The 54095-nt window shown below is 52.5% G+C and carries 70 protein-coding genes and 3 tRNA genes (2 of these 73 cut by a window edge); 64 read left to right on the top strand and 9 right to left on the bottom strand.

Annotated features, from left to right (window positions below):
• On the top strand, positions 1–1375 hold the 3' portion of the coding sequence (locus tag Q0X64_RS12445; protein ID WP_297813609.1) for a NarK family nitrate/nitrite MFS transporter. Its footprint begins 92 nt before the window's first position; the window shows 1375 of its 1467 coding nt (coding positions 93–1467); its start codon lies beyond the left edge, outside the window; it ends in the stop codon at positions 1373–1375.
• A gap of 12 nt (positions 1376–1387) precedes the next feature.
• Positions 1388–3115 (top strand): bifunctional protein-serine/threonine kinase/phosphatase, encoded by a 1728-nt coding sequence (locus Q0X64_RS12450; RefSeq protein ID WP_297813612.1) that lies wholly within the window; start codon positions 1388–1390, stop codon positions 3113–3115.
• Positions 3116–3201: 86 nt separating this feature from the next.
• On the opposite strand, the gene Q0X64_RS12455 is transcribed toward Q0X64_RS12450, so the two are convergent.
• The 3 genes from Q0X64_RS12455 to Q0X64_RS12465 all read right to left on the bottom strand — a co-directional run bounded on the left by Q0X64_RS12455 (position 3202) and on the right by Q0X64_RS12465 (position 5892).
• A complete protein-coding gene (locus tag Q0X64_RS12455; protein ID WP_297813615.1) occupies positions 3202–4056 on the bottom strand; it encodes a CHAD domain-containing protein in 855 nt (284 codons plus the stop codon).
• Positions 4057–4058: 2 nt separating this feature from the next.
• A complete protein-coding gene (locus Q0X64_RS12460; protein ID WP_297813618.1) occupies positions 4059–4586 on the bottom strand; it encodes a histidine phosphatase family protein in 528 nt (175 codons plus the stop codon).
• A gap of 412 nt (positions 4587–4998) precedes the next feature.
• Positions 4999–5892 (bottom strand): S24 family peptidase, encoded by an 894-nt coding sequence (locus tag Q0X64_RS12465; RefSeq protein ID WP_297813623.1) that lies wholly within the window; start codon positions 5890–5892, stop codon positions 4999–5001.
• Between the two features lie 168 nt (positions 5893–6060).
• Here Q0X64_RS12465 and Q0X64_RS12470 point away from each other — a divergent pair, with 168 nt between their 5' ends.
• Positions 6061–6345, top strand: coding sequence for a hypothetical protein (locus Q0X64_RS12470; RefSeq protein WP_297813626.1), 285 nt, complete (start codon positions 6061–6063; stop codon positions 6343–6345).
• Between the two features lie 6 nt (positions 6346–6351).
• On the opposite strand, the gene Q0X64_RS12475 is transcribed toward Q0X64_RS12470, so the two are convergent.
• Positions 6352–6810 (bottom strand): hypothetical protein, encoded by a 459-nt coding sequence (locus Q0X64_RS12475; protein WP_297813629.1) that lies wholly within the window; start codon positions 6808–6810, stop codon positions 6352–6354.
• Positions 6811–6951: 141 nt separating this feature from the next.
• Here Q0X64_RS12475 and Q0X64_RS12480 point away from each other — a divergent pair, with 141 nt between their 5' ends.
• From Q0X64_RS12480 to Q0X64_RS12745, 54 genes are all read left to right on the top strand, one after another.
• Positions 6952–7395: a hypothetical protein gene (locus Q0X64_RS12480; RefSeq protein WP_297813632.1), complete on the top strand. Its 444-nt coding sequence runs from the start codon at positions 6952–6954 to the stop codon at positions 7393–7395.
• Positions 7388–9553, top strand: a complete 2166-nt coding sequence (locus Q0X64_RS12485; protein WP_297813635.1) for a transposase domain-containing protein — start codon at positions 7388–7390, stop codon at positions 9551–9553. Before Q0X64_RS12480 ends, Q0X64_RS12485 begins: the two co-directional genes overlap by 8 nt.
• A 50-nt stretch (positions 9554–9603) precedes the next feature.
• The gene (locus Q0X64_RS12490) at positions 9604–10365 is read left to right on the top strand and encodes an ATP-binding protein (protein ID WP_297813639.1); all 762 of its coding nucleotides are present in this window, start codon (positions 9604–9606) and stop codon (positions 10363–10365) included.
• Positions 10365–10979 carry a hypothetical protein gene (locus Q0X64_RS12495; protein ID WP_297813642.1) on the top strand — a complete coding sequence of 205 codons (615 nt, stop codon included), beginning with the start codon at positions 10365–10367 and terminating at the stop codon, positions 10977–10979. Before Q0X64_RS12490 ends, Q0X64_RS12495 begins: the two co-directional genes overlap by 1 nt.
• Positions 10979–11254: a hypothetical protein gene (locus tag Q0X64_RS12500; RefSeq protein ID WP_297813644.1), complete on the top strand. Its 276-nt coding sequence runs from the start codon at positions 10979–10981 to the stop codon at positions 11252–11254. The genes Q0X64_RS12495 and Q0X64_RS12500 overlap by 1 nt, the downstream gene beginning before the upstream one ends.
• Entirely contained in the window at positions 11254–11454 is a 201-nt protein-coding gene (gene csrA / locus Q0X64_RS12505; protein ID WP_297813647.1) for a carbon storage regulator CsrA, read from the top strand. The genes Q0X64_RS12500 and csrA overlap by 1 nt, the downstream gene beginning before the upstream one ends.
• Entirely contained in the window at positions 11451–11783 is a 333-nt protein-coding gene (locus Q0X64_RS12510) for a hypothetical protein (RefSeq protein ID WP_297813650.1), read from the top strand. Before csrA ends, Q0X64_RS12510 begins: the two co-directional genes overlap by 4 nt.
• A gap of 2 nt (positions 11784–11785) precedes the next feature.
• Positions 11786–12055, top strand: a complete 270-nt coding sequence (locus Q0X64_RS12515; RefSeq protein ID WP_297813653.1) for a hypothetical protein — start codon at positions 11786–11788, stop codon at positions 12053–12055.
• A gap of 13 nt (positions 12056–12068) precedes the next feature.
• Positions 12069–12686, top strand: a complete 618-nt coding sequence (locus tag Q0X64_RS12520; RefSeq protein ID WP_297813656.1) for a DUF3164 family protein — start codon at positions 12069–12071, stop codon at positions 12684–12686.
• 8 nt (positions 12687–12694) lie between these two features.
• Entirely contained in the window at positions 12695–13021 is a 327-nt protein-coding gene (locus Q0X64_RS12525) for a hypothetical protein (RefSeq protein WP_297813659.1), read from the top strand.
• A 167-nt stretch (positions 13022–13188) separates the two neighbouring features.
• Positions 13189–13746, top strand: coding sequence for a YfbR-like 5'-deoxynucleotidase (locus Q0X64_RS12530; RefSeq protein ID WP_297813662.1), 558 nt, complete (start codon positions 13189–13191; stop codon positions 13744–13746).
• Positions 13743–14345, top strand: coding sequence for a regulatory protein GemA (locus Q0X64_RS12535; RefSeq protein ID WP_297813665.1), 603 nt, complete (start codon positions 13743–13745; stop codon positions 14343–14345). The genes Q0X64_RS12530 and Q0X64_RS12535 overlap by 4 nt, the downstream gene beginning before the upstream one ends.
• The gene (locus Q0X64_RS12540) at positions 14332–15051 is read left to right on the top strand and encodes a hypothetical protein (RefSeq protein ID WP_297813669.1); all 720 of its coding nucleotides are present in this window, start codon (positions 14332–14334) and stop codon (positions 15049–15051) included. The genes Q0X64_RS12535 and Q0X64_RS12540 overlap by 14 nt, the downstream gene beginning before the upstream one ends.
• A complete protein-coding gene (locus Q0X64_RS12545; protein ID WP_297813672.1) occupies positions 15048–15422 on the top strand; it encodes a hypothetical protein in 375 nt (124 codons plus the stop codon). The genes Q0X64_RS12540 and Q0X64_RS12545 overlap by 4 nt, the downstream gene beginning before the upstream one ends.
• Positions 15422–16330 (top strand): AAA family ATPase, encoded by a 909-nt coding sequence (locus tag Q0X64_RS12550; RefSeq protein ID WP_297813676.1) that lies wholly within the window; start codon positions 15422–15424, stop codon positions 16328–16330. The genes Q0X64_RS12545 and Q0X64_RS12550 overlap by 1 nt, the downstream gene beginning before the upstream one ends.
• Before the next feature lie 70 nt (positions 16331–16400).
• Positions 16401–16553, top strand: coding sequence for a hypothetical protein (locus Q0X64_RS12555; protein WP_297813679.1), 153 nt, complete (start codon positions 16401–16403; stop codon positions 16551–16553).
• Positions 16554–16565: 12 nt separating this feature from the next.
• Positions 16566–17000, top strand: a complete 435-nt coding sequence (locus Q0X64_RS12560) for a hypothetical protein (RefSeq protein WP_297813681.1) — start codon at positions 16566–16568, stop codon at positions 16998–17000.
• A gap of 176 nt (positions 17001–17176) precedes the next feature.
• The gene (locus Q0X64_RS12565; RefSeq protein ID WP_297813684.1) at positions 17177–17722 is read left to right on the top strand and encodes an N-acetylmuramidase; all 546 of its coding nucleotides are present in this window, start codon (positions 17177–17179) and stop codon (positions 17720–17722) included.
• Complete coding sequence (locus Q0X64_RS12570; RefSeq protein WP_297813688.1) at positions 17709–18287, top strand: 3TM-type holin; 579 nt, start codon at positions 17709–17711, stop codon at positions 18285–18287. Before Q0X64_RS12565 ends, Q0X64_RS12570 begins: the two co-directional genes overlap by 14 nt.
• Before the next feature lie 2 nt (positions 18288–18289).
• Positions 18290–18520 (top strand): TraR/DksA C4-type zinc finger protein, encoded by a 231-nt coding sequence (locus tag Q0X64_RS12575; protein ID WP_297813690.1) that lies wholly within the window; start codon positions 18290–18292, stop codon positions 18518–18520.
• Positions 18517–18846, top strand: a complete 330-nt coding sequence (locus Q0X64_RS12580) for a DUF2730 family protein (RefSeq protein ID WP_297813693.1) — start codon at positions 18517–18519, stop codon at positions 18844–18846. The genes Q0X64_RS12575 and Q0X64_RS12580 overlap by 4 nt, the downstream gene beginning before the upstream one ends.
• The gene (locus Q0X64_RS12585) at positions 18843–19133 is read left to right on the top strand and encodes a hypothetical protein (protein WP_297813695.1); all 291 of its coding nucleotides are present in this window, start codon (positions 18843–18845) and stop codon (positions 19131–19133) included. The genes Q0X64_RS12580 and Q0X64_RS12585 overlap by 4 nt, the downstream gene beginning before the upstream one ends.
• The gene (locus tag Q0X64_RS12590) at positions 19130–19327 is read left to right on the top strand and encodes a hypothetical protein (RefSeq protein WP_297813698.1); all 198 of its coding nucleotides are present in this window, start codon (positions 19130–19132) and stop codon (positions 19325–19327) included. Before Q0X64_RS12585 ends, Q0X64_RS12590 begins: the two co-directional genes overlap by 4 nt.
• A complete protein-coding gene (locus Q0X64_RS12595; RefSeq protein WP_297813701.1) occupies positions 19327–19875 on the top strand; it encodes a DUF3486 family protein in 549 nt (182 codons plus the stop codon). The genes Q0X64_RS12590 and Q0X64_RS12595 overlap by 1 nt, the downstream gene beginning before the upstream one ends.
• Complete coding sequence (locus Q0X64_RS12600; RefSeq protein ID WP_297813704.1) at positions 19875–21401, top strand: terminase family protein; 1527 nt, start codon at positions 19875–19877, stop codon at positions 21399–21401. Before Q0X64_RS12595 ends, Q0X64_RS12600 begins: the two co-directional genes overlap by 1 nt.
• Before the next feature lie 2 nt (positions 21402–21403).
• On the top strand, positions 21404–22966 hold the full coding sequence (locus Q0X64_RS12605) for a DUF935 domain-containing protein (protein WP_297813707.1): 1563 nt from the start codon (positions 21404–21406) through the stop codon (positions 22964–22966).
• Position 22967: 1 nt separating this feature from the next.
• A complete protein-coding gene (locus tag Q0X64_RS12610; RefSeq protein ID WP_297813709.1) occupies positions 22968–23129 on the top strand; it encodes a hypothetical protein in 162 nt (53 codons plus the stop codon).
• A 195-nt stretch (positions 23130–23324) separates the two neighbouring features.
• Positions 23325–23579: a DUF4031 domain-containing protein gene (locus Q0X64_RS12615; protein ID WP_297813712.1), complete on the top strand. Its 255-nt coding sequence runs from the start codon at positions 23325–23327 to the stop codon at positions 23577–23579.
• Positions 23580–24797, top strand: coding sequence for a PBECR2 nuclease fold domain-containing protein (locus Q0X64_RS12620; RefSeq protein ID WP_297813715.1), 1218 nt, complete (start codon positions 23580–23582; stop codon positions 24795–24797).
• A gap of 96 nt (positions 24798–24893) precedes the next feature.
• Positions 24894–25343: a phage virion morphogenesis protein gene (locus Q0X64_RS12625; RefSeq protein ID WP_297813718.1), complete on the top strand. Its 450-nt coding sequence runs from the start codon at positions 24894–24896 to the stop codon at positions 25341–25343.
• Between the two features lie 284 nt (positions 25344–25627).
• Positions 25628–26710 carry a phage protease gene (locus tag Q0X64_RS12630; protein WP_297813721.1) on the top strand — a complete coding sequence of 361 codons (1083 nt, stop codon included), beginning with the start codon at positions 25628–25630 and terminating at the stop codon, positions 26708–26710.
• Positions 26710–27111, top strand: a complete 402-nt coding sequence (locus Q0X64_RS12635; protein WP_297813724.1) for a hypothetical protein — start codon at positions 26710–26712, stop codon at positions 27109–27111. The genes Q0X64_RS12630 and Q0X64_RS12635 overlap by 1 nt, the downstream gene beginning before the upstream one ends.
• Before the next feature lie 36 nt (positions 27112–27147).
• Positions 27148–28218, top strand: a complete 1071-nt coding sequence (locus tag Q0X64_RS12640) for a Mu-like prophage major head subunit gpT family protein (protein ID WP_297813726.1) — start codon at positions 27148–27150, stop codon at positions 28216–28218.
• A 69-nt stretch (positions 28219–28287) separates the two neighbouring features.
• On the top strand, positions 28288–28800 hold the full coding sequence (locus Q0X64_RS12645) for a hypothetical protein (RefSeq protein WP_297813728.1): 513 nt from the start codon (positions 28288–28290) through the stop codon (positions 28798–28800).
• Positions 28801–28823: 23 nt separating this feature from the next.
• Positions 28824–29243 (top strand): phage protein Gp36 family protein, encoded by a 420-nt coding sequence (locus tag Q0X64_RS12650; RefSeq protein WP_297813732.1) that lies wholly within the window; start codon positions 28824–28826, stop codon positions 29241–29243.
• Entirely contained in the window at positions 29240–29854 is a 615-nt protein-coding gene (locus Q0X64_RS12655; protein WP_297813734.1) for a phage protein Gp37, read from the top strand. The genes Q0X64_RS12650 and Q0X64_RS12655 overlap by 4 nt, the downstream gene beginning before the upstream one ends.
• 12 nt (positions 29855–29866) lie before the next feature.
• On the top strand, positions 29867–30046 hold the full coding sequence (locus Q0X64_RS12660; RefSeq protein WP_297813736.1) for a DUF2635 domain-containing protein: 180 nt from the start codon (positions 29867–29869) through the stop codon (positions 30044–30046).
• A complete protein-coding gene (locus tag Q0X64_RS12665) occupies positions 30046–31524 on the top strand; it encodes a phage tail sheath subtilisin-like domain-containing protein (protein WP_297813739.1) in 1479 nt (492 codons plus the stop codon). The genes Q0X64_RS12660 and Q0X64_RS12665 overlap by 1 nt, the downstream gene beginning before the upstream one ends.
• A 33-nt stretch (positions 31525–31557) precedes the next feature.
• Positions 31558–31914 (top strand): phage tail tube protein, encoded by a 357-nt coding sequence (locus tag Q0X64_RS12670; RefSeq protein ID WP_297813742.1) that lies wholly within the window; start codon positions 31558–31560, stop codon positions 31912–31914.
• Entirely contained in the window at positions 31914–32324 is a 411-nt protein-coding gene (locus Q0X64_RS12675; protein ID WP_297813745.1) for a phage tail assembly protein, read from the top strand. The genes Q0X64_RS12670 and Q0X64_RS12675 overlap by 1 nt, the downstream gene beginning before the upstream one ends.
• A 44-nt stretch (positions 32325–32368) precedes the next feature.
• A complete protein-coding gene (locus tag Q0X64_RS12680) occupies positions 32369–34156 on the top strand; it encodes a hypothetical protein (protein WP_297813748.1) in 1788 nt (595 codons plus the stop codon).
• A 145-nt stretch (positions 34157–34301) separates the two neighbouring features.
• Positions 34302–35417 (top strand): DNA circularization N-terminal domain-containing protein, encoded by a 1116-nt coding sequence (locus Q0X64_RS12685; protein ID WP_297813751.1) that lies wholly within the window; start codon positions 34302–34304, stop codon positions 35415–35417.
• The gene (locus Q0X64_RS12690; protein ID WP_297813754.1) at positions 35410–36441 is read left to right on the top strand and encodes a phage baseplate assembly protein; all 1032 of its coding nucleotides are present in this window, start codon (positions 35410–35412) and stop codon (positions 36439–36441) included. Before Q0X64_RS12685 ends, Q0X64_RS12690 begins: the two co-directional genes overlap by 8 nt.
• The gene (locus Q0X64_RS12695; protein WP_297813757.1) at positions 36438–36989 is read left to right on the top strand and encodes a phage baseplate assembly protein V; all 552 of its coding nucleotides are present in this window, start codon (positions 36438–36440) and stop codon (positions 36987–36989) included. The genes Q0X64_RS12690 and Q0X64_RS12695 overlap by 4 nt, the downstream gene beginning before the upstream one ends.
• A complete protein-coding gene (locus Q0X64_RS12700) occupies positions 36986–37450 on the top strand; it encodes a phage GP46 family protein (RefSeq protein WP_297813760.1) in 465 nt (154 codons plus the stop codon). Before Q0X64_RS12695 ends, Q0X64_RS12700 begins: the two co-directional genes overlap by 4 nt.
• Positions 37440–38492 (top strand): baseplate J/gp47 family protein, encoded by a 1053-nt coding sequence (locus Q0X64_RS12705; protein WP_297813763.1) that lies wholly within the window; start codon positions 37440–37442, stop codon positions 38490–38492. Before Q0X64_RS12700 ends, Q0X64_RS12705 begins: the two co-directional genes overlap by 11 nt.
• Positions 38483–39067, top strand: a complete 585-nt coding sequence (locus Q0X64_RS12710; protein WP_297813766.1) for a putative phage tail protein — start codon at positions 38483–38485, stop codon at positions 39065–39067. Before Q0X64_RS12705 ends, Q0X64_RS12710 begins: the two co-directional genes overlap by 10 nt.
• A gap of 3 nt (positions 39068–39070) precedes the next feature.
• Positions 39071–40054: a hypothetical protein gene (locus Q0X64_RS12715; protein WP_297813769.1), complete on the top strand. Its 984-nt coding sequence runs from the start codon at positions 39071–39073 to the stop codon at positions 40052–40054.
• Positions 40055–40219: 165 nt separating this feature from the next.
• Positions 40220–40621 carry a hypothetical protein gene (locus tag Q0X64_RS12720; RefSeq protein ID WP_297813772.1) on the top strand — a complete coding sequence of 134 codons (402 nt, stop codon included), beginning with the start codon at positions 40220–40222 and terminating at the stop codon, positions 40619–40621.
• Entirely contained in the window at positions 40621–40983 is a 363-nt protein-coding gene (locus tag Q0X64_RS12725) for a hypothetical protein (protein WP_297813775.1), read from the top strand. Before Q0X64_RS12720 ends, Q0X64_RS12725 begins: the two co-directional genes overlap by 1 nt.
• Positions 40984–41119: 136 nt before the next feature.
• Complete coding sequence (locus Q0X64_RS12730) at positions 41120–41314, top strand: Com family DNA-binding transcriptional regulator (RefSeq protein WP_297813778.1); 195 nt, start codon at positions 41120–41122, stop codon at positions 41312–41314.
• Positions 41280–42041 carry a DNA adenine methylase gene (locus Q0X64_RS12735; protein ID WP_297813781.1) on the top strand — a complete coding sequence of 254 codons (762 nt, stop codon included), beginning with the start codon at positions 41280–41282 and terminating at the stop codon, positions 42039–42041. The genes Q0X64_RS12730 and Q0X64_RS12735 overlap by 35 nt, the downstream gene beginning before the upstream one ends.
• Before the next feature lie 31 nt (positions 42042–42072).
• Positions 42073–42960: a hypothetical protein gene (locus Q0X64_RS12740; RefSeq protein ID WP_297813784.1), complete on the top strand. Its 888-nt coding sequence runs from the start codon at positions 42073–42075 to the stop codon at positions 42958–42960.
• Between the two features lie 38 nt (positions 42961–42998).
• Positions 42999–43214, top strand: coding sequence for a hypothetical protein (locus tag Q0X64_RS12745; protein WP_297813786.1), 216 nt, complete (start codon positions 42999–43001; stop codon positions 43212–43214).
• Between the two features lie 155 nt (positions 43215–43369).
• Here Q0X64_RS12745 and Q0X64_RS12750 read toward each other — a convergent pair.
• From Q0X64_RS12750 to rnr, 4 genes are all read right to left on the bottom strand, one after another.
• Positions 43370–43445, bottom strand: a tRNA-Thr gene (locus Q0X64_RS12750).
• A gap of 87 nt (positions 43446–43532) precedes the next feature.
• Positions 43533–44411 (bottom strand): HDOD domain-containing protein, encoded by an 879-nt coding sequence (locus Q0X64_RS12755; protein ID WP_297813789.1) that lies wholly within the window; start codon positions 44409–44411, stop codon positions 43533–43535.
• Between the two features lie 72 nt (positions 44412–44483).
• Positions 44484–44559, bottom strand: a tRNA-His gene (locus tag Q0X64_RS12760).
• A gap of 147 nt (positions 44560–44706) precedes the next feature.
• On the bottom strand, positions 44707–46875 hold the full coding sequence (rnr, locus tag Q0X64_RS12765) for a ribonuclease R (RefSeq protein WP_297813792.1): 2169 nt from the start codon (positions 46873–46875) through the stop codon (positions 44707–44709).
• A 42-nt stretch (positions 46876–46917) separates the two neighbouring features.
• On the opposite strand from rnr, the gene Q0X64_RS12770 reads away from it, so the two are divergent.
• The 3 genes from Q0X64_RS12770 (at position 46918) to coq7 (ending at position 49029) form a co-directional block, all read left to right on the top strand.
• Positions 46918–47004 (top strand) — tRNA-Leu (locus Q0X64_RS12770).
• A 333-nt stretch (positions 47005–47337) separates the two neighbouring features.
• Positions 47338–48279 (top strand): chemotaxis protein, encoded by a 942-nt coding sequence (locus Q0X64_RS12775; RefSeq protein ID WP_297813796.1) that lies wholly within the window; start codon positions 47338–47340, stop codon positions 48277–48279.
• 102 nt (positions 48280–48381) lie between these two features.
• Positions 48382–49029 carry a 2-polyprenyl-3-methyl-6-methoxy-1,4-benzoquinone monooxygenase gene (coq7, locus tag Q0X64_RS12780; RefSeq protein ID WP_366517523.1) on the top strand — a complete coding sequence of 216 codons (648 nt, stop codon included), beginning with the start codon at positions 48382–48384 and terminating at the stop codon, positions 49027–49029.
• A 3-nt stretch (positions 49030–49032) separates the two neighbouring features.
• Here coq7 and Q0X64_RS12785 read toward each other — a convergent pair whose 3' ends face one another.
• Positions 49033–49335, bottom strand: a complete 303-nt coding sequence (locus Q0X64_RS12785; RefSeq protein WP_297813803.1) for a PilZ domain-containing protein — start codon at positions 49333–49335, stop codon at positions 49033–49035.
• Between the two features lie 81 nt (positions 49336–49416).
• Between Q0X64_RS12785 and Q0X64_RS12790 the strand changes: the two genes are divergently transcribed.
• From Q0X64_RS12790 to Q0X64_RS12805, 4 genes are all read left to right on the top strand, one after another.
• The gene (locus Q0X64_RS12790) at positions 49417–51810 is read left to right on the top strand and encodes an ATP-binding protein (RefSeq protein ID WP_297813805.1); all 2394 of its coding nucleotides are present in this window, start codon (positions 49417–49419) and stop codon (positions 51808–51810) included.
• A 63-nt stretch (positions 51811–51873) separates the two neighbouring features.
• The gene (locus tag Q0X64_RS12795) at positions 51874–52275 is read left to right on the top strand and encodes a hypothetical protein (protein ID WP_297813809.1); all 402 of its coding nucleotides are present in this window, start codon (positions 51874–51876) and stop codon (positions 52273–52275) included.
• Between the two features lie 97 nt (positions 52276–52372).
• On the top strand, positions 52373–53620 hold the full coding sequence (locus Q0X64_RS12800; RefSeq protein ID WP_297813813.1) for a hypothetical protein: 1248 nt from the start codon (positions 52373–52375) through the stop codon (positions 53618–53620).
• 105 nt (positions 53621–53725) lie between these two features.
• On the top strand, positions 53726–54095 hold the 5' portion of the coding sequence (locus Q0X64_RS12805) for an MBL fold metallo-hydrolase (RefSeq protein ID WP_297813816.1). The gene runs 269 nt beyond the window's last position; the window shows 370 of its 639 coding nt (coding positions 1–370); its start codon is at positions 53726–53728; the stop codon falls past the right edge of the window.

Below are 54095 nucleotides of genomic sequence, written 5' to 3' on the forward strand. Positions count from 1 at the left end.
CTGGTTTAACCATGCACCACTGATGGTCTCGATTCGCGATACGCTTGGTCTTGATGACCAGCAGGTCAAAACCCTGTTGATTCTGAATGTGGCGCTGACCATTCCGGCGCGTATCGTGGTGGGCATGCTGGTCGATAAATACGGCCCCAAGATCATGTTCAGTATGCTACTGGGCATATCCAGCTTTATCTGTTTTTTCTTTGCCATTGCCGACAGCTTCGAGCAGATGGCTGCAGCCCGTTTTATGCTGGGTTTTGTCGGTGCCGGTTTTGTTATTGGTATTCGCATGATCTCCGAGTGGTTCCCGGCCAAGCAGGTGGGGCTGGCCGAAGGCATCTACGGCGGTTGGGGTAACTTCGGTTCAGCGGCGGCGGCAATGTCACTGCCAACCATTGCCCTGTTGTTCGGCGGTGATGAGGGCTGGCGCTATGCGCTGGCGGTGACCGGTGCGATGGCTCTGGTTTATTCCATCATCTACTACAACAGTGTTTCAGATACACCAAAAGGCTCGACTTACTTCAAACCAAAAAAATCCGGTGCGATGGAAGTCACCAGCAAAGGCGATTTCTACCTGTACATTATTATGAGCATTCCGCTTTATGCGGCTCTGGGTCTGCTGACCTGGAAACTGTCACCCAGCGGTGTGTCATTGCTGTCTCAAAGCATCAGTGTCGCTGTCTATATCGGCCTGGTAGCCCTGTTCTTTTATCAGGTTTATCACATTTACCAGGTCAACAAAGAGGTGTTTACCACCGAAGTACCTGAAATTCACCGTTATAAGTTCAAGCAGGTCGCGGTACTGGATCTTGCTTACCTCGCCACTTTTGGCTCTGAGCTGGCCGTGGTGTCGATGTTACCGCTGTTTTTCAGTGATACTTTTGAAATCAGTGCGGTTCAGGCGGGTCTGCTGGCTTCCGGTTTTGCCTTTATGAACCTGGTATCTCGTCCGGTTGGTGGTCTCTTCAGTGACAAACTGGGACGAAAGAAAACCCTGACCATCTGCATTAGCGGTCTTGCCGTAGGCTATGTGGTGCTGGGCATGATTACGCCGGAATGGTTCCTGGTGTTTGCGGTACTGGCGACCATGGCCTGTTCGTTCTTTGTTCAGGCCGGTGAAGGCGCGGTCTTTGCCGTGGTGCCACTGGTACAGCGTCGTTTGACCGGCCAGATCGCCGGTATGGCCGGTGCTTACGGTAATGTTGGCGCGGTCACCTTCCTGACCGTGTTGTCATTTGTTTCGGCCCAGACTTTCTTCTTTGTTATCGCCGGTACCGCTGTGCTGGCACTGATTGCGGTACAGTTTATGGACGAACCACAGGGCCAGATGGCGGAGATTCTGCCTGACGGTACTGTGCAAATGATTGACGTCCACTAATCAGGGGTAATCATGGTTGCCAGGTTGAAGGTTACAGTTGGCCAGTATTCTGATAAAGGGGTAAAGACCGAGAATCAGGACTCACTGGGCTACTCTGTGCCTTCCAACCTGGTCATGCTGGAAACCAAAGGCGTGGCCTGTGCGCTGGCTGATGGTATCAGCAGCAGTGCCGAGGGCAAACAGGCCAGTCAGGCCTGTATTACCGGTTTTATTACCGACTATTTCAGTACCCCCGACTCCTGGTCGGTAAAACAGTCCGGGGGCAAGGTGCTGACCGCCATCAATACCTGGATGCATGGTCAGAGCAGTTACTACAAAGATGTCTCAAGGGGACTGGCCAGTACCTTCAGCGCTATTGTCATCAAGTCCACCACGGCGCATTTATTTCATGTCGGTGACTCACGGATTTACCTGTTTCGTGATGGCGAGCTGGAACAACTGACTACCGATCATCGCATCCGCATAGATGATGATAAAGAATATCTGGGCCGTGCTTTCGGTGTCGATTACTGCCTGGACATTGATTACAAATCCCTGACCGTAGAGCAGGGCGACCGCTTCGTACTGACGACCGATGGCGTGCATGATGTAATCAGCGACAAACAGTTGCGTAGCCTGATGCGAGGTGACAATTCTGATCTAGCGGCTTTGGCTGAGCAGATCTGTCGTCAGGCCATTGAACAGCAGAGCCCTGATAATGTCAGTTGTCAGGTGCTGCGGGTGGATCAACTGCCCAGCCAGGATCCCAATGAAGTTTTCGCCCAGCTTACAAAGTTGCCATTTCCGCCAGAACTCTACGAAGGGGTCATTCTCGATGGCTACCGCATCAGCCGGGAACTGCATGCCAGCTCTACCAGTCAGCTCTATCTGGCAGTGGATACCGAGACTGGTGACAAGGTCGTACTCAAAACGCCTTCGGTCAATTTCGAAGATGATCCGGCCTACCTGGAACGCTTTCAACTGGAAGAATGGATAGGGCGCCGAGTCGACAATCCACATGTGGTGCGTACCGTGGAGCAAAAGCGTCCGCGTCGCTTCCTGTATTACGTGCTGGAGCATGTTAACGGCAAAACGCTGGAGCAATGGCTCGATGATGTCGGCACTCTGGATTTGAAAACAGTACGCGAGTTGGTGCCGCAGATTGCCAATGGTCTGCGGGCCTTTCACCGGCTGGATATGCTGCACCAGGATCTCAAACCCGGCAATATCATGATCAGCCACGACGGTGTGCTCAAGATCATCGATTTCGGCTCGACCAAAATTGCCGGGATTGCCGATATTTCGACGCCGGTGGAGCGCAGGGAACTGCTGGGCACCAAGCATTACACGGCACCGGAATATCTGTTGGGCAAACCCGGCACACCCCAGTCCGACCTGTTTTCGCTGGGCTGCATTGTTTACCAGATGCTGACCGGCAAACTGCCTTACGGGGAGAAGCTGGCCGCTGTCCGCGATCAGCGGGGCCTGAATCGACTTCGTTACCGGCCTGTGAGTGAATCTATCAGTGACATACCACACTGGGTCGACAAGGCTATTCGAAAGGCGGTGCAGTTATCCCCGGAATCCCGCTATGAAGCGACTTCGGAATTCGAATCTGACCTGGTCAAACCCAATCCCGATTACCTGAGGGAAGAGCAGTTACCCTTGATGCAGCGACACCCGGTCGGCTTCTGGCGTTCATTAACGATTGTGTTGCTGATCAGCAATTTGCTATTGCTGTATTTGCTCACCCGGCAATAGTGACAGATTAAACTGAGCACAATTCGTGACGCTGCTGTAGCCGAATAGCGTGTCTATCAGAGTCATGCAGGTGGACAAACAAATTTTCAGTCTTGCTTGAGTGAATGCCAGGGCAATGGCAGCGCAGAAAAGCACTTTAATTTTCCAGCCAGCGTCGCTTTAAGCTGATCACTGTTGGCCTGGGATTTATGCGCAATAGTACGAAACTCATCCTGTGTTGGTGGCGGAAGATCATGCTGCATTAACTGCTGCACATAGGCATCATGAATCAGTCCCAGATCATCCTGTAAGGCCTTCATCGCTGTAATAAAAGACGCATTGGTTTTGTGTTTCAGCACTGGAGCCAGTAATTCGCAACCATAGCGCAGTTGTTTAATACGGATCCGTGATCGGTGCAGGGCAGCCTCATTGTTGATATCGAGTGCTGATAATTGCTTTTGTACCTGCTCATAGTGTTGTTGCAATTGCCTGGCAGCCAGCGTGGTGGTCAGCATTGAGCAATGACGTCCATGTTTTCGGCTCCAGTGCTTGTTTTTCAGCTGTTTTTTTAGCTGTCGGCGCGGTTTATTAAACTGTTTTGATTGCAACAGCCGACATAGCTTTTTATCACTGCGTTTCTTTTGCTTGCGAAGGTGGCTCTCCAGAACGGAAGCATCAGTTTTGTTCTCATTAAAGTGGGTCAGCAAAAATACATCCAGATCCCGGGCTTCATCCAGAAAACGGGCGAGCGTTTTGAGTTCTTTTTGCCAGCGCTGCCGATAGTCTGGCTGCAATACCGGTTTGAAAATGTCAAAGGCGCTGCGCATGCGTCTCAGACTCACCCGGAGCTGGTGCACACCCTCTGGATCCTCAGCCAAGATCGCGGTTTTACGCCAGCGTTTTATCTGTGCCAATTCTGTTAATAACAGCAGCGGAAACTCCTGGCAGGCAGATTGTTTCATGCTCAGGCCGGTTTCAGATGTTTGCCATGAATAATCTGACTGATGCGACAGCTTTTCGAACCCAGTGCGGACCAGTCGCCGTTGTATTCCAGCACCACAAGACTGGCTGGCAACAGACGTTTTCCGCTGTGCTGCTCGCTCTCAAAACCGTCTTTGCTGAGCCAGTCGACCAGATCTTCCAAAGCAGGGTTGTGGCCGACCAGCATCACCCGGCTGATGCGCTGGTTCAGTGCCTGCAGCAAGTTCAGCAAAACGGGGGTATCGGCCAGGTAAAGCTGTTCACGGACCGTGACCTGGCCGGTAGCAATAAAAAGTTGTTCACAGACAATATCGGCGGTTTCCAGCGCTCGTCGGGCACCGGAGCAGTAAATGGATTGAGGAATCAGTCTCAGATCATGAATATGCTGTCCAAGCTGGCGGGCATGCTGTTTTCCCGCTGAAGTCAGGGCGCGGGCATAATCACCGCTTACCGCTTCGGTTTCGGCTTTGGCATGACGCAAGATCATGATTTGTCGGGTATTTTTACTCATGTCTGAAAATCCGGCAGTAAACAAAATATTGTTACTGACAGAGACAAGCGGCGGGTCAGCATTACTCCCAAGCATAGTCCTCAAATGCCAGGCAAGCAATGGCTTTCACAAGCCTGACAGCGGCTGGCTAACTTTTAACCAGGGCAAAGTTTACTCAGCTTGAGAGTTACTTAGCGATTTTTGCCGTGACAATTCACAGACTTATCCACAGATAATGTGAATAACATGGAGGGTGAATGAGGACAGAAGGATTAAGAACAGCGGGATATACCGGGATTAAATGGTATTAAATGGGATGAAGCTAATGAGAATGCGGCTTTTAGGATAATTTAATAGTGAATTAAAGAGAGTTTATGGATCGCGATCAATTTGTTGATATTCAAGTTTAAGACACATGAATCGCGATCTGTGATTAATGCCGACGGCCACTCCAGACAACCCTGCCAATAATTGACATCTCATTCTGTAAATCAAAATCCAGGGATATCTCAAAGGGCTCATACGCAGGATTATCGCTAGTAACCTTCAGGCGATGATTCGGTAGACGCTGCAGCCGTTTTACCAGTAACGATTCACCCATTCTTATTACATAGATGCCATCACGCTTAGCAATGTTGTCAGTGTGATCGACCAGTATTACGTCGCCTGGGCGCAATACAGGCTCCATGCTCTCGCCTTCAACATAGATTAGATAAAGATTAGCCGGGCTACTGTGTAGCTCATTATGAATCCATTCCCTTTTAAACATCAGCGCATCTGTTGCTTCTTCTTCATGAACGACAGAGCCGTTACCAGCCGATGCTTTCACATCGAAGAGAGGAATGTGGGCGAATGCCTCCATGAAGCTCCCAGTTCCTGCTGAATAATCCTTGATATCTGATCCCGCTTTGTCATTGAAAGTAGGATCGGATGATCCCGCTTTTTTTTCTTGATCCCTCTTTCTGTAAGTGTTTGTTTCTGATGTTGATTCTTGTATTGATTGGTTCTTTTTAGAATTTTGTAAGTGGGATCGAAAGTCTTCGTAAAATTCGCGATATTGTTTGTTCTCATAGAAGCCTGGGCCAAGCTCGTTCTCATCTATCAGAATATTTCCTTCTCCTGTAAGCACCCACATTGGATTTATACCGATATCGGTTAGGCCTATTAATGCGTCTGCGCCCAGCGTTCTTAATGCATTCTCATAATTGGCTAACGTATTCGGGTGAATGCCGATCAATTTTCCAAATTTGCCGCGCGATTTTTTACCACGAATGAGTTTTAACCGTCCGGCGATGTTTTCCAAATCAATTTTTTCTAACTCACGCATCTTGTGAATCTCTTTTTATATCAATCAATTAGTCGATTTTTCATCTATTGGGTTACGAAAACAACACATATGGGTTGTTATTACTCATTCATGGTTATATATTTGGTTTAAGCAAACACATACGGGTAAATATTTGTGTTTGTGTGTGTCTAAATAGGGATTGTAACAATGAACTACAGCCAAATACATAAAGCGCTGAAAGATGAGGGGCTTTCTTGGGCTGCCGCTGGTGAAGCGATCGGCTGCACCTATCAACATGTGATGAATGTATGTGCACGTCGAGTTGAAAGCCCGCGTGTAGCGAAATCAATCGCCTTGTTGATACATAAAGACGTTGCTGAAGTCTTTCCAGACAAACCTCGCTATCTGTCAGATTCAAAAAAATTGAGGCAAACAAAAATTGATCAAGCCAAGGCACGATTAGCTGAAGCCGGATTAGCTGAGAGCGCCTGATCATGGCTAAAAGTCCCCTGCAAAGACGTAACCAACGTAAGCCGGACATAGCCTGCCCATTAGCAGGTCGCTCCAGCGGCGATTCCATGTCGGTGATACAGCAAATGTATCTGTCTGGCCAAAATCCTTGCCCTGAATGCGAGCAGCTGCAGCCAGCGCCTGCCGAACTTGCTCAAGCCGATATCGAACCTGTTGGGTTTGGCTCTCATTCCACTGCGAAACAACACGCTGCATCTCGCCGAGACTGGGTAAAAGCACGAATGGCGCACCGTCAAGCAACCATGCCGACAGCTCTATCAACTGCGCCTGGTCAGCCTCGCGATCCGTTTCGCCTGGTGTTCCAGGCAAGGCAGCAAGGAAAACGTCTAGCTCAGCTTCTATCTGGGAGGACGAAATGAAAATGTACGCCTCATTTGACTCATGCAAAAACCCCGCATCAAGCGGCTTAAGAAATGTTTGTGCCATACCTGGGACTCCCTTCTCTGTGTCAGTTGTTTTCCAGCCTATGGCAGCGGTGACATCCGCACAATCAATTAATTTGGAAGTGGTGTTGTGATGAGAATTCCAAAAACTAAAGCGGCTTGGAAACGTATTCAGCCGAACAACATGAAAGACGCACTGCGCCTCAATAAAGAGTACGCCAGGCAGTTCAAGCGTCTGACCGTGCCGGCTATTGCCGAGCTGATGGCTATCAGCGAAGACCGCTTATATAAATGGCTATCAACTGGTGATATGCCAGTCAGTTTTATCCCGGCCTATGAGCTGGTTTGTGGCATGGATTATGTCACTCAGTACATGGGCTATCGAAGCCACAAGCTCATGATTGAAATACCCACTGGTAAAAAAACCGATGAGCTTGGCATGGCTGAACTACAGCAGCTATCTGCCGACGCGATGAGTTTGCTGATCAAGTTCTATAGAGAGGGAGAGTCAGTAGACATTGTCACATCTGCTCTCACTAGGCTCTTGGCTGGCGTGGCTTTTCACCGGGAAAACGTCATTTCTCAGAGTCAGCCGGGTCTTGATTTCGAGGGGGATGAAGATGACTGAACAGAACAAGGAATGGTTCACAGCAACTGAATTAGCAAACAAACCAGGATTACCAAAGTATAAGCGTGGCGTTAATCAGCAGGCTTCGAAACAAGGCTGGAAGACAAGGCAAATAAAAGTAAGAGGTGGATCTGCAAATGAATACCACCTCTCCAGCCTGCCAGTAGAAACCCAGGCCGCCTTGGTGAAGCAACACATGCCAGCTCCTGACAAGCGCAGTCCTGACAATACCGAGTTCAGCTATGACGCCCAGGCGCTGTGGCAGCACTATGACAGCAAGCCACAAAAGCAAAAAGACGCGGCAAAAAACAAGCTGAACCTGCTGCTGCAGGTCATGGCGCTCAATGAAAACAGCGGTGCCACACTTAAAAATGCCTTCGCCCTGGTCGCTGATCAAAACGATATCAGCGTCCGCACCATGCAGGGCTGGTACCACGGCACCAAAAGCAAAAAAGGCGTGAAGCTGTATGCCCGTCAGGACTGGTTAGCCGCCCTGGTACCGGGCTTTGTTGGCCGTACCGTCACCGCTGAGATGGATGAACAAGCCTGGGAATTCTACAAGGCCGACTACCTGCGCCTGGAACAACCGGAATTCGAAGCCTGCTACTACCGACTGCAACGAGCTGCTGCCGAACATGGCTGGACAATCCCCAGCAAGAAGACGCTGGAACGCAGAATCAAAGCCATTCCACTGGCCACGCGAGTATTCCTGCGTGAAGGCGAAGCTGGCCTGATCAAACTATTCCCGGCTCAGCAACGAACAGTCATGGAACTGCACGCGCTTGAATGGATCAATGGCGACGGCTACCAGCACAACGTCTTTGTTCGCATGCCGAACGGTGACATCACCCGCATGAAAACCTGGTTCTGGCAGGACGTCTACAGCCGCAAGATCCTCGCCTATCGCGTGGATGAATCAGAAAACACCGACACCATCCGCGCCAGCTTCGGCGATGTAGTGGATCAATTCGGCATTCCCGAACACGTCACCATCGATAACACCCGCGCTGCAGCCAATAAATGGATGACCGGCGGCGTTAAAAATCGTTACCGCTTTACCGTCAAAGAAGACGATCCACTCGGCCTGTTCCCGACACTCGGCATCAAAGTCCACTGGACCTCAGTGCTGGCGGGTAAAGGTCACGGCCAGGCAAAACCTGTCGAGCGTGCCTTCGGTGTCGGCGGCCTGGGTGAATACCTGGACAAGCACCCCAAGTTTGAAGGTGCCTATACCGGCCCCAACCCACAAGCCAAGCCCGAAAACTACGCCAAAAAAGCGGTACCGGTTGAAACCTTCCTCGCCGTACTGGAACAGGAAATCCTCGCCTGGAATGCCAAGCCGGGCCGTCGAACTGAAATATGCCAGGGCAGCAAAAGTTTTGATCAAGCCTTCACTGAAAGCTATCAAAGCGCTGTTATCAGAACAGCCAACCAGGAACAGCGCCGCATGTGGCTGCTCATGGCCGAAGCCATCAAAGTCCAGAAAGACGGCACCTTTACGCTCGATGCTGGCTCAGCCGCAGGCCAAGGTAAAAACCGCTATCACGCACCGAGCCTGCTCGACTTTGCTGGCCAGAAGATCACCGTCCGCTTTGACCCGCAGGCGCTGCACGAAATCGTCTACGCCTACACACTGGACAACCGCTATATCGGCGAAGCGCAGTGTATTGAAGCCACCGGCTTTGGTGATACCGAAGCGGCGCGCAGCTTCAACAAACACCGCACCCGCTTTATCAAGGCCACCAAGCTGGCCGCCAAAGCCGAAGTCGCAATGGACGTGATGGAAGTCGCCAGCCGACTGCCTTTCCGGCAGCAACCGGAAACGGCAAACCCGAAAGTAGTCAGGCCGCTGCGTCCAGCTCCCGAACTGGGCAGACACGTCCCGCAGCCACAACTCACCGAAGACCAAAAGCAGGATCTTGCTGCATTCCAGGCCGAATTCGCCGAGCAGCCCCCTGCAGCACAAGTTATCAGGAATGACGACCCGCAAGCCCGCTACCGGCGCTGGGTCAACTTAGACCGTCGGTTACGTGATGGCAAACAGCTATCGGAAACCGATCAGAAATTCTGGGCGATGTACCAGAAAGGCGATGAATTCCGCTTTATGCAGGACTTCAGCGCCGATTTTGAGAGCTTCGAAGAAAGCGTCGAGGCATAAAAAAACAAACCCGCTGGCAGGCGGGTAAGTAAAACGTGATGAGGTAAATAATGACAACTAATCCAAACGTGGTCAACTTGGTAGACAGGGTGGAATCCTCTGTCATCACGGCCCCGCTGCAAAACGTCATGCTCTGTACCCGGTTGCTGGAACAAGCGATGAATCGCCCGGCACACCTTCCAGGCATGGTCACCTTCTTCGGGCCGAGTGGCTGGGGTAAGTCCTTTGCTGCAGCTTATGCTGCCAACAAATACCGCGCTTACTACGTCGAGTGCAAAAGCATCTGGACGAAGAAATCGCTGCTCGGCGCCATCCTCAAAGAAATGGGCATCGAGCCAGCCAAGACCAGCGCCGATATGGTCGAACAAATCAGCCAGCAACTGGCGCTCAGTGGATTACCACTCATTATCGATGAGATGGATCACATCGTCGAAAAGAAAGCCGTCGAAGTGGTCCGTGACATCTATGAAGGCTCCAATGCCGCCATCCTGCTCATTGGTGAAGAAAACATCGACACCAAGCTGCTCAAGTGGGAACGCTTCCACAACCGCATGCTCGCCTGGCAAGGCGCGCAACCAGCAGACCTGGAAGATACCCGGCAGCTGGCCAGACTCTACTGCCCGGACATCACCATCGCCGATGACCTGCTAGAGATGATCCAGCGCGAAAGCATGGGCGTCGCCCGCCGGATCTGCGTCAACCTCAACCAGGTGCAACAAGCCGCCTACTCAGAAGGCACCGATGAAATCGATGCCAAGCTCTGGGGTAACCGTCCTCTTTACACCGGCAACGCGCCGAGGAGGAAGGTGTAATGACCCAACCCGTACACATCACCAGAGCCAGCGGCAAGCTGACCGGTAGAGACGCCTGCTGGCAAGCCATACGCGAACTGAAAAAGTTCACCTTGCTCGATATCGAGGCCCACACCAGCGACCACGGCCAGCTGGCGGAAGTGAACCGTCGCACCGCCAGAACCTACGTGATCGGCCTGGAGGCAGCTGGCTACCTGGAACGTCAAGCCAAAAAGGGCATGGATGGCAGCATCAGCTGGCAACTGACACGCGATATCGGTGTGCATGCGCCACGGGTCAACCGTCAAGGGCAGCACGTCAATGCCGGTGCCAGCCGTGAGCAGATGTGGCGCTCCATTCGCATCCTCAGTGACTTCAGCTGGCAAGACCTGGTCAACACCGCTTCCACCGAAGCAACGCAAATCGAGCCGAACACCGCCAAGGACTATATCGGCCATCTGCACAAGGCGGGCTATCTCAAAGAAATCAGCCCAGCCAGCAACGGCGGCGGACTGGCCCGATACCGGCTGATGCCCGGCAGTAACACTGGACCCAAACCGCCCATGGTCCAGCGTATCAAGCAAGTTTTCGATCCCAATTTAAACAAGGTCATGTGGCCAAGGGAAGGTGAGTAATGGATGAGTTCGTTCTCGATATTACAAATGTTGAGCGTTTACCTCAGTGGTGGCCGGAGGATGCTCCAAAGTTGATACCACTCAGGAAAGGTCGTTACAGCGCTGATTACGACGTTATTGAAGAGAGGATTCCGGGCTTCAGAGGGAAGGCGCTTTTGTCTTACAAACGTCATCACCCACAGCAATACAAAAATCAAGTTATAGGACTGCCATTTGGTGTTGATGTCGATTTTTTGCCGCCAAAGGCTCGAATTTATAGAAGGGAGAAAAACTAATGCTGATTCTAACCAGACGTGTGGGCGAAGCCCTGATTATCGGTGACGACGTGGTCGTCAATGTACTTGGCGTCAAAGGCAATCAAGTCCGTATCGGTGTTGATGCCCCCAAAGACGTCAGTGTCCACCGCGAAGAAATCTACGACCGTATCCAGGCAGAAAAGGACGACCCGGACAACACAGACGGAGATGACAAATGAGCCAGTGGAAACAAGTGCTGAAAACCGAATGTGAGAAAACCTCACAAGCCAAGGTCGCCGCTGTTCTTAGACAGAACGACGGCTTCCCGTCGCCCACCGTCATCAACCAGGTCATCAAGGGCAAGTACCCCGGCAGAACAGACCGTCTGCAAGCCCTGGTTGAAGGCAAATTTATGTCCGGCAGCGTGCAATGCCCGGTCGTTGGGGCTATCCCCAGCGACCAGTGCATTGAATACCAGGGCCGTCCCTATGCCGCCACCAACCCGACACGGATCCAGCTCTACCGGGCCTGCCGAAGTGGCTGTCAACACAGCAAGATTGGAGCCTAACCATGAGCAGAAACGTGGGAAACGACATCATCAGCAAAAAAGTGGAAGACGTCCGTCACTGCCTGGCAGAGCTGGCACGTCGCAACCTGACTATCACTGACATCAATATCGGAGAAGCACGCAAACCGACTATCACCATCATCGGCTACAACAATTCACCTGGCGGTCTGAAAGGCGGCACAAAAACCCGCATCAGGGCTGGCCTGCGCAATCTGGAAACGTACGCCACCGAAGTCAGTGGCTGCCAGGTGCAGTGGAAAGTTGTGGCTTAAACAGGAGCAAATCATGAACACAGCAACCAATACCGAACAACACAAAGTCAACGCCCAGGGCCACCTGGTGCCGATCAGCAAAATCAAGCAGATCGATCTGGACCGGGATGACCTCATCGACGAACTGTTCAGCAAGGCAGAGCAGCTGCGTGAGCAGATGGTCGCCTTCAAAGCCCAGGCGATGAATGACGTTTATGCCTTCGTCGAACTGGCTGCAGAAAAATACGACGCCAAGCTGGGTGGCAAGAAAGGCAATATCAGCCTCACCAGCTATGACGGCAAACGCCAGATCCGTATTCAGATGGCCGAGATGCTGCACTTCGATGAACGTGCCGAAGCCGCCAAGGCCCTGATCGATGAGTGCATTCACGAATGGTCAGAAGGCAGCAACGACAATATCAAAGCCCTGGTCGATCACGCCTTCAAAACCAACACCGAAGGCCAGCTCAGTGCCGGCAGAATCCTCGGCCTGCTGCGGCTGGAGATTAACGATCACAAATGGAAAAAAGCCATGGAAGCGTTGAAAGATTCCATGCAGATCACCGGCTCCAGCGCCTATGTCCGTTTCTATTTCCGTCCCAACCCCGAAGCCAAGTTCCAGAATTTGGCGCTCGATATGGCGGCATTGTGAGGTCTGGCATGAGTGAAGAACAGTACATCCAATGCAGAAATTACAGCAGCTGTGGTGATTTCACTGATGGGGAAAGTGAGTTTTGCGAGAACTGTCAGGAAGATCAAAGCGAGACGAAACAACAGGAAGAGGCTGAAAGATTGCTCTATGCCGCTGAGCAACAACTTCAAGGCTATTGCCTTGGCAAGTCTGGCCTAAGCATCGTTGAAGTTGTTAATGCGATGGGGCTTGTACGAAGTGAGTGGGAAGCCCTATTAGAGCAAGGTTTGGTTCACCTCGATGAGTCAGACCGTGAGCAATTAAACGCCTACTTCAATATGCCCGACTACGATTAACCAGCGGCGCGTCAGCAGTCAGGTGGTGCCAAACCCAAACTAACAGACTGCAGCCGAGACGGTGGTTTTCTTGCCTTTCTCCCACCGGGCAACGCCGACTGACCCACGACACGGGTCACTTAGCCCCTTCACTGGGGTTAAGTCAGTAGAAGACCCAGGAGAATGCTATGTCACAAATTGAGAAAGAAATCATCGAGATGCGCCCCGACATTTTGACTATCAGCGGTCAATATTTTGATTTTATGTGTCCTGAGAAATCAGAGTTCGACATTTATGTTGTGGCACATGGCCTATCAAATGTTTGCCGGTTCGCTGGTCATACCAAGCAGTTTTACAGTGTCGCCCAGCACTCGGTTTACGTTTCAGAAATCGTACCGCCTGAGATGGCGCTGCATGGTTTACTTCACGATGCTGCTGAAGCTTTCATCGGTGATGTGGCAAGACCGCTGAAGAACCTGCTGCCGGACTATCGCGCAATAGAGAAGCGAGTTGAAAAGGCAGTCTTAGGCCGCTTTGGTCTGGATGCTGAATTGCCCGAAGCCGTCAAATACGCAGACCTGGTGTTGTTAGCCACTGAGCAACGTGACCTGATGGCAGCGCACGATGATGAATGGATGCTAATCAGAGATATCGAGCCGCTGGAAAAAACCATTGAACCGGTCTCTTCTCACGCTGCATTCATGATGTTTGTTGCCCGCTACCTGCAAATCGTAGGTGAGCTATGAACAACAGACAAAAACTGATCCAACTTATCCATATCGGCGCAGGGCGTCTGTTCAAAGACGAAGACAGCCGCCGCGACTGGCAGGAACAGCACACCGGCAAACGCAGCTGCAGCAAGATGACTGACAAAGAGCTGCAGTACCTGGTCAAGCTGCTGCGTGATGCCAAAGCCATCAAACCACCCAAGCGTGCAGGCCGTGTGCCGTCAAACCTGCAGCGGGTCAGCTACATGAGAAAGATTGAAGCCTTGCTGGCGGATATGGATCTGAGCTGGGAATACGCAGAAACCATAGCCTGGCATGTGACTGGCGGCAAGGGTCAGGCCACCACTGGCCGCCCAGGCGTCGAACGGCTGGAATGGGTGAATAAGCGCGAGCACTTCGAAGCCATCATTGCCGCGCTGTACAAGGAACAGAAAAAGCGTCGCCTGCTGCAAACCGTCGAGCATCTGCTGGATGCCATGAACCTCAACGAAAGCTACGTCGAGCAGCTGGTCGCAGGCCGGGCCAATGCTCGCAACTGGCGTCGTAACGTTCCGCTGCTCAGCGCGATTGCCGATCACCTCTACGAAAAAGTGGATTTTGAAAATGCAGCTGAATAGATGTCCGTGCTGCCACAGCCGAATCTCTATAGAACAAATGGCGCAGGATGAATGCACCACCGAGCTGCTCGGCCTGCTGGTCGACTATGCCGATATCAGCAAGTCCCTGGTGATTTATCTGGGCCTGTTCCGCAGTAGCAAGCGCGACCTGGCCAGTGACCGAGCGCTCAAGCTGGCTAAAGAAGTCGTCAGTATCACGCCGGAACGGGGCCGGCTGGCCACTGCCATGAATGAAACCGTCCAGTCCATGCGCCAGAAACAGGATCAGGGCGCATTCAAGCCGCTGACGAATCACAACTACCTGAAGCGCGTGCTGGAAACGCTACCCGCCGAGACCGGTGAAGCTTCGCTGCCCGCTTTAAACGGTAGTCAAATGCCTGCTAAAAGCCAGTCAAAGACGGCTCAAACTATCGAGATGCTGAAAAACTACCCATCACCGGAAGGCGTTGAGGAATGGTTTACCCGCACCGTTTGCGGCGCGCTGGCTGAACTCATGCTGATGGGGCTGGAAGGTGTGCCGGCTGCCGACACCATGCCCATGGTCGTTGAGCGCTTCCTGCTCGAACTCTGGCCAAAACGCCAGTGGCAGAAAGATAACCACTTCCGGGGTGCGGCACGCCTGCGTCGAGCGTTTATTGATACCGCAGAGCACAACAAACGCTGGCCGACCATCAAAGACGTCCTGAGCATGGTACCCAGCCAATGAACATGCCCGATTACCTGCCACCCGTAGCCAGAGAGATAGCCGAAGTGATCGGCATCGATGGCCTGTTATGCCTAGTCAAACACTTTGGCGGCATAACCATTCGGGTGCCGGGCCAGGGCGAACTCAAACGGGTGCTCAGCCCGCAACAGTACAAAGACTTCGTGCACACCTTCCGTAATGAAAAACTGGCCATTCCCCGGCTGCAGGCCCGCTTTAATCATATCGAAGCGCTGGAAACCAACCGCCTGCTGGAGCAGGGCTTTACCAAAGCCGAAGTCGCACGCACGCAAAACATCACTGAACGCGCTGTTTACAAACGTCAGGCCAAGCAGCGTCAACTGGATAAAGACAAACAACAGGACCTCTTCTAATGTTCGATTTTTTAAACCCGTTAACCACCGATGACTTCAATGAAAACGTGGAGTTTCTCTACCCGCAGTTTCTGCCCAAAAAGCAAATCACCATGATTTATGCCGATGGCGGCATGGGCAAAAGCTGGCTGCTGTTCGGCCTGGCCAAATACGCCACCGAGCACAACAGCGCCACGCCTCAAGGCGCGATGAAAGTGCTTTATATCGACGTTGATAACCCCATCAGCGTGCTGAAAGAACGCGGCATCGAACACAAGCTGCTTAATGTTTGCGAGGGCCTGACCTATTGCCACCGCAGCAAATTCGACGGTGAGCCAATGGACTTGCTGGATGAGCTGGAGAAGAGAGCCTTCGGTGATGCCTATCGCAATACCCTGGTCCTGCTCGACAGCATCCGGGACTTTGCTGACGTCAACAATGATCTGGCCGCCATGCGAGTCGGCAACAAGCTCAAAAACATCCGCGATGCCGGCGCAACGATTATTGTGCTGCATCACTCCACCAAAAACGGCAGCAACTACCAGGGATCCAACAATCTCAGAAACAGCGTCGATAATATGTACCGCCTGATGAAGGCCGATGCCCCGGACGGTGAAATCCGCTGGCTGCTGGAAGTCAAAAAAGAGCGGGCCGCGATAAGCGATATCGCCTTAACGCTAAACACACAGAACCTCTTCATAGCCGAACTGGATGTCGAAGAGGTCAAGCTCAATGACGATGACAAAGACTTTATCGACAAGGTCAAAACCGTACTCAAAGAGCGCGGCGAAATGAACAAAACCGAGCTGCTCAAAGCCTGTGGCCATAAGAAAGACGACAAGACAGCCCGTGTTCGCCTGGATCGCTTTGATGGCATACACTGGCAGTCAGCCAAAACGAAGGGTGTTTATACCTACGGTCTAACCTAACAACCACTACAACCACAACAACGTGATAAGTTGTATGGGTTGTAAGACTTGTTCATAGAAGGAAGTTGAGATGGCTGTTTATGTTTTTTTGGCCTTATGGTCTGTATTAACGCTCAGCGATACCCTGCTGAGGGATAAAGGTTTTTTTTCATCCCTGTTTAGTAATTTCTTTCTGGTGGGCTTGGTCGTGCTGGCAATCAATATGCTTTTCTTCAGTGAGTAACGAGGAAGCGTCATGTTGGAGTGCCTAAAGAGACTATTCGCTGCGAAGCCAAAATACAGGCAGGTCGGCGAAGAGAAAGTAATCAGCGATAGGGGTGAGCTGCATTTAACCGTATCAATGCAGGTTAGAGAACATACTGATAAAGAAAAGCTGATCAGGGAGTTAGGAAAGTCTGCGACCCAGTTTAAGAAAACGGATCTGAATGAAGCTATAGCTTGCCTTGAGCAGATGAATCGCCTACTTGATGAAGTATCAACAGAGTACTCAATAGAAACCTACTTGCGATTACCTCTGTTTTTACAACAAGCTGGACGCATGGATGAGGCTGAACTATTGTTTGAACGTTTATACAAAACACGTTCACATCCCGTTCAACGATCCATAGTTAAAGAGAAGTGGGATCTGGCAAAAAAGCGAGAGGCAAAGCGCCTAGCTAGCCATGCCTGAGCCTTGATGTCAGAGAAGTGCTGTGCGTGTTGAAACAAAGCTCTGAAAATTTAACCCAAAATATAGACAAAGATTGCCCAGACTTCTAAAACCTGCTTAACTAAATTGTAGTGTCACCCCAACGCCCTGAACCTGTTCAGGGCGTTTTTGTTTGTGTCTATCCGCATCATGGCCCCATGGACGCAAACACTGAATATCCAGAACTTTTCCTCAAGGCAGTCAACCATGTGCTGATGATTGAGGGCGGCTATGTTGACGACCCTGATGATGCCGGTGGCGAGACCAACTACGGCATCAGCAAGCGACAATATCCGCACCTCAATATCAGAAAGCTGACCATAGACGGCGCTATCGCGCTGTATTACCGGGATTACTGGTTAGCTTATGGCTGCGACAGATTGCCAGCAGCCATTGCCTGCTTCCTGTTTGATTCAGTCGTCAATCACCGTCCCAAGACCGCGATCAAGTTTTTGCAGAATGCCTACCGCGTCAGTGTTGACGGCATTCTAGGTCCGGAAACGCTGGGTGCAATCCACCGCTTTAGCAATAACATCGACTATGTCGATAACAAACTCACCTTAAGCCTGGCTTACCGGGCGGACTTCTACCACGACCTTGCCGTTGAAAACCCATCACAAGAACGCTTCATCATGGGTTGGATGCGTCGGTTGTTCATATTACAGAAATTTATCTACACCGAGGTAACGCATGGAACCGATTAGCATCGCGCTGGCGTTAGCGCAATTCGTGCCGGGCCTGACCCGGCTTTTGATGGGGGACAAGGCCGGTGATGTCGCTGGCAAGGTGGTCGATGCCGCCAATGCCGTGACCGGCGCGGATACACCGGATGAAGCATTGGCCCGGATTAAGCAATACCCGGAGCTGCAGCTCAAGCTTCAGCAGGAAATGAACCATATCGTCCTGGCCGAACTGGAAGCCGAGAACAAGCAGCTCGCCACCATCAACGCCACCATGCAGGTCGAGTACACCAGTGGTGACAAGGTCGTCCGCCGCTGGCGTCCATTCTTCGGTTATATGACCGCCATCACTTGGTCGGTGCAGATGTCAGCACTGGCCTGGGTCATCGTGGTCGAGCCAGAGAAAGCCGCTGCAGTGATTACCGCTGCCAGCGGTTTGACCGGCATGTGGGGTATTGCCCTGGCCGTGCTGGGTGTCTGCATCAACAAACGCTCACACGATAAGCAAGTGGCTGCCGGTCAGGCCCCGCCGAATGGTGTGTTCCAGAGCATTGCCGGCATCTTCAACCGCAACAAGGACAGTAAATAACGATGGTGGATTTATTCGAACGCGCCCAGGAGCGCGAGCAAAAGGACAGGGATATCGCGATTGAGGCCGAGCTTTTGCGTGGTCGCGAGACAGAGCAACCCGATGAGGAAGATGGTATCCGCTATTGCCTGGACTGCGGCGAGGAAATACCGGAAGACAGATTGAAAGCGAGGCCCGACGCGGTGCGCTGTGTTTATTGCAAGGAACTGAAGGACATAAGGAGCAAACGTTGAGTGGCGAAAGTTTACAACTGTGGCTGAGCATCCTGGTGCTCATTATGACGGTCGCGAACCTGGTGTATACCTGGTTCAACATCCGTCATAAGGCGACCAAGGAAAATATCAATGACCTTACCGATGTGACCAATAGCCTGGTGCGTCGGGTCAGCATTCTGGAAGACCGTTCCAGGACGGCACCCACTCATGATGACCTGGGAAAGCTTTACGAAAAGGTCAACTCATTCGGGGGAAAGCTCGAAAACTTGAGTGGCACGCTGGAGGCGATAAAAGGCCAGCTTGCCCTGATTAATGAGCATTTAATCAACGGAGGCAATCGGTGAGCTACAAAGACCTGGTAACGGCATCCGTCCGGCTGGCCATCCTGCAGGTGCTGGAGCAGGACGCAGACTACAGCCACAACGAAGAGATCCTGCAGATCGTCCTGGAGAAGCTGGGCCACAGCCTCTCTTCTGACCGTGTCCGCACAGAACTGCGCTGGCTGGAAGAACAGAGCCTGCTCGATATCGAGGACGCTGGCGGCATTCTTGTAGCACGGCTCAACCGTCGCGGTTCCGATGTCGCGCATGGCCGTTCGCGTGTTGACGGTATTCAGAGGCCACGACCATGAGTGAAAAGCATGAGTTTCCACCAAACGAAGAAGTTAAAACCTTGTTGTCACGCCTGGATGTCAAGGGCGTCGGCAGAGGAGTTTTAAGGAACTTGGTTATAGCGGGTTACATCATTGCTGCAGGCTATGCCTTCGGCGTCGGGTTGTCATTCTCCTATTCACCAATCACCATCAGTGTTGAGGCATCAGAGTAATGGCCCGCGCCTCGTCCATCGAACGCTTACCACAAGATATCCTGGAGCAGCTGCAAACACTGCTGCGGGATCCGCGTGTGTCTCAGCTCGATGCCACGGCCCAGATTAACGGCATCCTGGAACAGACCGGTATAGATGACCGCGTCAGCAAGTCTGCCGTGAACCGCTATGCCGTCAAGATGCAAGAAGTCGGTGCCAAGCTGCAGCAGTCGCGTGAGCTGGCCGAAATGTGGATCGGCAAGCTGGGTGCTGCGCCTCAGGGCCAAGTCGGCAAGCTGCTCAATGAAATCATTCGCACCATGGCCTTTGATACCGCCATGCATATGTCCGAGGGCGAAGACCCGGTCGCACCGAAGATGCTCAGCCAACTGGCGCTGGCCGTTCAGCGGCTGGAATCTGCGGCCAATATGAACGAAGAGCGCGAGAAACAAATCCGCAAGGAAATGGCACAGCAGGCCGCTGACGCTGCTGAAGAGTCCCTGCGTGGTCAGGGCATGAGCCTCGAAGCGGTCGACACCATCAAGAAACAAATCCTCGGGTTGAGCTGATGCCAACAGCGCCAGTCATTCACTCGCAATACGATCCAAACGAGCTGCTGCTGCCGTATCAGCGCAACTGGCTTGAAGACGATAGCCCGTTAAAGATTGCCGAAAAATCACGCCGTACCGGTCTCACCTGGGCCGAGGCAGCAGACTCAGTGCTGGCGGCTTCGGCTGACCGGACGGCAAGCGGTACCAACCACTTCTATGTCGGCTCCAATAAAGAGATGGCTATCGAGTTTATCGATGCCTGTGCCATGTGGGCCAAGTCATTCAACAAGGCGGCCTCGGCGATTGAAGAGGAAATCTTTGAAGATGAAGACAAGGATATTCTGACCTTCAATATCCGCTTCGCCAGTGGTTTTAAAGTCCAGGCACTCAGTTCACGCCCAACCAACCTGCGTGGTCGCCAGGGTAATGTCACCATCGATGAGGCGGCATTCCATGAGCATCTGGATGAAGTACTGAAGGCCGCACTCGCCTTAACCATGTGGGGAAGCAAGATCCGACTTATCTCAACCCACAATGGTGTTGAGAACCTCTTTAACGACCTCATCCAGGACAGCCGTGCCGGCAAAAAGGAATACAGCGTCCACCGCGTCACCCTGGACGAAGCCTGTGGCATGGGCCTGTATAAACGCATCTGCCAGATAAAAGGCACTGCCTGGAGCCAGGAGCGTGAGCATGAATGGAAAGCCGGCCTGCGTAAAAACACCGCCAGCCCGGAAGACGCTGCCGAGGAATATGACTGCATACCCAAACAAGGCGGTGGTACCTATATCAGCCGCGCGCTGCGAGAGTCTCGCATGCATGATGTGTCGGTGCTTCGCTATTCCGGTACCGCCGAGTTCAACCTCTGGCCAGAGCATCTGCGTGAAGCGGAAATGCATGCCTGGTGCGAGGTCAATTTAAAGCCACTTTTAGACCTGTTAAATCCCAATTTACGCCACGTTTTAGGCGAAGACTTTGGTCGCTCCGGAGACTTGACCGTGCTCACGCCAATGGCCATCACCCAGCAGCTGAAGCGGCTGGTGCCATTCATGGTCGAGCTGCACAACGTGCCGTTCAAGCAACAGGAGCAGGTGCTGTTCTATATCTGTGATCGGCTGCCACGCTTCAGTGCTGCCAAGCTGGATGCGCGGGGCAATGGCCAATACCTGGCAGAGCAAGCCAAGTACCGCTATGGCGTCAACGTGGTCGAAGAAGTGATGCTCAGCCAAAGCTGGTACCTGGACAACATGCCCCGGTTCAAGGCCGCGTTTGAGGACGACACGATTCTTATCCCGCGTGATGCCGACGTGGCAGACGATATCGGTGCCATCCAGGTCATCAAAGGCGTGCCCAAATTGCCCGACGGCAAAACCGATGCCGCCAAGAGCCGCCACGGTGATGCCGCTATCAGCCTGGTCATGGCACATGCCGCCAGTTATGACCTGGCGTCGCCAATCGAATGGATAGCGGCACCAGACAAAATCGAACGCGACAACCCCGACAATGACTACAGCAGCCTGATGCATAAAGGCGGTGGATGGTAACAATGGATCGAGTAAGAACAAGTCAAATAGTAGATGCCAACGGCAAAGCGATTCAGGTGCGTGAGGCGCTCAATGAAGAGCAAACCTCCAAGCTGGGCTTTATCAGCAAAGAGTTTGAGAATCATCCGTCTGGTGGTCTGACACCGCGAAGGCTTGCCAGCATCCTGCAATCAGCCGAACAAGGCAGCCTGGTCGACCAGGCTGATCTGTTTGAAGACATGGAAGAAAAAGACGCCCACGTCTTTGCCGAAATGAGCAAGCGTAAACGTGCTCTGCTGGGCGTGGATTGGGATGTGGTACCACCACGCAACGCGGACAAAAAAGAAGAAGCCATGGCCGAGCAAGTCAAAGAGTGGCTGCTCGATATGGAAGACTTCGAAGATCATCTGTTCGATATCGGTGACGCGATTGGTAAAGGCTATGCCATGCTGGAACTCAGCTGGAATGAAGTAGGCGGTACCATGCTGCCCACATTGGAGCATCAACCGGCCCGGCTTTTCACCATCGATGAAGATGACCGCAACAAGATCCTGCTGAGAAGCATGGGCAGTAAGGGCGATGAGCTGTGGCCGTTCGGTTGGGTCAGACACGTGCATAAAGCCAAGTCAGGCAGCATTGCCCGTGGCGGCCTGCATCGCATCCTGGCCTGGCCATACCTGTTCAAGAACTACAGCATCCGGGATCTAGCCGAGTTCCTGGAAGTTTATGGCATCCCCATGCGCGTCGGCACTTACCCCAGCGGGGCAAGTGAAGAAGAGAAAAACACGCTGCTCCGGGCAGTGATTGGCATTGGTCATAGCGCTGCCGGCATCATGCCAGACGGTATGCAGCTCGACTTTAAAGAAACGGCCCAGGGCCGGAGCGACCCGTTCCAGTTCATGATCAACTGGTGCGAATCCGTCCAATCCAAGGCTATCCTCGGCGGCACCCTGACCAGTACAGCAGAGAACACCGGCCTCGGTTCCAACCTGGGCGATATCCACAATGAAGTCCGCCATGACCTGCTGGTCAGTGATGTCCGCCAGATTGCCGGCACCCTGAATCGGGATCTGTTGTGGCCAATGGTGGCGCTGAATATAGCCGGTGCGGATCCACGTCGCTCACCCCGGCTCAAATTCATGACCGATGAAGGCGAGGAGCTTAATGAACGGGCCGAGCGCGACAAGAAGCTCTTCGATATGGGCTACCGACTTAACCCGGAGAAAGTGATCGAGGTTTATGGCGAAGGCTATGAACTGTATGTGAGTGGCAATAACAACCAGGACAAACCAGCAGGCGCGAATGCCGCTGCCACCGCTGCAGCCAGAACCGGTGATATCGATAGTGAGCTGGACGGTGTCGTCAACCAGCTGAGCACTCAGGCCCAGGCACCCCTGGACGACCTTTATAACCGTATTAAAGCCCTGTTACAGGAAGTCGACGACAACGGCGGCACGCTGGAAGACTTCCAGGATCGCCTGGTCGAAGCCTTCGGATTTCTGGATCCCGAAGAGCTGGCCAACGTGATTCAAATGGCGCTGGCCACCGCTGAGCTGGCAGGCCGATATGAAGTCTCGGAGGACTAGCATGTGGTGGACAATCAACATCATCATCTTCGCGATCGGCTTGGGCCTGATCGCCTGGGCCTTCATTGCTGACAGCTATAACAGCATCGGCTTTACTGTACTCGGCGTGTTGGTTATGGCCATCGCAGCGTTATCCAGCCTGGTTAAGCTGGTGATTGGTTAACTGTTATGAGTGATTTAGAGCTTGTTAAAACGGCTATATGGAAAAACGTGTGGAATTTACGATAGTGAGGACTATTTCATGGATATATTTTTCGATTGGGTCATTTCTGCATTCGCTTGTTATGGGGCAATGATGCTGATGTTTCAGGTTGCCGAGCTCATTGGATGGATAGATTGGAAGTAGGAGCCATAAACAATGTCAGTTTATGTTGATGCTTCCATCTATCAATATCGTCGAATGGTCATGTGCCACATGCTGGCCGATACGGAAGACGAACTACATGCTATGGCTGACAAAATTGGTATTCAGCGAAAGTGGTTCCAGGCTAAAGCAAGCACACCGCACTATGACATCTGCAAAGCCAAAAGAGACCTGGCTGTTCAGCACGGCGCGGTCGAAGTGGATCGTCGTCAGCTGGTGACGATTATTCGACGTTTAAGGACTGCATAAATGCCGATTAACTATGGCTCCATGCCCTTCAATAAAGCGGTCGAGGCATTCCGTGACAAGCTGAATCTGCCGACCGCGTCCTGGACAGATATCTACGAAGGCCAGCATGCCCGCGCCTTTGTCGTTGCCGGCGCGATGAAAGAAGACCTGCTCAATGACTTCCGGGCCTCGGTCGACAAGGTGATTGCTGATGGTATGAGCCTGAAGGACTTCCGCAAAGACTTTGACCAGATAGTCAGTAAACATGGCTGGGGCTACAACGGCGGTCGTAACTGGCGCAGCCGGGTTATCTACGAGACCAATCTTTACCAGAGTCACAACGCGGGTCGCTATGCCCAGATTCAGCAGGTCAAACGGACACGGCCATTCTGGCAATACGTACACAATGATGCCGTCGAACACCCACGGCCTGAGCACCTTGCCTGGGACGGTCTTGTTCTGGATGCCGACGACCCGTTCTGGCAGACGCACTACCCGCAGAACGGCTGGGGCTGCAAGTGCCGAGTCCGAACACTCAGCAGGCGAGATATGGAACGCCTCGGAAAAACCGGGCCGGACCAGTCACCGGCCATTGAATACGAAGACCAGGTGGTCGGTGTCCGTGGCCCATCACCGCGCACCGTCAGCGTGCCCAAAGGTATCGATCCGGGCTTTGCCTACAATCCAGGCCGCGCCGCTTTCGGTGAGCAGCTGGCGGATGACGTCATGCAGCAATACCAGCGCACCCGTAACCAATGGCAAACCCGCACCCCAGAAGGCTGGGCTGAAGCCGGCAGGCCACAGCAGATACCCCTTGCCTCAAGCCCGGCAAAGCTGGGGCCGCGCCTGCAGAATAAAGCCGAGGTCTACGACCAACTGCAGTCTCTGGTTGGTGAACAAAAGCTATACAGACCGGGCGGCCTGCCATTCCTGCTCAACAGCAAGGCGCTATCTGAACACATCGACCCGGCCCGAGCCGAGTTCCTGCCGCTGCTGGATGACTTGCTGACTAACCCCTATGAAGTCTGGCTGTCATTCCAGGAACACACCGGTACCGGCAAAGTCGTGCTGCGCTCACGCATCGTCAAAGCCTACGATATCGGCAGAGGCCGCAACCTGATTGCCGTGGCCAATGTGAGCAAAGGCTTCCTGGAAAGCTGGACATTCATCCCGACATCACGCCGGAACTATCTCAACAGTCAGCGCAAAGGGCTGTTGGTGTATGGGGAAGAGGAATGATGGGGCCACTTTTCCTGACGTACCAGGTTGGCGGGTTTTTGATGCTATGGGCGTACGCGCCAGCATCGCAACCGATAAGCACATTATAGGTGAGTTATGGCAGGCGCATCAATCAGCATTGATTATGAGTTCCCGGACAAAGAGATTGCCGCCCGGCTGCGCAAGCTGGTCGATGCCGGCGAAGATCTGGAACCGGCTTTTATTGATATCGGCGAAGGCCTACTCAACAGCACCCATGACCGCTGGGAGCAACAAGTCGATCCGGAAGGCAACCCCTGGGAACCGCTGGATCCGAAATACCAGGCACGCAAAAAGAAAAACGCTGACAAGATACTGGTGCTGGAAGGTTTTATGCGTGACACGCTGGCTTATAACACCAGCCCGAACAGTATGGAGATGGGGACCAACCTTATCCAGGGCGCGACCCATCAGTTTGGTGATGACGACCGTGGTATTCCCGCAAGACCCTTTCTGGGTGTGTCTGAAGATGATGAGCAGATGATTGAAGATATCCTGCATGATCACTTTGTTGATGCGCTGAGATAGTCTCAATCGCCTGTATGGCGTTTTAAGCGTTTGAATGAATTATCTGCAGTCAATGCCTGTCATCAAAAGTATTAAATGATTCTGCGTAAATTTAAACGGGGTTAAGGCTATCTAAAATGCTTGCCTGATCGGATCGTTTCTGCGTATGGTTAATTAAACCTGCTATCCAATGCCCTGAACCCGTTCAGGGCATTTTTTTTGCCCCGCATTCGTAAAGTGGCACCTGTTCTTGAAGTAAACGACGAACAGGAGACGTGCCATGAAATCATCAGCCCAAGGTCGCTATGCATAACATAGCCCTTGCCATCTGCTCACTACTGGTCGGCTCCGATGGGGCCGTCCAGTTATTTCCCGCCGGTCAATTCGATGCACCTCGTGGTGCGATGGCTGGCAGCGGTCCCTGGTATCTCGATGACACTGCTGCAGCGGCGTTGATTCAGCGCGCTCAGTCACGCAAGAACGACATCGTTTTCGATTACGAGCATCAAACCCTCCAAGCTGCCAAGAACGGTCAACCTGCACCAGCTGCCGGCTGGGGTAAGCCTGCTGCCCTGAGCTGGGTACCAGGTAAAGGGCTGATGCTATCCAATCCTCAATGGACGGCAAAAGCCAGCGAGTTCATCGAGAACAAAGAATACAAATACATCTCGCCTGTTTTCACTTATGACCCCAAAACAGGCCGAGTCCTGGATTTACTCCATGTCGCGTTAACCAATAGCCCAGCCATAGATGGCATGGACGATTTGTTGGCTGCGGCTTCACTTCTCCCGCAACCAAACCAAGAGGACGCTTCTATGAATGAAGAGTTGCTAAAAATGCTGGGTCTGAAAAAAGACGCCAGCGAGGATGACGCCGTTGCTGCATTGAAATCAGCGGTCAGTCAGGTCAATGACTTGCTCAAAGCCCTGGGCGTGAAAGATGCCCAAGGCCTTGCTGCACTGTCGAGCATTGGTGACCAGGTCAAAGACCTGAAGAAACAAGCTGACGATGCTGAAGAAGCTATTGCAGCTGCCAGCATTACCACGCCGGATTCAGCCCTGAAGGTCATCAACGATCTGAATGGCCAGGTAGCTGTACTGACTGAGCGCCTGGATGGTAACGACAAGGATGCCCTCATTGCCGCCGCCAAAGCCGAAGGCAAGCTCAGCCCGGCAATGGAAAGCTGGGCCAAAGAGCAGCCTGTTGATGTGCTGAAGTCCTACTTCAAGTCGGCTCCTCCTATTGCCGCCCTGGCCAGCAAGCAAACCGATACCCAGAAAGTGGATGACGACGGCAACCCCGTTCTGTCAGAGGGTCAGCTTGCGGTTTGTACCCAGATGGGCATTGAACCGGCTGAATACGCCAAATCAATCACAGGAGATAGCTAATGGCCGCCTTAACTCAAGACCGTAATACACCGCGCCGCCTGGGTGATGAAGGTAATCACCCGGTCGCGGCATCGACTGAAATCTTCGCTGGCGGTATCACCGTGCTGGATGCCAGTGGCAACGCTGCACCTGGTAGCACCGCCACCGGTCTTAAAGCTGTGGGCCGTGCTGAAGAGCATGTCGACAATGGTGCCGGCAGTGCTGGCGATAAATCGGTTCAGACCCGCAAGGGCACGTTCCGCTTTGACAACGACGGCTCGATTGACCGCACCCATATCGGCGGCAAGGCTTACATCGTCGATGACCAGACAGTAGCGGCCACCGATGGCACCGGCACCCGTAGTGAAGCTGGCGATATCCAAGACGTGGATTCCGACGGCGTCTGGGTCACATTCATCTGATCGTTCCCTGGTTTATTAATTAATAAGGATGACACCATGAAAAAATTGATTCTCTTGCCGGTGACTATCGTCGGCGCACTGGTGATGATGACCTCGGCCATGGCGGCTGACTGGTCATTGCCCGCCACACTCATGACCGGCCCGGCCTCATTAAATATGGACGCGATGGGCGATGCATTGCCGATGCTGGCCTTCGGCGGCCTCATCATTAATAAGCAGGCCATTAATGATGTCTTTCTCGGCCTGAAAACCATCTTTAATAATGCGCTCAAAGCCCGGACTGGTGACTGGCAGCGCACCGCGATGGAAGTGCCGTCCACAACCAAGACGGAAGACTATGCCTGGTTGGAACGTTTTCCCAAGATGCGTAAGTGGGTGGGCGAGAAATTTGTCAAAGCCCTGAAGGCTGGCAAATACACCGCCACCAACGAAGACTGGGAAACCACTATCTCGGTAGACCGTAACGATATCGAGGACGATACCCTGGGCATCTATAACACCCAGGCGAACATGGCCGGTGACTCTGCCGGTGAGTTGCACGACATCATCCTGGATGATCTGAAAAATAATGCCTTTATGAATGAAGGTATTGATGGCCAGTACTTCTATGACACCGACCATGAAGTTAAAGGTGCTTCAGTCTCCAACAAGCTGACTGTAGCTCTGAGTGCTGCAACCTCCGCTGCTGCAGCATCCTCATACGGTGCGGCCCGAACAGCAATGATGAAGTTTACCGACGCCGAAGGTATGCCACTGCGCCTGGTGCCCGACCTGCTGGAAGTACCGCCCGCGCTGGAAGCCGTTGCCCGCAAGCTGATCAATGCCGACAAGCTCGATGATGACAGCCCGAACCCTTACAAAGGTACTGCGGAAGTCCTCGTTAATCCGGGCCTGACCTCAGACACTGCCTGGTTCCTGCACCACACCCGTAATGCGGTGAAGCCTTTCATTATCCAGGTGCGTAAAAAACCGGTCTTCGTCAGCCAGACGGATATGGAAAACGACGACGTATTCAACAAGCGTGAATACAAGTTCGGTGCCGAGGCACGTGCCACCGGTGTGTATGGCTTCTGGCAACTGTCTGTCGGTTCCACTGGCGGCGCGTAGTTAATCAGCCTTTAAGAAAACTTTATCAGGGCGGTTTTCCGCCCTGGTAACCCAGATAAGGAACGCATCATGGACAAATTACTAGCAGTACTGCGCGAGCAGGCCTTCGACAAAAAGCCGACCGTTGACGAGCTGAAGAAGCTTGACGGTCTGGACAATGTCACGGCCAAAGAGCGCGACGACGCCTGGAAAAAGTACCAGGAAGAACAGCAGGCAAAATCAAAACCCGATGGTGATGGTGGTAACACGGCCACTGGTACCGGAGATACTGGCGATGCGGATCAGGATGATGACCAATCAAAAGTCATTGCCGGCGCTCAGAAAAAAGATGACGCCGCAGGTGAGGCTGCCAAGTCTGACGCACAAAACCAGACAACTGTCACAACCACTACAACCGACAGCAAACCCGATGCCAAGCAAAAAGCGAAACAGGATGATTCGCCGCGTTATCGCGTCACCGTCAAGCGCGATGGTTTTCGTCGCCTGGGCCGTGCCTGGACAGGTCGCACCGAAGTCGCTCTGAGCGATGAGGAGCTGGCCGTCCTGGAAGCCGATCCAATGTTCAACGTCGACGAACTGTAAAGCGTTAAGCGGATAGCCGAGCGATGCCTTATTGCACCCAACAAGACCTGGTCACCCGGTATGGAGAGGACGAACTGATCCAGCTTACGGATAAGCAAAACACGGGTCAGCTGGACACGGACGTCATCTCTTCAGCCATTGCCGATGCCGACAGTCTGATTGATAGCTACCTCGGTAGCCGTTACAGCCTGCCCATCAATCCGGTACCAAGGTCATTGCTGCGGATTGCCTGCGAGATTACCCGTTTCTATCTCTATGAGGATCTGAGCACCGACGAAGTGAAAGACCGTTACGAAAAAGCAGTCATGTCGCTCAAGGCCATCAGCAAGGGTGAAATGAGTATCGGTGTCAGCGACCAGGGAGAAAAACCCGGCAGCCAGAACACCGTAAAAATCAGCACCGGTGGCAACGTATTTAACCGCGACGACAAGAGCTTCATATGAACCCGATAGTCGCCGTCGAAGACCACATGAAAACTGAAGCCGCAAAGGTCGTCGGGCAGAAAATTCGCCTCGACTCCTTGCCCTCGGCACTCAATGTCGGCTTGTTAAAAAAGCTGATTAATTCTGGTGATGCCGTGTATTTCACATTTCTGGGCGGCCCGGTCGATGACGAGGACGGTGCCAGAGTCAATGGCCGTTTTGATGCCTACGTGATTGTACGTCACGTGGGTAACTGGGAATCACGCCGCCGAGGAGATAACACCACCATTGGTGCCTATGAAATTGTCAGTCGCCTGGTTAAGCAGATGCATGACAGCGTGGTGGCTGATATCGGCAGCATCAAAGCAAAGCGAGTCTCCAACCTGTTCAGTATCCAGCTTGAGGAAGCATACGGCGCAGCACTTTATGCCATCACCTTTGAAGTGCCAGGCATGCCGTTCCTGTATGAAGCCGACCTGGACGCAATGGATGACTTCATCACCTTCGATGCACAACACGACATTCCACCGCATGACACGGAAGCCGAGCATCAGGACTGGCTCCAAGAGCCGCCTGATTACACCGACAGCCAGCCCGATGCACAAGACACCGTGACCGACCTTAATCAATAGGAGCAGCCAAACATGCCGATTGAATTTCTCAAACCTACCAATCCGGACCTGAAAGTCCGCAAGCCTGCAGGCGGCTACCTGGCTGCTGAAGGTGAAAGTCTTGAACTCACCAGTTATTGGCGTCGACGTCTGCGTGATGGTGATGTGAAAAGCAGCAAGCCACCACGCAAATCGACTAAAGGAGCCGAATAATGGAAAACGTCTCATTCAACGAAATCCCGCTGGATATCCGCACGCCGGGTCAGTTCATTGAAGTGGATAACACCAAGGCGGTGCAGGGGCTGCCTAACCAGGAACGCAAGATCCTGGTCATTGGTAACCGCCTGGCCACGGGCACGGTGGAAGAGCAAATCCCGACCCGCATTCTTAATGGTGACCAGGCAGAAGATGCCTTTGGTCGTGGCAGTGTCATTGCTGCCATGTTGAAAGCGCTTAAGGTCGCAAATAAATACACCGATGTTTGGGCCGTCGCCCTGGATGATAACGATGCCGGCGTGGCCGCATCAGGCACAGTCACTTTCGCAGGTAGCCCGACCGCTGCCGGCACGCTGAATCTCTATATTGCCGGTCAGCTGGTGCAAACAGCGGTGGCCACGACCGATGCGGCCTCCGATATTGCGACCAATGTCGTGGCGGCCATCACTGCACAAACTGACCTACCGGTGGCCGCAGAGGTTAATGGTGCCACACCGGAGCAAGTCGATATCACTGCCCGTAATAAGGGCGAGCACGGTAACGATATCGATATCCGCCTCAACTATTACCAGGGCCAGAAAACGCCGGCAGGTATCACCGCCACCATCGTGGCCATGTCGGGCGGTACCGGTAACCCGGATATTGCCGATGCTATCAGCGCGATTGGTGACGACCAGTACTACACCATCATCTGCCCATGGTCAGACTCGGCAACGCTGACAGCGATTGAAGCCGAACTGTCCGACCGCTGGGGGCCGATGGCACAGAAAACCGGCCACTTCTTCACGGCTCTGGCCGGTACCCATGCCACCTTGACCACCTGGGGTAGCAGCCGCAACAGTGCTCACAGCACGGCCATTGGTGCCAAAGACAGCCCGACACCGCCCTGGATTTGGACAGCGGTACATGCGGGTGTTGTCGAATACCACGGCGCTATTGACCCGGCGCGACCATTCCAGACGCTGATGATGCCTGGAATATTGCCGCCGCCAGAAGAGAGCCGCTTCACCCGTGAAGAACGCAACCTGCTGCTGAAGGATGGTATCTCCACCTTCACCGTGGATCAGGGTGGCAATGTCTATATCGAGCGCGTCATTACCACCTATCAGGAAAACGCCTTTGGTATCGCAGACATCAGTTACCTGGATCTCAATACCAAGTGGACGGTGGACTATATCCGCTACGCCATTCGCGCCCGGATTGCATTGCGTTTCCCCCGCTACAAGCTGGCGGACGACGGCACCCGCTTTGTTGCCGGTCAGGCCGTAGTCACGCCCAGCCTGATCCGTGCTGAATTGCTGGCCCTGTTCCGTGAGTTGGAAGCGGTGGCCCTGGTGGAAGACTTCGACCAGTTCAAAGCCGATCTGATTGTGGTTCGAAGCAACAGTGATCCCAACCGGGTCAACGCGGTCATCCCGCCAGACATCGTCAACCAGTTCCGCGTCTTTGCCGCGGCGATTCAATACCGTTTATAGGCCACTTAATTCAGCTTTACAGGAGTATTTACTATGTCTCAAATTACTGGCCGCGCCTTTATTTCAATCAATGGTTCCCGGCTCAAGTCACGTCCGGGTGCCACGCTGAATATTGGTGGATTCAACCGCGAAACGCAGACTGGCGATGACGGTGTGCATGGCTATAAAGAAGCCGTCATGCAGCCGTCCGTGTCCTGCACTATCAGCCATGACAAGGATGTCAGCCTGAAGGAACTGGCGGATGCCACAGACGTCTCCATCACCTTCGAAACGGATACGGGCCGCACCTACATCATGTCGCCGTCCTGGTTAACAGCGCCCCCTGAGCTGAACAGCCAGGAAGGCACGATCCCGCTGACCTACGAAGGCATGAACGCCGAGGAAGTCTGATGGCTGAAATGACAATCAAGCTGCAGCACCCGGTCAAGGTCGGTGATATGACCTATGAAACGGTCACCATCCGTGAATTGACGCCAGGTGATCTGATTGAAGCCGGCCTGGAAGCTGAGCGCCCTGTCCTAACCGAGCAGGGCTATGAGCTGCTATCCAGTCCGACCCTGATGGGGGTCAACTGCCTGATGCGTCAGATCGTGAAACTGGATGACACCGACATCACGGTCAACCGCAAGATCCTGGATCAGTTCGATATCGACGACTACGAGCAAATGATGCAAGTCATCAATGCGCTGGATAGTGCGCTCGAAGGTGAGCTGCAAAAACGGGGAGAGTCTGCTGCGTCAGGCGAGCAAGCTGGAGGCCCTGACGCTGATGTTCGCAAGGGTGCACCAGACACCGATTGATTACTTGACCAGGAAACCACTGAGGCATTTTTTAAGGCTGTTAAATGGCTGAACTGAATACCAAAATCAATATTGACGCTGGCGGCAACTTTAGCCGCCAGATGCGTCAATACGAGAAAAACTGGACGCGCTTCAGCAAAACCGGCCAGCGCCAGATGGGTGTATTACGCAGAAGCGTGGGTAGCCTTGGTAATGGCCTTGATAGATTAGGTAATCGTTATACAGCGATATTAGCGGGAGCCGGAACTGCAGCAACTTTTAAAGGTGTTTTGGATTTTGATGCTCGCTTAACCCAACTTGGTACCCAAGCAAATAAGTCCAAAGAAGAAGTAAATGAACTCCGCAAATTGCTGTTAGATACAGCCAACGATAAAAATATTAGATTGTCTCCAGAAGAGCTTCTGGCGGGGGTCGAAAAAACAGTTGAGAAAGTTGGTGATCTGGATCTTGTTGAAGCCAATATCCGCAATATTGGTCTGGCAATGCGGGCCTCAGGTGCTGCCGGTGAGGATATGGGGGCACTGTTAGCAGACCTGTCTGAGAAGATGGATGTTGAAGGACCGAAAGCCATCATGGAATCTCTTGATGTTCTGGTTCGGCAGGGTGAAATGGGGGCATTTACGTTAGCAAATCTGGCCCAACATGGTGCTATGGCGACTTCAGCCTATTCTTCATTAGGCAGGACTGGGCCGGCTGCTGTCAGAGAAATGGGAACACTGTTGCAGATTGCTCAAAAGGCCACAGGTGAGCCAGCAAAAGCCGCCACAGCTTTCGAGAGGCTGTTAAGTGAAATGATCTCGAAATCTGGCGATCTCCGTAAGAATGGTATTGAAATATGGGATTTAGAGGAACAACAGCGAACGGGTAAAAAAGTTGCACGTTCAGCTATTGATATTGTTAAAGAAATCATAGTCAAAACGAACGGAGACATAGAAAAGATACAGACCGTCTTTGGTGATGAGGCCATAAGACCACTTAAGTTCTTGGCTTCTCAGTATCAACAAACTGGTGACTTGAGCTTTATGGACAAATTCAACGAAGTCCAAGGTGACGGGTCTGAAATACTCAAAGATGCAGCGGCAAACGCGGAAACAGCTGCCGCTGCCCTGAATAGCCTCTATATCGCATACAAACGTTTTGCTGATGACAATCTGGCAGAACCGATACAGGCGCTTGCTGATGCTATTAACGGCATAGATAAAGACACACTGGACACCCTTATCAAAGGTGCAGCTGGTCTTGTTGCAGTAGGTGGCACTGCAATATTTGCCAGAAAATTATACAAGGGTGGTCAGGGTCTATCCGACCTTATAAAAGGTAGCAAAGGCAAATCTGGCGGCACGGGCCTGGGCGGCATGATGGATGGTGTCACCCCGGTTTATGTCGTCAATATGGGTGGCGGCAAGGGTATGGGCGGCATGGGTGCCGGTAAAAAAGGCGGCTTCAAGCCCGCCCGAAAATTGGGCCGCTGGGAATCAGCACGAGCCATGAGAAACGTCAAAAACATTCCCAAGCTGGGGTTGGGAGCGACGTCCCTGGCCGGTGGTGCTGTCCTGGGTGCCGGCGCAGCGGGTTATGGTGCTGGCACAATGATTTACGATAATGCGGTGGCCGGTACCGATGCTGCAGATGTTATCGGGCGCTCCATTGCTAAAGCCTTGGCGTTTTTTGGTAACGATAATGCTCAAGCCGCCCTGGCTGCCGAGCAAAAAGCCCAACAACAAACACGCAGTTCATTGGAAATTGAAGTCACCGACAAGCGCGTCCAGGTTAAGTCCATCCAGAGTGATGATATGGACATCAGCGTGGATACCGGGGTGGTGATGCCATGACAAATTTGACTGGATCAAATTTATTCACCACATCCCTGTGGCTCACCTGCATAGCAGGCCCACAAAAGTGGTTCCAGTTTGCTCCATGCAAACTGGTGCACCGCGCCAGCGACCTCGTCAGAGGTAACGCACAGGGAGGTGCGTTATGAGCTGGAGAGACCAACTACAGCCAGCCTCATTCCGTGGCGTTGAATTCAAAGTCGCTTCGCATGATATGTCCTTTGGTCGCCGCGCTCAGCTGCATGAGTTCCCGCTCCGTGATAAGCCCTATGTTGAAGATCTGGGTCGCAAGGCCCGGACCTACAATATCGAGGCCTATGTCATCGGCCCTGATTACATGGCTCAGCGTGACAAGCTCATCGAGGCGCTGGAGAAGCATGGCCCTGGCACGCTGGTGCATCGATATTATGGCCAGCTCCGTGTTCAGGTGCTGGGCGAGCCGCGTGTTCGTGAGTCCAACAGAGAAGGTGGCTGGGCACAGTTTTCGATGGTCTTTGTCGAGGCCGGTGAAGAACCACGACCGCTGGCCACCATCGACACCCGGCAGAAAGTTGCCGCCAGTTCAGATAATGCGCTGGGTATTGTTCAGCAGAACTTTGAGTCTGAGTATGCCACCGAGGGCTTGCCGGGCTGGGTGACTGATTCATCCCGGACAGTGTTAGGCAAACTTGATCAAACACTGGCCAATGTCTCGCTTGTGACCGATGTGATTAGTGATTATGTGACACTGCCGTCGCAAATTAGCAGCCGATTAGTCAGTGCCATGTCCTCTCTCACAGGCATGACTCAGTATCGAAGCCTCTCCGGTTTCGGTGCTGATTTACTGCCGGTACCGACCACAACACCCAGCCGGATCCAGCAGGCTAAAAATCAAGCCGCCGTCGTTAACCTGGTGCGTCGCGTTTCCCTGGTTGAAGCCACGCGCTTATCCAGTCAACAGAACTACGATTCTCAGCAAGAGGCGATCTCGATTCGTGATGAACTGGCTGACGATCTCGATACCGAAATGTTGACTGCAGATGATGACACCTACATCGCACTGCAGAGCCTTCGCTCCGAGATGGTACGTGATCTGACTGATCGCGCTGCCAAGCTCAAACAGGTCAGAAACTACACACCCAATGCGACACTGCCGGCATTGGTCATTGCCCACACGCTTTATCAGAACGCACTGCGTGACCAGGACATCGTGGCCAGAAACAATATCAGCCATCCCGGCTTTATTCGCGGCGGCAATGCATTGGAGGTGCTCAATGCATAATGTCGCACTGAATGTATCAGGCCAAAACTGGTATGGCTGGAAAGAAGTCCGGATCCAGCGAGCCATCACCCAGATTGCCAATGAGTTTACCCTCGGACTCACTGACCGCTGGTCTGACGATGCGGCACCGAGACCTATAAAGGAAGGCGCTGCCTGTTCGGTCAGCATCGATGGCCAGACAGTCATCACTGGCTATGTGGATGAAGCTACGACTTCCTATGATGAGCAAAGCCATGGCATCGAGGTCCAGGGCCGCGACATCACCGGTGACCTGGTTGACTGCAGCGCGCCATCATTCCAGTGGGCTGGCCGAGACTTGTTGAGAGGTGCACAGGATCTGTGCAAGCCTTTCGGCATTTCCGTTCGCGCCACTTCCGATGTCAGCAAAGCCTTCCAGCGGATGAAGTCTGATGAAGGCGAGACCGTGTTTGATGTCATCGAGTCAGCTGCGCGGATCCGGGGTGTCTTGCTGATGTCTGATGGTCAGGGTGGCCTGGTCATCGGCAGAGCCGGTCAAAAACGTCTGTCTGGCCAGCTGGAGCTGGGTGTCAATATCAAGCAGGGTTCTGGACGACGTTCACTCCGTGATCGCTTTAGCCGTTACACAGTCAAAGGCCAGGCCGGAGCGGAGAGCGCTTTCACAGAAAGCACCACTTCAGTCTCTCATACAGTGAATGATGCCGGCGTCAGCCGATATCGGCCAAAAGTGATCCTGGCTGAAGATGGTCTCGATATCGCTGGCTGTAAAGACCGTGCCGTCTGGCACCGCAATGTCGCTGCAGCTAAAAGCCAGAGCGTTAACTACACTGTTCATAGCTGGTATCTGAACGGTCAGCTGCTGGAGCCGAATGTCCTGGTACCGGTAAAAGACCACTATCTCAATATCCAGCGTGATCTGTTGATTGTGGCCGTCACTTATATCGTCGATGACAAAGGCCTGCGAGCAGAGCTATCACTCGCGCTGCCAGAAGCCTATGCACTCCAGGAGTTACCGGAACCGGGTGATGAAGGAGGCCTGTGGTGAGAAAGCTGAATCGCGTTCTATCACCTTTGCGCCGTGGCCTGCAGCAAGTGCTCCGGGTTTGCACTTTAAATCGCGTCAATGATGCCGCTGATATTCAGATGGTTCAGGTCGAAACCTTGTCCGGTGAGGTGGTTGAAGTGCCTCGTATCCAGGACTACGGCATCACCTCGGTACCAGTGCCAGGTGCAAAAGGTGTGGTCGTGGCCATCGGCGGCAAAACCAATGGTTATGTCTGCATCAAGATGGACGACAGACGCTATCGCCAGGTCAATCTCAAACCCGGCGAAGTCGCGCTCTATGATGACCAGGGCCAGTTCGTTCACCTGAAACAAGGTGGTCTCATGGACTTGGTGGCCAACACCCAAATCACTGCCAAGGTGCCGGTGTTCCGTATCGAAGGCCAGCTCGATGTCACCGGCGATATTACAGACAACGTAGACACCACTGGCCAGAGCATGGCCGGCATGCGTAGCACCTTCAATGGCCATAACCATCCAGGCGATAGTGGTGGCAGCACCGGCACACCGAATCAGGAGATGGGCGGATGACCGACTTCGTGATGCAAATGACGACTGCGCCGGGCAAATTGCCACAGTTCGACATCGCTATCGATGCCGAGGCAATGACCCCAGAAAACAGCCTGACCACTGCAGTCACCCTGTCACTGTTTACCGATCGTCTGGCTAATTCGGATGACACTTTGCCTGATGAATCCCAAGACCGTCGCGGCTGGTGGGCTGATGCTTTGTCTGGCGAAACTCACGACAAAATCGGCTCCAGGCTCTGGCTGCTAAGCCGTGAAAAGCAAACCACCAACGTGCTGAGACGCGCTGAGGATTATGCCTATGAAGCCCTTGAATGGCTGATTGAGGACGGCATTGCCAGCAGTATCAGCGTGACAGCAAGCAATCCCCGCCGTGGCTGGCTCAAACTCGACATCGCGATGGATAAACCTGACGGCGACAGCGTCAACTTTGATTACCTTTGGGAGGCTTTAAATGGCGTTTAACCGGCCTTCATTAACCGAGCTTAATGAACGAATCACCAACGATATCGACAGTCGTGCACCAGGCACCGAGCCACGCCTGCGTCGCTCACTGTTTGGCATCCTGGGCCGCATTGTGGCCGGTGTTGTTCATGGCCTTTATGGCTACCAGGAATACAAGTCAAAACAGTACCTGCCGGATACTGCAGATGGGGAGCATTTCTCGCGCCTGGCTTCAATCTGGAAGGTGCCCAGAAAGTCTGCAGAGTTCGCCATCGGCAATGCCGGTGTGACCGGCACCAATGGTTCAGTCATCGAGGCAGGCAGCCTATGGCAGCGAAGTGATGGCGTTGAATATTCAGTGGATGAAGAAGCCGCCATCGTTGCTGGTACCGCCACTTTGGCATTGACTGCAGTCGAGGCAGGCGCAAATCCTAATGCATCTGCCGATGTCACTTTGACAGCAGTTGAAACGATACCGGGCGTCGATGGCCAAGCGACGGTTGATGCGGACGGCCTGACCAACGGTGCAGATATCGAACCACTGGAAGCCTGGCGTGCGAGAGTTTTAACCCGCATTCAAAGACCCCCTCATGGTGGTGCTAAACAGGACTATGAAGCCTGGGCGCTTGAAGTGGCTGGTGTCACCCGCGCCTGGGTATTTCCTAAAGAGTTAGGCGACGGCACCGTCACCGTGCGTTTTGTTCGTGATGATGACGCCAGCATTATCCCGGACGCAGCTGAAGTTCAGGCCGTCCAGGACTACATAGACACAGTGCGACCGGTAACGGCAGATCTGACAGTCGTGGCACCCACACCGGTTGAGCTGGATCTCACCATCGAGCTGACGCCCAACACCACCACGGTTCAGGCAGCGGTAGAGGCTGAAATTGAAGATCTACTGCGTCGTCAAGCCGAACCGGGTGGCACTATCCTGATAAGTCATATCCGCGAAGCTATCAGCATCGCTGCTGGCGAAACAGATCACGCGCTGGTCACGCCCGTTGCCGATATCACCCACAACACCGGTGAGATGGCAGTCATGGGGACCATCACATGGCAGTGAAAACACAGCAATATCTCAGTCTGCTGAAGTCGCTGCTGCCTCGCGGCCTCGCCTGGGTCGATGCTATCAACAATGACCTGGGCCGGCTTCTCCATGCGCTGGCCGAAGAACTCGCCAGAGTGGATGCCAGAGAAGATGCCCTGATTGATGAGGCAGACCCTCGCACTACCTTTGAAATGCTGCCGGACTGGGAGCGAGCATTTGGTCTGCCAGACCCCTGTGTCGGCTCTGACTTAACGCTGGAACAGCGTCTGGAAACCCTCTATGCCAAGGTCACCAATACCGGTGGTCAGTCGCGACAGTTCTTTATCGACCTGGCTGCATCACTGGGCTATGAAGTCACGATTATCGAGTTCACGCCATACAGTGTCAATGACTCTGTTGATACACCAATCTATGGCGATGATTGGTGGTTTGCCTGGCAGGTCAATGCGCCAGAAAACACGGTTGATTATTTCACGGTGAACAGCGATGTGAATACGCCACTGGCCAACTGGGGCAATGAGCGCCTGGAGTGCAGTATCAACCGACTCAAACCCGCACACACACAAGTCATCTTTGCATACGGAGGCTAATAGATGGATCCACGAAACTATAAATCTGGCGCGGCGGCTTCACCGCCAGATGCGCCTGGCAGCCCTTCCACAGGCTTTCCCACTGAAGGCAACCCCGGCTCAGGGGTTCCAGCCACTAACCCAGGCCCGTTCTGGTTCTATAAGGTCGGTGAATCCCTGCGCAAAATCATCACCACAGCAGGTCTCACTCCTGACGATGGTGACCTGAATCTGCTGCAGAAAGCTATCGTCAAGCTGGTATCAGCCACCAATCACGTTGTCCGTCTGGAAGATGTCACCTTTTCGCCAGCGGTTGCTGATGGTGATGCTGTCTACTGGGACAACAGCAATAGCCGCTATGACCGCGCCATTGCCGACGGCACCGACAAGCAAAAGATGGTCGGCTTTGCCGATGTTACCAACAGCCTGGTTGAGGCCTTTGGCCGTTCGGCCCTGTTCTCTGGCCTGACTGCTGGCACCAAGTATTACCTGTCTGGCAGCACTGCCGGTGCCATCACGGCAACAGCGCCATCAGAGAAGGTAGCCGTGGGCTTATCAAAATCTGGGACAACTCTATTCGTTGACATAGACCCGGACGATGCAGTGCCGTCTGCAACAGAAGCAATCGAGGGAAAAGCAGAAATTGCCACCCAGTCTGAAGTTGATACAGGAACTGATGATGCTCGTTTCGTAACACCAAAAAAAATCAGATGGGGTTTTTCTGTCTCTTTGGCAGCCAATGGCTACGTTATATTTCCTAGCTGGATGTCCGGTCTTATTTTTCAATGGGGCTTGGTTTCTAAAACCAGTGGAGCCTCCGTTTCAGTGAGTTTACCCATCTCATATCCTAATGAACATTTTTGCTGTATCCCACAACTTGCTGGCGACTATGGCTCTACCGGTCAAGAAGCTGCGGCGGCATATGACCTGACGACTTCTACATTTACTCTAAAAAGTAGCAATGGAGGCAGCGATGCTTCTTGTTATTACATCTCTATAGGTTACTGAGTTATGTTTTATTCAAAATCAACTGGTGGATTTTATAACCACCTAATTCATGGTGATAACATTCCTGATGATGCTGTTGAAATTTCTCATTTACAGCATAGCCTTCTCTTAAAGGGGCAATCTGAAGGCAAAATAATTTCTTTTGATAGTGATGGCATACCATTTGTGTCTGAGCCTACTATCGATAAGTTACTGGAAAAAAAACAGGCTGAAATTCTACAGAAGTTCAAAATCGCCATGTCATCTGTGACCAGTCTCTATACGGCTGAAGAAATCGCCAGCTTCCCCACCCAGGAGCCGGAGGCATTAGCCTGGCAAGCCGATAACACTGCACCGACGCCACTGATTGACTTCATTGTGGCAGAGCGTGCCAGCGTGGATAAACCAACACTGGTGCAGCGCATTATTGATAATGCAGCCACATACAAAACAGTGGCCGGTCCAGCCATCGGCAAAAAGCAGGACTTTGAGGATCAGCTTTATGTTCTCAAAGCCCAGCACGAAGACCCGGAGCAGCCGGATCTCACCAAGGCTGATATTGATGCCATCGTGGTGGATTACAGCTGATGTCTACTCATACAAAAATAACCTGGTCAGACCTGACATCTAAACAGCAATTAGAGTTCGGTAACGGCTGCGGCCCCGATTGGTTACCAGAATGGCTCACTAACCTGCTATTTGGCTGGTTCTTCGAAGCCAGTTGCCGGCATCATGATTTTAACTATCAACGTGGTGGCGATGATAAGGATCGTCTCAGTGCAGACCGTGGCTTTTTCAAAGCCATGCTGCGAGACGTGAAGCGTTTGCACTGGTCACTGCAACTGCCAGCTGCTGTTGAAGCTTTATCTTTCTATGGGCTGGTACGCCTCTTCGGGCGTTTCCAGTTTGAAGATGGCCCCTATAAGTCACTGGAGCAAATACTGAAGTAAGGAAGAGACAGCGACCCGGCAGTGCGGCAACACCGCCGGGCCGTCAACCCACAGGCACATACCCTGTGAGCCAACCAAGGCCATCCCGCCGCGTCGACGCAGCCGGGCCAGCCTAGCACAAACCCAAGAGGCTCACATGATAGAAGTTAGATGTGGTGGCTGCGGCCGATTACTGGCCAAAGCCGAATACGTACAAATCGAAATCAAGTGTCCACGCTGTAAGACACTCAACAACCTGAAGGCCACCGAGCCTCTTAATCAAGCACCAACGAGTGCCAATGCTGAAGAGGAAAACCATGGCCAAACCCATCATTCCCTGGATGGGCGGTAAAACCCGCCTGGCAAAAGATATCCTGCCCCTGTTCCCGGAGCATCATTGCTATGTCGAAGTGTTCGCTGGTGGGGCAGCGCTCTTTTATAAAAAGGAACCCTCAAAGGTCGAAGTCCTGAACGACATCAACGGTGAGCTGATCAACCTTTACCGCGTCGTCCAGCACCACCTGGAAGAATTCGTCAGACAATTCAAATGGGCCTTATCCAGCAGGCAACTGTTTGAATGGGAAAAGGCCAAAGACCCGGAGACCCTCACCGATATCCAACGCGCCGCCCGGTTCTATTACCTGCAAAAGCTTGCCTTCGGTGGCAAAGTCGACGGCCAGAACTACGGCACCGCTACCACCAGTCCACCCAGGCTGAATCTGCTCCGCATCGAGGAGGATCTCAGTGCCGCCCATCTGCGCCTGGCCAGAACCAACATCGAAAGCCTGGACTGGCAACGCTGCATCCAAAAGTATGATCGACCAGGCACACTTTTCTACCTCGACCCGCCATACTACGAGACCGCCGGCTACGGCCAGGACTTCGACCTGGAACACTACGAAGCCATGGCCGAACTGGCCAGCACCATCCAGGGCAAAATGCTCATCAGCATCAACGACCACGACACCATTAGAAAGGTCTTTAAAGGCCTCTCAAATAAGCCTTTAAACATCAATTACACAGTTGGAGGAAACCACAAAAAGAAACAAGCCAAAGAGCTGTTAATATGGAATTGGTAACAATCAAAAAACGGAGTGACATTCTTAAACGATGATTACACTAAATACCGAGAAAGGCTTAATCCGTGTTGATTCATGGGAAGAAATTCAAGGCTTAGCTGGTTTTGTGGAAAACCTCGATCCATCAGATCACAAATTAAAGGAGATTCTAGGTAAGTATACTTTTACTGAGAAAATTCGCTGTGGTTTATCAACTTGTCATTCGCCACATAACAAAGGCTATATTGTCTCAACTGAAGATGGCCATGCCACTAACATCGGCCAGTTATGTGGTGCCAGTTACTTCGGTGTTGAATTCAACACTCTATCGAAACGCTTCGACCGTTTTGTTACTGACTCAGAAAACCGTGCCACATTAAGAGAGCTTGATCTTGATTCTATTCAAGAACAAATTTCAGAATTAAAAGAACAGAAAAAAGGGGCTAACTGGGTCAACAAAAAGCTTAGCCCTTTTAAGCAGAATAAATTCCCTACCATATCCAAAGCGTTGTTTAGCATGATTAAGACACGCAATAATCAACTTATAATTCCCGTGCAGGCTACTGAGCAAGAAGTTCAGGCTATTGAGGCAGCTCAAAATGTAACTATTCAAAGACCTCATTATATTGAACGTCCCATAGCTGAAATTTCTGGTCTAGAGGCTTTATATGATGAGAACGATATCAGGGACTTGGTTGTTATTCAGCTTGAAAGCAATCTCAATTTATTGAGAGATGTCGACATAAATCAGCTCAGTCATCAAGACCTGGAGAAATGGGCTAAGTGGGTGAAAGGGCTGGATTCTTTACTCGGTAAAGCTGGACAAGTGATTCTATCTGCCAGAGAGTTTCTCACTAAAGAAAACCTAGAGCCTCTTGATCGCCTTGGCGGTAGTTATGATGAATCAAATGCATTTTCTTCTTTTATAAAGAAGCTTTAATACACCATTAATTACCAATAATCCTTTTGGAGTTTGTTATGTCTGGATTTGTATCTGTTGAGGTGGCTGGGAAGCACTATGAGACTGAATATCATGAAGTCGGTGGCGTGGTCAGAGTTTATGGTGACTTAGGCGATCCTGATAAGACGGAAGTGGAGCAGACAACTGTTGGAGGTATGCAGCCAGATGAAATCGCCAAAATTCTCTTAAAGCGTCTGGTTAAGCGTGGACTGGTTTCGTCTACTGATGATTAAACGAGAGATCGCAATTCATGTGGCGAGAGATCGCAATTCATGTGGCGGCCTACACCGGTGGAGGAGGCCAACCAGGGGAGAGTAGCAAAGGTCTACAATTTGGCTACATTCAAAACAAAAAAGGGCCATGCATTTGCATGACCCTTTATTTGTTCTGGAGCCGGTGATAGGACTTGAACCTACGACCCGCTGATTACAAATCAGCTGCTCTACCAACTGAGCTACACCGGCAATGAAGAAGCGCATTATACGGAGGAGTGACGGGCTCTGCAAGTCATCCGCGCGCGGTAAATAAGCAGTGGCGCTAAGTTGTTGATGCTACATGGATCGCAGCAAACGCTGGGTGCTTAATATTTCATCAGCAATAAAGTTGAGTTCCTTCAATGCATCAGCTTCATCCTGCCAGAGCAGGGCGAATGAGGGGGAGTCGAGCAGCGTGGCCGGCAGGGCTTTAAGTGGTGAGGTAAAGTCACAGGACTTCATTAACATGCCCAGTTGTACCAGGTTGGCGATATTAACGCGCGGCGTCGGTTGCAAGGGCGCACTGGAGACATAGGGCAGGTTGACCATATCATCCGGGAATGACCATTTTTTTAGGATGGTGCTGCCGACCCGGGCTGACATGCGCTGCATGACCAGGTGAATGACCTTGTTCCTGAGTTCTGTATCCTCATTAAGCTCCGGCAGGGTGTTCAGGTGGATTATCAAAGGGGCCTGACCGATATTATGAATCTGACCGGCAAGCAGCGCTTTGTCGGGGTCGATAGTAGAAAAATGCCGTGCCAGGGTGCTGGTGATACCGGCGACATGCTCGCTGGTGAGCCAGATCCGGTTGAGTGCTTTTTCAATACCTTTGATCTTGAGTGACAGAAAGCTCTGAGTGATGGCAAAACCGGTAACCAGGTTATTGACCTTTTGCAGCCCCAGTCGCGTTACTGCCAGTTTGACACTGGAAACGTGCGCTCGTGAGCCGAACAATACTGAGTTCGCCAGTTTGATAAGGCGGGCAGAAACGTGGGGTTCTTTGCTGAGCAGGTCTGCGATCTGGTTGTTATCTGCATCTTCCTGTAACAGTTTGCGTAGGGCGACCAGGTTTTCCGGGGGGGAGGGCAGTTGCAAACGGTTGCCTTCGATGTCGTTCGACAATCGCGACAGAATCTGATTAATTTGCTCGGAGAGTGGCGAGCTAAGTGACATTTTTGATCCTTAAAAATGTGTATTAGTTCACATTATAGGATCAACATTAGATATTTGGGTATAGCAAAAAAGTGGGGTGAGTGATGGGGCTCGAACCCACGACAACCGGAATCACAATCCGGGACTCTACCAACTGAGCTACACTCACCATAATTTTGCCAGCAGGCGGGCTGAGATGCCCGTGCTTGAGAAAGAGGGTAATTCTACTGTCTTTATTTTTCTGGTCAAGGAAAATCTGAGCTGAGAGGTGAGACTATCACTGCCGCAGCGCTTGCTGCGACAGTGAATAGGGTGTTCAGACCTGTTCCAGATCGATTTTCTTTTCGTCCAGATCCACGCGCATGACTTTGACCGTGATGCTGTCACCCAGCCGATACACTTTGCGGGTGCGTTCACCGGTCAGGCGGTGACCACTGGCATCAAACTGATAATAATCATTCTTCAGCGAGGTCACGTGTACCAGGCCTTCTATGTAGATGTCGCTGAGTTCGACAAACAGGCCGAAACCGGTAACACCACTGATCACGCCCTGGTGGGTCTCGCCCACCCGATCCTGCATATATTCGCATTTGAGCCAGTCCGCCACATCGCGCGTGGCTTCATCTGCGCGGCGGCTGGTCATGGAGCAGTGTTCACCCAATTGTTCCATCTCTTCAGCGGAGTAATGCCATTTATTTGCTTTGCGGCCAGAGATGATATGGCGAATAGCCCGGTGCACCAGCAGATCCGGGTAACGCCGTATCGGGGAGGTAAAATGGGCATAGGATTCCAATGCCAGTCCGAAGTGGCCGATATTATCCGGGCTGTAAACGGCCTGTTTCATACTGCGCAGCATCACGGTCTGCAGCAGATGGGCATCCGGTCGCTTACTGGCGGTGGCCAGGAGCGAGGCATAATGACGTGGTTCCGGATCATCACCGCCGCCCAGGAACAGACCCAGTTCACCCAGAAATTCGCGTAAGCCGGTCAGTTTCTCTTCCGATGGCGTTTCATGAACCCGGTAAAGCACTGGCAGTTTGTGTTCCAGCAGGAAGTTGGCGGCACTGACATTGGCCGCAATCATGAATTCCTCAATCAGGCGGTGGGCATCGTTACGCTCACGCGGCTCGATGGATTTGATTTTGCGGTTGTCATCAAACAGGAACTGGGTTTCCGACATTTCAAAGTCAATCGCACCGCGTTCATCACGGGCTTTAAGCATGGTTTGAAACAATTCATACATGGTTTCCACGGCTGGCAGCACATGCTGATACTGTTCACGCAGTGCTTCATCCTTATCAACCAGCATGGCAGCGACTTTGTTATAAGTCAGACGCGCCTTGGAATGCATGACCGCTTCATGGAACTGGTGGGATACGGTTTTACCGTCCTGATCGATTTCCATTTCGCAGACCAGGCACAGCCGCTCAACTTCCGGATTCAGCGAACACAAGCCGTTGGATAAGGCCTCAGGCAGCATGGGGATAACCTGGCTGGGGAAGTAGACCGAGGTGCCACGTTCGCCGGCCTCCTCATCGAGCGGACTGCCGGGCTGAACGTAGTGGGAGACATCGGCAATCGCCACCCATAGGCGCCAGTTGCCGTTATCCAGTTTTTCGGCATAGACCGCGTCATCGAAGTCACGGGCATCTTCACCATCTATTGTGACCAGTGGCATATCACGCAGATCTAACCGACCTTCAATAGCGTCCTGCGGAATGCTGTCACCGAATTTTTCCGCCTGCTGCAGGCAGGATTCCGGCCACTCATGAGGAAGCTCAAAGTCACGCAGGGCAATGTCGATTTCCATGCCCGGCGCCATATGGTCACCCAATATATTGACCACCCGGCCCAGCGGCGAGCGGTGACGGTTGGGCTGTTCGGTGATTTCGACTTCGACAATCTGGTTGTCTTTGGCGCCAATCAGATCTTCCGGCTGAATCAACACATCCTGGCTGATACGGCGATTATTGGGCACCAAGTAATGAATGCCACCGTCACCGTCCAGACGACCCACTATGTGATGGTTAGCGCGTTGGGTCACTTCCACAATCGCGCCTTCCTTGCGGCCCCGGCGATCAATACCGGTGACTCTGGCCAACGCACGATCACCGTGCAGCACCATGCGCATTTCGCGCTCACCCAAAAACAGGTCTTCACCGCCTTCATCGGGGATGAGAAAGCCAAAGCCGTCGGGGTGGCCCATCACCCGGCCTTTGACCAGGTTCATTTTGGAGACGATGCCGTAAGCGCCTTTGCGGTTGCGCAACAGTTGCCCGTCACGCTCCATGGCGCGCAGGCGGCGGCGTAATGCTTCAATGTGCTCTTCGCCTTTCAGGTCCAGCAGTTTGGCAATGTTTTTGCGCGTCAGTGGCACATTATTTTGCTTTAAAATCGAGAGGATAAACTCTCTGCTGGGGATGGGGTTGTCGTACTTTTCGGCTTCGCGTTCGAAGTTGGGATCGTTTTTCTTGTTATTTGTCATTGACAGTTTCTAATTCACTCTGTAATCTTTGCGCCTTCTTCAGCCCAGGTGGCGGAATTGGTAGACGCGCTAGCTTCAGGTGCTAGTGTACTTATGTACGTGGGAGTTCGAGTCTCCCCCTGGGCACCATTTCCAAATCGGCAACATCGTTGCCAGACTCAATAATCCATCATTGTAAGTTATTTTCTCTGCCGACATCGATTTATCTGTTGTTTCCGGTCTGAGAGAAGATGCGCTGTATGCACAGGAATGTTCAGCTCGATCTGAACAGGCTTGCGTTATCTGTCTGATAAGCATAGCCATCATGTTACAGCATTCAGACTGGATTTTCTCTGCTGTCTCTAATTAATATCCGGCGTCTTAAGTCTGAGTTTCAAACCCAGCCTCAAGAATTGATGTTCCTGTCCGCTAAGCCTTATGATAACTGCGTCACATCAGTGGCCTTTTTTAGCGAGAGAGACTATGGCGACATTCATCGATTCCATTGACGAGCGTACCAAGCTGGCAGGCACCAATCACCTGGAAGTGCTGCTATTCAACCTGGGCACCAGTGACGACACCGGCCGCAACGAGTTGTTCGGTATTAACGTTTTCAAAGTACGTGAAGTGCTGAACATTCCTGAAATTACCACTGCGCCGGAAATGCCGGATGGTATAGAGGGGTTTGTCAGCCTGCGCGGTGATATGGTGCCGATTATCAATCTGCAGAAATTCTGCAAACTCAACTCCAATGATGAACCCAATATTTTGATGATCACCGAGTACAACACCCATGTGCAGGGCTTTCTGGTGAGTTCGGTGGATACCATACAGCGTTTGAACTGGGAGCAGGTCAAAGAACCGCCTCCGCTGATCTCCAAACGATTGGGCGGGCTGGTTACTGCGGTAGCCGAACTCAATGATGACCGCTTGGTGATGATCATGGATGTGGAAAAAGTGCTGGCTGATGCCGGTGAGTTCTACGATGAGTCGGTATTTGATGGCATTAAAACACTCGATGATAATTTCAGGATAGTGTTCGCCGACGACTCAAATATTGCCCGCAAGCAGATTAAGAAAACTTTAGATGTCATGGGGGTACAACATACAGGTGTAGTCAATGGCGCCGAAGCCTGGAAGCTGCTGCAGAAAACCGCGAATCAATGCGAGCAGGAAGGCCGGGATATCACCAGTGAAATCCAGGCTGTGTTGACCGATATTGAAATGCCGGAAATGGACGGCTATGTATTGACTCAGAAGATCAAGGCAGATCCCCGTTTAGCGCATTTACCCGTCATCATGCACTCTTCCCTGACCGCGCAGGCCAATCAGGCGATGGGGCGCGGCGTGGGGGCTGATGCTTATGTGTCCAAGTTCCAGCCGCATGAACTGGCGGATATTCTGACGCACTTTCTGACCAGCTAAGTTGATTCAGCATTTGCTTGTTGTTGCCTGTGGCGGGGCCCTTAGAGATCAAATCTAGTTACGGGTAAGGTAAAATTAGTTCAAGTTCAAAATCCGGACAATATCGTGACTGAAAGACATTACAGCCTGTTTGACAAGCTAATCATTGAATTCGACAAAGCGATCACTACCGTGGCAGGTCAACCGGCTACTACTGACAGACCTGTACCCGGTACCCAGCTTGATGAGGGCGATCTGAGTGAAGCAGAGCGTAAACAGTCAGCGGGCTTGATGCGGGTCAATCATGCCGGTGAGGTGTCTGCTCAAGCGCTCTATCAGGGACAGGCACTGACTGCCAGACTGCCTGAAGTGCGTGAAGCCATGGAAACAGCAGCGCTGGAAGAGAATGATCACCTGGTCTGGTGTCAGCAGCGGCTGCAGGCTCTGTCATCTCACACCAGTTTGCTCAATCCACTCTGGTATGCCGGTTCTTTTGCTTTAGGTGCAGCGGCAGGCAAAGTCGGCGATAAATGGAGTCTGGGCTTTGTTGGAGAGACCGAAAAGCAGGTAGTGCAGCATATCGAAGGTCACTTGAAAATCATCAGCGACAAGGATCTGAAAAGCCGGGCAGTATTGTCACAGATGAAGCTGGATGAGGCACATCATGGCAGCACAGCGATGGAAGCGGGCGGTGCCCGGTTGCCGATGCCGGTGACGCGGCTGATGGGCATGGTATCGAAACTGATGACCCGCAGTAGTTACTGGATCTGAAGCTTAGTAGGTCTTAGTCAGTGCCACCGAAATCAGGTACTGTCCCGGTGCCGGGTTATTCGCTTCGACCCTGAGCACTTTGCCTTCGGCAACAAACGGCGGTAACTGCTTGTTACTGGTGCTCAATTCAATATCCAATTCAGTGCCGATATCCAGTGCTCTGTCTGAGACCATCAGCAGACCACTGGCGCTCAGATCCTGACTGACGCCGCTATAACTGCCGCGTTCTCCTTTAATGCTGAAACTCACTTCTGTTTCAACCTGCATCCGCAAAAATGCGCGTTTTTCTTCGTAATCCTGCGTCATTCAGCACTCCCTGAATTGCCTTGTTGCCTATCTCTAGCGGCTGACCTAAGCTTAAGGTAAACGATCACAACAGGGATTACCATGCAAAGACGCAGTGAGTTGCAGACCGATGATCTATACCAGCATTGTGACCCGTCGGGATGGCGGTTCAACAGCACCGCAGAGCTGGATACGCTGCCCACCATCATCGGACAGGATCGTGCCCTCGAGGCTATTGATTTTGGCGTCAACATTGATGCGTCCGGGTATAACCTGTTTGTGATGGGACCCGCTGGGGTGGGTAAATACACGCTGATCAAACGTTTCCTGGACCAGCAGGCACCCCATCAACCCCGTGCCAAGGACTGGGCCTATCTGAATAATTTCGCCGATCCGCAAAAGCCCTGGGCCGTCTCGCTTCCGGCGGGGCAGGGCAATCAGCTCAGGCATGATATCGAGGCGATTATTGCTAACCTCGAGTCCGAGTTACCGCAGGCATTTGATGACGAGTATTACCGTGGCCGCATGCGTTCGCTGGATGAGTCGGCGCGCAAGCACCGGGTCAGATTATTCGGCACCCTGCAGACTGAGGCCGACCGCAAGGGGGTGGTGTTATTGCGGATGCAGGATGGCAGTTATGCCTTTGCTGCCCAGCGTGAAGGCCAGGCGCTGACCTCCGAGGAATTCGAACAGCTCTCGGCGCATGATCAGGAGAAGACTGAAGATGCGATCGCCGACTTGCATGAAGAGCTTCAGCACACCCTGCTGGAGCTGCGGGAGTGGGAGCGTGATAACCTGGCTAAAGTGCAGGCGCTGGATGATGAAGTAGCACTGGAAGTCATCAACAAGCAAATCAATACGCTCAAACATGCCTACCCCAGTTCAGCCAGGCTGCAGCTCTACTTTGAGGCCATGCTCAAAGACATTCGTGACAATGTCGATGCCTTTGTCAAACAGGATGCCAGCAGCAGTGACGAGGCAGGCAGCGAAGATAGCCTGATCAAGCGTTATCAGATTAACCTGGTGGTGGATAACAGCCAGACCCAGGGCGCACCGGTCATTTACGAAAACCTGCCACATCACCAGACTTTACTGGGCTGTGTCGAGAATATGGCGATGATGGGGGCGCTGGTGACCGATTTCAGCCTGATCAAGGCGGGTGCCGTGCACCGGGCCAACGGCGGTTATCTGATTGTCGATGCCGAACAGCTTTTAATGCAGCCTTATGGCTGGGAAGGGCTGAAGCGGGCACTGAAATCGGGCGAGGTCCGTTTTGATACGCTGGAGCGGATGTACAGCCTGGTCGCCACAGTATCTCTGGAGCCAGAGCCTATACCGCTGGACTTAAAGGTGGTGCTGCTGGGCGACCGCAAGCTCTATTACATGCTTTATGACCTGGACCCGGAATTTGCCGGCCTGTTCAAGATAGTGGCTGATTTTGAAGAACATATGCCACGCAGTGCCGACAATGATTTACTGTTTGCACGAATGATGGCCAGCACCATCAACCATGAAAAACTCCTGCATATGGAGTGTCCTGCCGTGGCCCGGGTGATAGAACACAGCGCCCGTTCAATCGAGGAAAACAGCAAGTTTTCTCTGCACCTGGGGGATATGACGGATTTACTGCGTGAGGCGTCTTATCTGGCCAGGCAGGCGCAAGCCAAGCTGGTGGGCCGCGATCATGTGCAGCAGGCCATCAGTCTGCGTGAACAGCGCCTGGATCGGTTGCGGAGTCTGACTTACAACCAGATCGAGCGCCAGATCGTTGATATTCAGGTGACCGGGAGCCAGGTAGGTCAGGTCAATGCGCTGTCGGTCATGACCATCGGTGGTTTCAGTTTTGCCCAGCCCTCACGGGTGACGGCCTCGGCCCGCTTCGGTGATGACAATATCGTCGACATTGAGCGTGAAGTGGAACTGGGCGGTGAGATACACAGCAAAGGGGTGATGATCCTCAGTGGCTACCTCGGACAGACCTATGCTGCGGATGCGCCGTTGTCGATGGCGGCCAGCGTGGTGTTTGAACAGAACTATGGCGAAGTCGATGGCGACAGTGCCAGCGTCGCTGAACTGTGTGCGCTGTTGTCAGCAGTCACGGGTGTGTCTCTGAAGCAATCGCTGGCGATTACCGGCTCTATGAATCAGCACGGACAGGTGCAGGCTATTGGCGAGGTGAATGAGAAAATTGAAGGCTTTTTTGCCATTTGCAAGCAGCGTGGACTGACAGGCAAGCAGGGCGTCATTATTCCGGCCAGTAATGTTCAGCACCTGATGCTCAGGCAGGAAGTCATTGATGCCGTTGCTAGTGATGAGTTTCATATTTATGCCATCCACCACGTCAATGATGCGCTGGCCTTGCTGTCAGGGCTGGAGGCCGGGGCAAAAGATGATCAGGGTGGGTTTGTGGCGCATAGCTTCAATGCTGCCGTTCTGGCACGACTGAAAAAGTGGGCCGATATTCACCGTCATGAAAAAGACAGCGCATCGGATTGAGAGGCTCATGTCAGCGACGCGATGGCCGATAAGCTGGTTAATATGCAATCAGGAGTGACCATCATGCGAACTTTGATTATTCTATTGGCGATACACATTCCCCTTGTCGCCGATGCCATGACCTTGCCGCCGGTGCCAACCGAGCCAATTTATTTTGAGCCGCCGGTGGTGGAGGCTGATGCCGAGACAGCAGCGCTGAACTGTTATCAGCTGGATGCCGAGATAAATCGTTTACATCCCTATCAATACAGCTACAAGCCTTATTATTTCGAGGACGGCATGAATAAACTGGCGACCTCGATGATAGTGTTTGACAGCATTCCCGTGGTAGAAGGCTGGCTGGGGCTGGGTTACCTGGGGTACTCGGCGCTGGTTGACGAAAAAGAAGACCGCCGACAACTGAATGTGGCGCAGCATATCGCTGCTTTACAGCGCCTCAAAGCCCACAAGCACTGCTATGAGTAAGCTTTGATTCGAATCAAAGCTGAAACTGATTTTGTTGTCTGATGAGTGATAACTCATGTAATATCAAAATTGATAACTACCCCAAGAGGTATGCGACATGAGTAGCACACTAGACATTAAAACAAAGTGGTACGAAGCCAACTTAAAAATTGCACGAGAAAGCCGCAGTAAATGGTATGAAGCCAACCTGAAACCTGCAGCGGTGATCGCGAAACCCTGGTACAAAGCCAATAAACGACCAGCCAAAGCGGTCGATATTCCTTGGTATAAAGCCAATCTGGTTCAACATCAGGAAACTAAAAACAAATGGTATGCTGCCAATCTGCAGCAAGCTGTTCAGTCTGTACGTGCTACCCGCAAATGGTACGAAGCCAATCGCAAGCCCTCAGAAATAGAACAGCGCTGGCAACACTACAGTGAAGAACTGTACAGCGATGTCAAAAAAGCCTGGATGCGCTTCAATCTGGATCAGGCGCGTGAAACCCGTACAAAATGGTACGAGGCGAACCTCGACACCACGCCAACCGAAAAACACTGGTATGAAATCAGTCAGGAAATCACACCTGACACCAAGAAAAAATGGTGGGAAGCCAACCTTGAACAGGCGCGTGTTGCCCATCACAAATGGTATGAAGCCAACTTACATCCGGATCCGCATGCTGAACTGAAAAAACGCTGGTATCAGGCCAATCTGAGCCTGGTGCGCACCCAGCGTGCCAAGCAGAAATACTTCTCTGAAAGTGCGCGTCGTGCCACCGAGAATCAGAAATGGTACGAAGCCAACCAGCGTCCGGCCAAAGTTGTCGAAACCCGTTGGTACGAGGCGAATCAGCAGGTTCACCATGAGACCAAGAACAAATGGTACGAAGCTAACCTGAAACAGGCTGTTGAAGCAGTACGTGCCGAGCGTAAATGGTACGAGGCCAACCTGGATAATACCCCGACCCAGCGTCACTGGTATGAGTTCAATGAAGCCGGTGATACTGACTGGAAACTGGCATTCCGTGAGGCCAACCTACAACAGGCCCGCGAAAAACGCCGCAAATGGTATGAAGCCAACCTTGATAACACGCCGACCGAAAAACACTGGTATGAAATCAGTGATGAAGTCGCGACTGACACCAAGAAAAAATGGTGGCAGGCTAACCTGGAACAGGCACGTGCCAGCCGCAGGAAATGGTATGAAGCCAATATGCACCCCGACCCGCATATTGGTCTCAAACAAAAATGGTGGCGGGCGAATCTGGATCTGGCTCGTACCCAACGGGTCAAGCAGGACTGGTTCCGCAAAAATGCCATTATTGCTCGGGAAGCCCGCAAAAAATGGAAACAGTTTGAGAAATAAAGGCTGAGCATTTTTAGGCCACCAACGGGATAGCCTGTTGGTGGCTTTTTTATGGGCAGGCATATCGAATAAATAAAACGAGAATATTAAAATCAAAGCATTATCATGGAAATCGAATGTATCACTGTAGGCGAATTTCAGGTCAACACTTACCTGATACGTGATACTGCCAGCGGTCAGGCGGCGATTATTGATACCGGAGAAACTGCTGAACTGGCAGCTTATCTGGCATCACTACAGCCGCAGCCGGATATCCGCATGATATTGCTGACCCATGGCCATCTGGATCACGCCGGTGCCCTGACAGGTTTGCAACAACAGTTTGATGTGCCGACCTATCTGCCACGGCTGGAACAGCCGCTTTTTGCAACGCTGCCCCAGCAGGGCGACTGGTTTGGGGCGCCACATATGAACCGGCCCTGCGGCCGTATCGACCACTATGTCGATGATGGTGATATCATCCAGCTGGGTGAAA

This window comes from uncultured Methylophaga sp. (assembly GCF_947259025.1).
GTDB lineage: Bacteria > Pseudomonadota > Gammaproteobacteria > Nitrosococcales > Methylophagaceae > Methylophaga.

Coding starts and splice junctions, on each gene's coding strand:
- Q0X64_RS12450 (WP_297813612.1), top strand. CDS start 1,388: ATGGTTGCCAGGTTGAAGGTTACAGTTGGCCAGTATTCTGATAAAGGG.
- Q0X64_RS12455 (WP_297813615.1), bottom strand. CDS start 4,056: ATGAAACAATCTGCCTGCCAGGAGTTTCCGCTGCTGTTATTAACAGAA.
- Q0X64_RS12460 (WP_297813618.1), bottom strand. CDS start 4,586: ATGAGTAAAAATACCCGACAAATCATGATCTTGCGTCATGCCAAAGCC.
- Q0X64_RS12465 (WP_297813623.1), bottom strand. CDS start 5,892: ATGCGTGAGTTAGAAAAAATTGATTTGGAAAACATCGCCGGACGGTTA.
- Q0X64_RS12470 (WP_297813626.1), top strand. CDS start 6,061: ATGAACTACAGCCAAATACATAAAGCGCTGAAAGATGAGGGGCTTTCT.
- Q0X64_RS12475 (WP_297813629.1), bottom strand. CDS start 6,810: ATGGCACAAACATTTCTTAAGCCGCTTGATGCGGGGTTTTTGCATGAG.
- Q0X64_RS12480 (WP_297813632.1), top strand. CDS start 6,952: ATGAAAGACGCACTGCGCCTCAATAAAGAGTACGCCAGGCAGTTCAAG.
- Q0X64_RS12485 (WP_297813635.1), top strand. CDS start 7,388: ATGACTGAACAGAACAAGGAATGGTTCACAGCAACTGAATTAGCAAAC.
- Q0X64_RS12490 (WP_297813639.1), top strand. CDS start 9,604: ATGACAACTAATCCAAACGTGGTCAACTTGGTAGACAGGGTGGAATCC.
- Q0X64_RS12495 (WP_297813642.1), top strand. CDS start 10,365: ATGACCCAACCCGTACACATCACCAGAGCCAGCGGCAAGCTGACCGGT.
- Q0X64_RS12500 (WP_297813644.1), top strand. CDS start 10,979: ATGGATGAGTTCGTTCTCGATATTACAAATGTTGAGCGTTTACCTCAG.
- csrA (WP_297813647.1), top strand. CDS start 11,254: ATGCTGATTCTAACCAGACGTGTGGGCGAAGCCCTGATTATCGGTGAC.
- Q0X64_RS12510 (WP_297813650.1), top strand. CDS start 11,451: ATGAGCCAGTGGAAACAAGTGCTGAAAACCGAATGTGAGAAAACCTCA.
- Q0X64_RS12515 (WP_297813653.1), top strand. CDS start 11,786: ATGAGCAGAAACGTGGGAAACGACATCATCAGCAAAAAAGTGGAAGAC.
- Q0X64_RS12520 (WP_297813656.1), top strand. CDS start 12,069: ATGAACACAGCAACCAATACCGAACAACACAAAGTCAACGCCCAGGGC.
- Q0X64_RS12525 (WP_297813659.1), top strand. CDS start 12,695: ATGAGTGAAGAACAGTACATCCAATGCAGAAATTACAGCAGCTGTGGT.
- Q0X64_RS12530 (WP_297813662.1), top strand. CDS start 13,189: ATGTCACAAATTGAGAAAGAAATCATCGAGATGCGCCCCGACATTTTG.
- Q0X64_RS12535 (WP_297813665.1), top strand. CDS start 13,743: ATGAACAACAGACAAAAACTGATCCAACTTATCCATATCGGCGCAGGG.
- Q0X64_RS12540 (WP_297813669.1), top strand. CDS start 14,332: ATGCAGCTGAATAGATGTCCGTGCTGCCACAGCCGAATCTCTATAGAA.
- Q0X64_RS12545 (WP_297813672.1), top strand. CDS start 15,048: ATGAACATGCCCGATTACCTGCCACCCGTAGCCAGAGAGATAGCCGAA.
- Q0X64_RS12550 (WP_297813676.1), top strand. CDS start 15,422: ATGTTCGATTTTTTAAACCCGTTAACCACCGATGACTTCAATGAAAAC.
- Q0X64_RS12555 (WP_297813679.1), top strand. CDS start 16,401: ATGGCTGTTTATGTTTTTTTGGCCTTATGGTCTGTATTAACGCTCAGC.
- Q0X64_RS12560 (WP_297813681.1), top strand. CDS start 16,566: ATGTTGGAGTGCCTAAAGAGACTATTCGCTGCGAAGCCAAAATACAGG.
- Q0X64_RS12565 (WP_297813684.1), top strand. CDS start 17,177: ATGGACGCAAACACTGAATATCCAGAACTTTTCCTCAAGGCAGTCAAC.
- Q0X64_RS12570 (WP_297813688.1), top strand. CDS start 17,709: ATGGAACCGATTAGCATCGCGCTGGCGTTAGCGCAATTCGTGCCGGGC.
- Q0X64_RS12575 (WP_297813690.1), top strand. CDS start 18,290: ATGGTGGATTTATTCGAACGCGCCCAGGAGCGCGAGCAAAAGGACAGG.
- Q0X64_RS12590 (WP_297813698.1), top strand. CDS start 19,130: ATGAGTGAAAAGCATGAGTTTCCACCAAACGAAGAAGTTAAAACCTTG.
- Q0X64_RS12595 (WP_297813701.1), top strand. CDS start 19,327: ATGGCCCGCGCCTCGTCCATCGAACGCTTACCACAAGATATCCTGGAG.
- Q0X64_RS12600 (WP_297813704.1), top strand. CDS start 19,875: ATGCCAACAGCGCCAGTCATTCACTCGCAATACGATCCAAACGAGCTG.
- Q0X64_RS12605 (WP_297813707.1), top strand. CDS start 21,404: ATGGATCGAGTAAGAACAAGTCAAATAGTAGATGCCAACGGCAAAGCG.
- Q0X64_RS12610 (WP_297813709.1), top strand. CDS start 22,968: ATGTGGTGGACAATCAACATCATCATCTTCGCGATCGGCTTGGGCCTG.
- Q0X64_RS12615 (WP_297813712.1), top strand. CDS start 23,325: ATGTCAGTTTATGTTGATGCTTCCATCTATCAATATCGTCGAATGGTC.
- Q0X64_RS12620 (WP_297813715.1), top strand. CDS start 23,580: ATGCCGATTAACTATGGCTCCATGCCCTTCAATAAAGCGGTCGAGGCA.
- Q0X64_RS12625 (WP_297813718.1), top strand. CDS start 24,894: ATGGCAGGCGCATCAATCAGCATTGATTATGAGTTCCCGGACAAAGAG.
- Q0X64_RS12630 (WP_297813721.1), top strand. CDS start 25,628: ATGCATAACATAGCCCTTGCCATCTGCTCACTACTGGTCGGCTCCGAT.
- Q0X64_RS12635 (WP_297813724.1), top strand. CDS start 26,710: ATGGCCGCCTTAACTCAAGACCGTAATACACCGCGCCGCCTGGGTGAT.
- Q0X64_RS12640 (WP_297813726.1), top strand. CDS start 27,148: ATGAAAAAATTGATTCTCTTGCCGGTGACTATCGTCGGCGCACTGGTG.
- Q0X64_RS12645 (WP_297813728.1), top strand. CDS start 28,288: ATGGACAAATTACTAGCAGTACTGCGCGAGCAGGCCTTCGACAAAAAG.
- Q0X64_RS12650 (WP_297813732.1), top strand. CDS start 28,824: ATGCCTTATTGCACCCAACAAGACCTGGTCACCCGGTATGGAGAGGAC.
- Q0X64_RS12655 (WP_297813734.1), top strand. CDS start 29,240: ATGAACCCGATAGTCGCCGTCGAAGACCACATGAAAACTGAAGCCGCA.
- Q0X64_RS12660 (WP_297813736.1), top strand. CDS start 29,867: ATGCCGATTGAATTTCTCAAACCTACCAATCCGGACCTGAAAGTCCGC.
- Q0X64_RS12665 (WP_297813739.1), top strand. CDS start 30,046: ATGGAAAACGTCTCATTCAACGAAATCCCGCTGGATATCCGCACGCCG.
- Q0X64_RS12670 (WP_297813742.1), top strand. CDS start 31,558: ATGTCTCAAATTACTGGCCGCGCCTTTATTTCAATCAATGGTTCCCGG.
- Q0X64_RS12675 (WP_297813745.1), top strand. CDS start 31,914: ATGGCTGAAATGACAATCAAGCTGCAGCACCCGGTCAAGGTCGGTGAT.
- Q0X64_RS12680 (WP_297813748.1), top strand. CDS start 32,369: ATGGCTGAACTGAATACCAAAATCAATATTGACGCTGGCGGCAACTTT.
- Q0X64_RS12685 (WP_297813751.1), top strand. CDS start 34,302: ATGAGCTGGAGAGACCAACTACAGCCAGCCTCATTCCGTGGCGTTGAA.
- Q0X64_RS12690 (WP_297813754.1), top strand. CDS start 35,410: ATGCATAATGTCGCACTGAATGTATCAGGCCAAAACTGGTATGGCTGG.
- Q0X64_RS12700 (WP_297813760.1), top strand. CDS start 36,986: ATGACCGACTTCGTGATGCAAATGACGACTGCGCCGGGCAAATTGCCA.
- Q0X64_RS12705 (WP_297813763.1), top strand. CDS start 37,440: ATGGCGTTTAACCGGCCTTCATTAACCGAGCTTAATGAACGAATCACC.
- Q0X64_RS12710 (WP_297813766.1), top strand. CDS start 38,483: ATGGCAGTGAAAACACAGCAATATCTCAGTCTGCTGAAGTCGCTGCTG.
- Q0X64_RS12715 (WP_297813769.1), top strand. CDS start 39,071: ATGGATCCACGAAACTATAAATCTGGCGCGGCGGCTTCACCGCCAGAT.
- Q0X64_RS12725 (WP_297813775.1), top strand. CDS start 40,621: ATGTCTACTCATACAAAAATAACCTGGTCAGACCTGACATCTAAACAG.
- Q0X64_RS12730 (WP_297813778.1), top strand. CDS start 41,120: ATGATAGAAGTTAGATGTGGTGGCTGCGGCCGATTACTGGCCAAAGCC.
- Q0X64_RS12735 (WP_297813781.1), top strand. CDS start 41,280: ATGGCCAAACCCATCATTCCCTGGATGGGCGGTAAAACCCGCCTGGCA.
- Q0X64_RS12740 (WP_297813784.1), top strand. CDS start 42,073: ATGATTACACTAAATACCGAGAAAGGCTTAATCCGTGTTGATTCATGG.
- Q0X64_RS12745 (WP_297813786.1), top strand. CDS start 42,999: ATGTCTGGATTTGTATCTGTTGAGGTGGCTGGGAAGCACTATGAGACT.
- Q0X64_RS12755 (WP_297813789.1), bottom strand. CDS start 44,411: ATGTCACTTAGCTCGCCACTCTCCGAGCAAATTAATCAGATTCTGTCG.
- rnr (WP_297813792.1), bottom strand. CDS start 46,875: ATGACAAATAACAAGAAAAACGATCCCAACTTCGAACGCGAAGCCGAA.
- Q0X64_RS12775 (WP_297813796.1), top strand. CDS start 47,338: ATGGCGACATTCATCGATTCCATTGACGAGCGTACCAAGCTGGCAGGC.
- Q0X64_RS12785 (WP_297813803.1), bottom strand. CDS start 49,335: ATGACGCAGGATTACGAAGAAAAACGCGCATTTTTGCGGATGCAGGTT.
- Q0X64_RS12790 (WP_297813805.1), top strand. CDS start 49,417: ATGCAAAGACGCAGTGAGTTGCAGACCGATGATCTATACCAGCATTGT.
- Q0X64_RS12795 (WP_297813809.1), top strand. CDS start 51,874: ATGCGAACTTTGATTATTCTATTGGCGATACACATTCCCCTTGTCGCC.
- Q0X64_RS12800 (WP_297813813.1), top strand. CDS start 52,373: ATGAGTAGCACACTAGACATTAAAACAAAGTGGTACGAAGCCAACTTA.